Source organism: Anoxybacillus eryuanensis, from assembly GCF_051200995.1.
Lineage (GTDB): Bacteria > Bacillota > Bacilli > Bacillales > Anoxybacillaceae > Anoxybacillus > Anoxybacillus tengchongensis.
The window spans coordinates 247,860-304,834 of sequence record NZ_JBPODS010000002.1 but is presented as its reverse complement, the minus strand read 5'-3'; the positions used below and the strand labels follow the sequence as shown (position 1 = coordinate 304,834).

The window sequence follows — 56,975 nt, the reverse complement described above, 5'->3', positions numbered from 1 at the left end:
GTAATGAGTAAACGTGTTTCCTTTTCGTAAATTGCTATGAACAAACGATTTGTAATATTTTGAGGCCCGCACTAATTTTTGCTTTGTCGTTTCTCCGGCTAAACCGTCTACAGGCAATTTAAATTTGTATTGAAAGTTGCGTAACGCCCAATATGTTCGCCAACCAAATACCCCATCAATTTTCCCTCTATAAAAGCCGAGATATTGCAATCTTGCTTGTAGTTCAATGACATCATCACCGACAGCTCCGCGTTGAATGACTTGTTTAGAAAATGCATGCGCCTGCGATGTATAACTAAACGAAAAAATCAAAAATAAACAAATGAACCATTTGCGCATTGTGACTCCTCCCTTGATGTGTAAACAATACCTTTTAACGCTATTTTTTGTCACAATGACGTTTTTATACATAGGAAAAGCAAAATGACATAATAAAAAGCCAAGCGTTACGCCTGGCTTGATGATCGTGCGATCTCTATCGTCATTCCTTTTGCAAGTTTGACTTTTCGTAAAGCGAGCCACCATAAAAAAATCATAAATGGAAGCATGTAGTATATCCAACGTTCTTGTGTTAATAAAATATAGTCATATATGCCATGAAATAAAAATGGGAGAAGGAAAGAAAACCATACATAATTTCTTTGTTTTTTAGGTAACCCAAATTTTGCTTTTCCTAAATAAAAACCCATGATGACACCAAACAATGCATGGCTTGACACAGGTAAAAGCGCACGAGTAACTGCAAATTCCACCCCGTTCGCAAATAAATATAAAATATTTTCAAGCGTAGCGAACCCGAGTGATACACTTACTCCATAAACAATGCCATCATACGGTTCGTTAAATTCCCGATGATCATAAATGGCATAGTAAAATATAAACCATTTAAAAAACTCTTCCAATAAACTTGTTGATAAAAACGCTTCAACAAAAGGGTTTGGTAACATATGTTCAATTTTTAATACGTGCTGGATAAACATAAGCGGAAAGACTAAAAATGCACCATATAAAAACATGCGCAAAACGAGTGATAGCGGTTCGGTTTCGTATTCGTCTCTCAAATAAAAATAACTGAGCAACGCTAGTCCGGGAGCAATGCCCGCAGAAATAATAGCCCACATAAATTCTTCCTCGTTCCCAATTCTTTTCTTTTCATTTTGATGGTATCATGTTATTGTCAAATTGAAAATGCTATGAGGTGTATTTTTCATATACCAAATGGAAAGACGGAAATGTTTTTAGCAAGGGGGATTTACACATTGATTAAAATTGGGGTACCGTTAACGCTTGAACCAAAATATAGCGAACAAATGGAGAAGTATAAGTGTAAAGTAGCTGAAATAGAGGAAGGAAAAATTTACATTGATTACCCAATTGATATGAGCACAAATCGCACAGCTTTTTTGTTAGACGGAACGCAACTAAAAGTCAGTTTTGTCGGCGAGGATGAAGCCGTTTATGCGTTTGAAGCGGAAGTGTTAGGTCGCACAAAACGAAACATTCCGTTGCTCATTTTGTCATATCCAGGGGATCGACACCTTCTGCGTATTCAACGTCGTCAGTTCGTACGTGTTGAAGCGATTGTAGACGTTGCCGTTCATCCTCTCAATGATGAGTTTGCTCCATTTACGACAGTGACAAGCGACATAAGCGCAGGGGGAGCAGCGATTGTATTGCCACATCGCGAAACAGGGTTAAAACACGGGATGACAATTGAAATTTGGCTCGTGTTGCATATGCGTTCAGGGGATTATCATTATTTACGTTTTCCTGCGCGCGTTGTTCGTATATTTGACGAAAACGTCGTAAAAGCATCTTTGCAGTTTTTAGAAGTGAGCGATGTCGACCGTCTCACATTAATTCGTTACAGCTTTGAAAAACAGCTTGAGTTAAGAAAAAAAGAGCAGTTTGACGCATAAATCGATACGTTCTCTCCCATAATAAAATAAACATGACAGAGAGGGAGAAACGAATGAAGACAGTGGAACGAATGTTATGGAAACTAGCAATCATTCAATTTATTTTTTTGCTTATCGCTCAATTTGTCGTCTCTCATTCGTCAATTGCGCCATATGTTGTAAAAGTCGTTCATTACGAAGGTGTCATGAAAAATTCCGTATTAAAAACGATTGAAACATTCGACCAACGATAAGCGGTGTGGTACAATAGAAAAAGCAGGGGCGTTCCTGCTTTTTTGTTGAAAACAAACTGATTCACAGGAGGCATTATGGAAAAGAAACTTTCGATCGCGATTGACGGACCGGCGGCTGCTGGTAAGAGCACGGTCGCGAAACGATTAGCAGAAGCATTATCTTACGTTTATATTGATACAGGAGCGATGTATCGCGCCTTAACATATTGCGCTCTTCAGCGCGGAGTAGATGTTCATAACGAAAAACAATTAATGAATGTACTTCATGATACATATATTGAATTAAAGCCATCGCCAAGTGGACAGCTTGTGTTTGCGAATGGTGAAAATGTGACCGAAGCGATTCGAACGAATGATGTCACAAACAACGTATCGTATGTAGCGAAACATCCAGCTGTGCGCAAAGAAATGGTCAAACGTCAGCGAGAGTTAGGGCAACATGGTGGCGTGGTCATGGATGGCCGCGATATCGGTACACACGTGTTGCCACATGCTGAAGTGAAAATTTTTTTGCTTGCTTCTGTTGAAGAGCGAGCTAAACGGCGCCATCAAGAAAATGTAAAAAGGGGTATTCCGTCTGATTTCGAGCAACTAAAAGAAGAAATTGCTCGGCGTGACCAAATTGATTCTGAACGTGCGGTTGCTCCATTAAAAAAAGCAGAGGACGCAATTGAAATTGATACGACATCGTTATCGATTGATGAGGTTGTCGATCGTATTATGCGCATCGTTCAAGAAAGGGTGGAGGGGTAGTGAGTTTTTACACGTTTGCCCGTACAGTTGTAAAACAAGTGCTTACTCCGCTTTACCGTATTGAAGTAAGTGGGGTAGAGCATATCCCAAAAGAAGGTGCTGTCATTATTTGTGCCAATCATATTAGCAACTTAGATCCGCCTGTCGTCGGCATTACATGTCCGCGCCCAGTTCATTTTATGGCAAAAGAAGAATTGTTTCGCACACCTATTGTTAAACAACTTGTCTCCCGCTTACATGCGTTTCCCGTTCGTCGTGGAATGGGAGACCGTGAGGCATTAAGAACAGGTTTAGCTTTATTGAAGGAAAAAAAAGTACTCGGATTATTTCCAGAAGGAACGCGAAGTAAAGATGGAAAATTGAAAAAAGGGCTGGCAGGAGCAGGATTTTTTGCGTTGCGTAGCGAAGCGGTTGTTGTGCCGTGTGCTATTATTGGTCCTTATCGTGTTGGGAAAAAGTTAAAAGTCGTATACGGTGCTCCAATTGATTTTGCGCCGTGGCGAGAAAGAAGAGCAAGTGCTGATGAAGTGACAGCAGTCATTATGGAACACATTCAACAACTTTTGCATAAACATCAATAGTTATGACTTGACAAAATGGATGTTTTAATACAGATTAGTAAAAAAGGAATTTTTTTCTTTGTTTCAAATGGACGAGCACATCGTTGTTCGCCCATTGAACATATATTTCTGTCGTCGAGCAGGTGTGGAGTGTAAGGAGGTATTCACTATGGAAGAGATGAATCAAGTTGATGTGCGTGTCTATGAAGTAGGAGACACAGTGAAAGGTCAAGTAACAAAAGTAGAAGACAAGCAAGTGCTTGTAGATGTCGAGGGAAGCAAGCTAGTTGGTATTATCCCAATTAGTGAGCTATCAAGCCTTCATATCGAGAAAGCAAGCGATGTACTTGCAGTCGGAGATGTAGTGATTGCACAAGTGAAAAAAGTAGAAGATGAAGCCCTTATTTTATCGAAAAAAGCTGCAGATGCAGAAAAAGCATGGGAAGATCTCGAGCGGAAACACGCAAATGGTGAAACGTTTGATGTGGTTGTAAAAGATATTGTAAAAGGTGGACTTGTGGCGGATGTTGGCGTCCGTGCATTCATTCCGGCTTCGCTTGTTGAAAAAGATTTTGTCGAGGATTTCACAGACTATAAAGGACGTACATTAACTGTGAAAGTTGTAGAGCTTGACCGTGAAAAAAATCGGGTTGTTTTATCACATCGGGCGGTTGTAGAAGAAGAAGAATCATCGAAAAAGAAAGCCGTATTACAGTCGCTTCAAGTCGGTCAAGTGCTTGAAGGAACGGTGGTACGTACGGCCAACTTCGGCGTGTTTGTCAATATTGGCGACATTGATGGTCTTGTACATATTTCTCAACTTGCTCATACACGTGTAGATCATCCATCAGACGTCGTAAAAGAAGGCGATGTTGTAAAAGTGAAAGTGCTTGCGATTGATGAGGAAAACGGACGCGTTTCTTTATCAATGAAAGCGGCGCTTCCAGCTCCTTGGGACGGCATTGAACAAAAAATAAAAGAAGGCGACGTACTAGAAGGCACAGTCAAACGTTTAGCCCCATTTGGAGCGTTTGTCGAAGTGTTTCCAGGCGTCGAAGGCCTTGTTCATATTTCTCAAATTTCAACGAAACATATTGGCACGCCGCATGAAGTGTTAAAAGAAGGCGATGTCGTAAAAGTAAAAGTGCTTGCCGTAAGCGAACAAGAGAAACGCTTATCGTTAAGCATTCGTGAGTTGCTCGAAGATGATGTGCAAGAAGACTATCGTGAATATACAACTTCAACAGAAACGACGACAGGATTTCAAATTGGTGAAGTGATTGGAGAGCAGTTAAAAAAATTAAAATAAAATGGTGATCGCAGTGGAACGTGCAAAACGAAAATTACAACATATTGAATACGCCCTTGCAACAGGACAACGTCGCTTGCACGGATTTGAAGATATTACATTTGTGCATAATAGCTTGCCGAATATATCCACTGCTCATATCGATCTGCAAACAAACATCGGCGAACTTTCATTACGTTCGCCGATTTTCATTAATGCGATGACAGGTGGCGGAGGCGACGAAACTGTCAAAATCAACGAGCAGCTCGCCTATATCGCTAAGCAGTGTGGTATAGCTATGGCGGTTGGCTCACAAATGGCTGCCTTAAAAGATGAACGAGAGCGACAGTCGTTTACAATTATTCGAAAAGTCAATACACATGGCATTGTGTTCGCTAACTTAGGCAGCGAAGCAACGGTTGACGAAGCAAAACGTGCCGTTGATATGATCGAGGCGAACGCACTTCAAATTCATTTAAACGTCGTTCAAGAGTTAGTCATGCCGGAAGGAGATCGTAATTTTTGTGGGGCGCTTTCACGCATTGAACAAATTGCCTCTGCTGTCGATGTGCCTGTGATCGTCAAAGAAGTCGGGTTTGGAATGAGCAAAGAGACGGCACGAAAGTTAGAAAATGTAGGTGTATGTGCCGTTGACGTCGGAGGCTTCGGAGGAACAAATTTTGCACAAATTGAAAATAAACGGCGTGAAAATCAACTTTCGTATTTTAATGAATGGGGAATAACGACGACAGCATCGATTGCGGAAGTGGCGTCCGAAATTCAACGTATAAGCATTATTGGGAGCGGAGGAGTACAACATGCACTCGATGTGGCCAAATGTATTGCGCTCGGTGCTTCTGCGGTAGGCATGGCGGGTTATATGTTGCGTATGTTAATCGAGCAAGGCGTAGAGGCGTTAATGGCAGAAATTCATCGCCTGCATGAAGACTTAACGCTCATCATGACCGCACTTGGTACAGAAACGATTGCAGACTTACAAAAAGCGCCTCTCGTTATTACGGGAAAAACGCATCATTGGTTGCGCGAACGCGGCGTCGACACGACGCGTTATAGTCAGCGCTCATAAAAAAGGTGTCCCGAAAAAAGCCGGGGCACCTTTTTGTGTAGATCGTTATTTTTCTATTTTTGTGCTGCCTTTAAAATTTTTCGCTGGATCACGATCCGATTCAACGCGATGTGATTGCTTTAACTTCTTCTCTTGGCGATCTTTCCCCATCTATATCCCTCCTCGTTTTTTATTTTGTCCGTTCTCTTTTTTTACATGCAAAGATTAAATTTTTAAAAATAAGACATAATGGAAAGTGGAGGTGTGACGGTGGAAGGAGGTTATTTTTATTGGGTTTCCTGGTTTTTATGGATTGTTTACACATTTTTTGCCCCAAAAAATCGTGTCCGCCTGCTTATTTGCGTATATATTTTATTACTAATTACGTTGTCTGCGTATGATGTAACTATTTATTCGTTCCACATGTCGCTTGCATACATCTTGATGTTGATCGTTAGTTACTCTTTTGTCATGAAAAAAACAGGGAGATCATTTATTTATTTTGCATTCGCAAGCGCAAGTTTGACCATGTTGTATGCCGCATTTCATTTTTTATTATTGTTCGATCCGGTTTGGGTGTTTATTGAAGCGACATGGTTGTTAGCTTTCGCACTTTTGTTTGCATCGTTTGCCTTATATCGCTCATTTTATGATCGCTTACTTGTGTTGACGGTCGGATGTTGTCAAGGTGATTTCTTATATGCATTTGTGTTAAAGCAATTTTCTTTTCCTTATTTGATCGGTTCCCTTTCTTTTTTGGATGGCTGGGCGTTAGCAACAGCATGTTTATTTTTATGGAAATGGATTGAGCAATTACCAATGTATGTTGATGGACGATTTCAAAAGCGGGCAAAGGAGGTTAAGACGTGAACGAATATACGTATCCGATTTTATTTGGCGTAACCATTGGTGTATTAACGAGACTGTATTTATTAAAAACAGACTATCGTCAATATCCGACGTATTTACACGGGAAAATTATTCATATTGCTTTAGGGTTTATTGCAGCTGGGCTTGGAACGATTGCGGTGCCAGCCATTATGGAAAAAGAGTTTGCAGCCATCACATTTTTAGCATTAGCTGCCTCTCAATTTCGCGACGTGCGCAACATGGAACGAAATACGTTAAATGAGCTTGATCAATATGAGCTCGTCCCGCGTGGTAAGACGTATATTGAAGGAATTGCGATCGTTTTTGAAGGGAGAAACTATTTAGTTATTTTTGCGTCATTTTTAAGCACGTTCGCCTATCTAGTTTGGAACGTATGGCTGGGGCTTGTTGGGGCTGTCATTTCATTTATCGTTGCACGCAAACTAATGTCTGGTAGCCGACTCGGTGACATTGTCGAAGTGGAGTACGTGAAGCCGCATTTTAAAGGAGCCGGATTGTATGTGGACAATATTTATATTATGAATATCGGTTTAGAAGCACGGCGCGAAGAAATTTTACGATATGGCATGGGATTTATTTTAAAACCGAAAAACTTTAACGCTCGCTCAACTATCGCAAATCTCGGGCAACGCCAAGCGATTTTACATGATATTTCAACGGCATTAGGTGTGTATCGCGATTCCGGCACACCAGCGCTTGTGCCACTTGCTAAGCGCGATTTGGATGATGGTCGAGTTGGCATTTTCATTTTACCGCAAGAAAAAGATGTGGAAAAAGCTAAAGCGATCATTCGTAACGTACCGACGTTAGAAAATGCGATTCGTATGCCAACGAAATCCGAAACGAATCAGGCAGGGAAGGTGTTAAGATGACTGTAGAAAAAATGATTTTAGCTGTCATTACGACGTCACCGCATAAAGTGGCTGGCGGGATGACGTTCGTTTGTGAAAATGATGAAGAAATGCAACGCATTGCAGCCAATTTAGAGGCGATTTTAGATGGCATTGCTCACGCATTAAGCGACGATTTGCTCATTATTGTGAAACATTGATTTTTTTGATAAAATGGGAAAGCTAGCCCCTTCAGTGGAAGGGCTTCTTTTTTGTTCGGGTTTCGAATTTTAGTGAAGGAGTGTGAGAATATGTCGAAACCAGTTGTAGCGATCGTTGGTCGCCCAAATGTCGGGAAATCGACGATTTTTAATCGTATTGTTGGGGAACGTATTTCGATTGTAGAAGATGTGCCGGGAGTGACACGTGACCGGATTTATAGTAGCGCAGAATGGTTAAACACAACGTTTAACATTATTGATACCGGTGGAATTGACATTGGTGATGAACCTTTATTAACGCAAATTCGTCAACAAGCTGAAATTGCAATTGATGAGGCGGACGTCATTATTTTTATGACGAATGGTCGTGACGGTGTCACAGCAGCGGACGAAGAAGTAGCGAAAATTTTATACCGTTCTAATAAACCAGTTGTCTTAGCTGTAAACAAAATTGACAATCCAGATATGCGTGAAAACATTTACGATTTTTATACGCTCGGATTCGGAGAGCCGATTCCGATCTCTGGTACGCATGGATTAGGAATCGGAGATTTGTTAGATGCAGTCGTTGCACATTTTCCTAAACGTGAAACGAAAGAATACGATGCGGATGTCATTAAGTTTTGTTTAATCGGTCGCCCGAATGTTGGGAAATCATCCCTTGTTAACGCGATTTTAGGAGAAGAACGGGTCATTGTTAGCGATATAGCAGGAACGACACGCGATGCAATTGACACAACGTTTAAGCGAGACGGACAAGAATATGTCATTATTGATACAGCAGGAATGCGCAAAAGAGGAAAAGTGTATGAAAGTACCGAAAAATATAGTGTACTACGAGCGCTAAAAGCGATTGAGCGTTCTGATGTTGTGCTTGTCGTCATTAACGCAGAAGAAGGCATTATTGAACAAGATAAGAAAATCGCTGGATATGCACATGAAGCCGGCCGTGGTGTCGTTATCGTTGTAAACAAATGGGATGCGATCGAAAAAGATGAAAAGACGATGAATGAGTTTGAGAAAAAAATTCGTGATCATTTTCAATTTCTTGATTATGCTCCAATTGTATTCGTTTCTGCAAAAACGAAACAGCGATTGCACAAGTTGCTACCAGTTATTCAAATGGTCAGCGAAAATCACGCGATGCGCGTCCAAACGAACGTATTGAATGAAGTGTTAATGGATGCCATTGCAATGAATCCGACACCGACACATAACGGTCAACGATTAAAAATTTATTACATGACACAAGTAGCAGTGAAACCACCGACGTTTGTTGTATTTGTGAACGATCCGGAATTAATGCATTTTTCGTACGAGCGCTTTTTGGAAAATCGGATTCGCGATACGTTCGGATTTGAAGGAACGCCGATTAAAATCATTGCACGTCCGCGAAATTAAAGGGGTGATCAGATGGTTGCAGTATTAGGTGCAGGTAGTTGGGGTACAGCTTTGGCGATCGTTCTTGCTGATAATGGACACGACGTTCGACTTTGGGGACAGCGTCAAGAACAAATCGATGAAATTAACGAAAAACATACGAATGAAAAATATTTGCCGAATATTCATCTTCCTGAAGCGATTGTTGGCTATGTAGATCTTGCCAAAGCGCTTGAAGGGGTTGAAACGGTCGTATTAGCCGTTCCAACGAAAGCGATTCGCGATGTATTACAGCGTGTTCGCGCGTGTAAAGAACAGCCGATTACGGTCGTTTCAGTTAGCAAAGGTATTGAACCAGATACAAATAAACGTATTTCAGAAATTATTGAAGAAGAAATGGGAGAACGGTTGCAAGATGTTGTCGTTTTATCAGGTCCAAGTCACGCCGAGGAAGTGAGTTTACGTCATCCGACAACGGTGACCGTATCATCGAAAAATATGGATGCAGCGGAGCGCATTCAAGATTTATTTATGAATCACCAATATTTTCGCGTATATACAAACCCAGATTTAATCGGAGTAGAAATTGGCGGGGCATTAAAAAACATTATTGCATTAGCAGCAGGAATTACCGACGGACTCGGTTACGGGGATAATGCAAAAGCTGCATTAATGACGCGCGGGCTTGCAGAAATGGCTCGCCTCGGTAGTCGACTTGGTGCCAACCCGCTTACGTTTGCAGGATTGACAGGAATCGGTGATTTGATTGTGACATGTACAAGCGTCCATTCGCGCAACTGGCGCGCGGGAAATATGCTTGGGAAAGGATATGCGCTTGATGATGTGCTAGCAAATATGGGAATGGTTGTCGAAGGTGTGCGAACGACAAAAGCTGCCTATCAGTTAGCGAAAAAAATGAATGTCGATATGCCGATTACAAATGCACTTTATGATGTATTGTTTAACGGAAAAGATGTGAAAAGTGCGGTAGATTCGTTGATGGCGCGTGGAAAAACATCAGAACTTGAAGATTTAGCAAACATTTCGCTATAATTTTCTTGGAAATAGGCATGTGAAGAGCGCTTTGTTATTTATGTTGCATACAATGCTATGAAAACATTCTCAGACTTGAATGGATGGTGCATGTTTAGTCATCGTCTGAAGTAAAGAAGCCCCGCTTTACTTCAGCTTTTTTATGTAGTCATTAACAGAAAGTGAGGGAGAGAGATGACGCCGGGTCTTTTAAAAATGTGGATTTCATTAACAGGAATCGGACTAATGTTTGTCTCTGTATTTTCGATTTATTTTAGCCGATATAAAGTGAAAAATAAGGTCATCAAAATCGTTTTAGCGACAATTGCATACATAAGTATGATTATCGCTGGTCTCATTATTGTATTCGTCGTATTTAGCGGACCAGTGCAAGAATAAAAGGATGGATGAATGATGAAAAAGTGGCTATTTTCTGCAATGGTCGTTGTCGTATCGATCATGTTATCTGGATGTTTGTATCCCCAAGAGCGATTAGCACAAAACCAAATTCCGTATAAAGAGCAAGTTGAGCGTGTGCAACAAGCAGTAAATGAATATCGACAAGCGACAGGTGGATTACTACCAATTAAAACACGTGATATGTCTACGCCAATTTATCAAAAATATCCGATCGACTTCAACATGCTTGTGCCACGATATATGGCGGAACCGCCAGGAAATGCGTTTGAAAGCGGCGGTGTATATCAATATGTTCTCGTTGATGTCGAGACAAATCCGACAGTGAAATTGCTCGATTTACGTGCTGCAGAGGCGATTCGTGATTTAAAATTACGTATTCGTATGTATCAAGACGCTCATGGTTACCCACCGTTTAAAGACGTTTTGGCAAAAGGTGTATTTACGCTCGATTACAAGAAGCTTCATTTAGATGCACCTCCCCATGTCGTTAGTCCATACTCAGGGAAGAATCTCCCGCTCATCATTGACGGTCAAGGAGAAATTTATATTGATTACCGTATAGATTTATACGAGAAACTGCAAACAGAGACGCATCATTATCGATATGGGGATGATATTCGCGACTTGCTTGTCAAACATTCGCTTTTTGTGCCTGCTTATTCCCTCCCTTATACGATTGATGAAAAGAAAAAAGAGCCAATTTTTCTTGTGAAATAAGTCATGATCCCTTCTCTAAACAAATACATTTTAGAGAAGGGATTTTTTTAGTCATAAACAAATAGGACAACAACATATGCATATAGTGTCCTCATATGTTTTAAATATAAGGGAGGGAAGGCAGTTGGAAAAGGTCGATCTTTTTAAAGATATTGCTGAACGAACAGGCGGAGATATTTATTTAGGGGTTGTCGGTGCCGTTCGAACAGGCAAATCGACATTTATTAAAAAGTTTATGGAACTTGTTGTCATTCCGAATATTCAAAACGAAGCAGATAAAGCTCGGGCACAAGACGAACTGCCACAAAGTGCAGCTGGAAAAACGATTATGACGACAGAGCCGAAGTTTGTTCCGAATCAAGCGGTAAAAGTGAAAGTAGACGATGGACTTGAAGTGAACATTCGTCTTGTAGATTGTGTCGGTTATACAGTGCAAGGGGCAAAAGGTTTTGAAGACGAAAACGGACCACGTATGATTCACACACCGTGGTATGAAGAGCCGATTCCGTTTCAGGAAGCGGCCGAAATTGGCACAAGAAAAGTCATTCAAGAGCATTCAACGATCGGTGTGGTCATTACAACAGATGGTTCGATTGGAGAAATTCCGCGCGAAAATTATATCGAAGCGGAAGAACGTGTCGTCAACGAATTAAAAGAAGTAGGTAAGCCGTTTATTATGATTATTAATACAGTACGTCCGCAACATCCAGAAACAGAAATGTTAAAGCAACAATTAAGCGAAAAATACGATATTCCGGTGTTAGCATTAAGTGTAGAGGGAATGCGCGAAACAGATGTATATCAAGTGCTCCGTGAGGCATTATATGAGTTTCCAGTATTAGAGGTGAACGTCAATTTACCAAACTGGGTTATGGTGTTGCGTGAAAATCATTGGTTGCGTGAAAGTTATCAAGATGCAGTGCGCGATACAGTAAAAGATATTAAGCGATTACGCGATGTCGATCGTGTCGTACAACAATTTGGCGAATATGATTTTATTGACGAAGCGCGTTTAGCTGGTATTGAAATGGGGCAAGGCATTGCAGAAATTGATTTATATGCGCCGGATGAATTGTACGACCAAATTTTAAAAGAAGTTGTCGGCGTTGAAATTCGCGGAAAAGATCATTTATTGCAATTGATGCAAGATTTTGCTTATGCGAAAGCAGAATACGATCAAATCGCTGATGCGCTTCGCATGGTGAAGCAAACAGGTTATGGCATCGCTGCTCCATCACTTTCTGATATGAGCTTAGATGAACCAGAAATTATTCGCCAAGGCTCTCGTTTTGGGGTTCGACTAAAAGCCGTCGCACCATCCATTCATATGATTAAAGTCGATGTCGAATCGGAGTTTGCGCCGATCATTGGAACAGAAAAACAAAGTGAAGAGCTCGTCCGTTACTTGATGCAAGATTTTGAGGATGACCCGCTGTCTATTTGGAACTCTGATATTTTTGGCCGTTCCCTCAGTTCCATTGTTCGCGAAGGCATTCAAGCGAAGCTAGCACTTATGCCTGAAAATGCCCGTTATAAATTAAAAGAAACGTTAGAGCGCATCATTAACGAAGGATCTGGTGGACTGATTGCCATTATATTATAAAAAGACTCCATTTGGGGTCTTTTTTGCTTTGAAACGAAAATTTTTTCTTGCAGTGAAAAAGAGCGATATGATAATCTTTATTCAGAAAATGTTAGGCTCGTTGGAGAATAATAGGCAAATTGCATGATTTTGCTGAAAAAATGTTGAATTATGAGCAAGAATCAGTTAATATAAGGCATGTTAATGTATAGAAACAATAGAAAGTGTAAACAACTGAAAGTAATGTATAATACATACGCTTTGGGAGGAGGTGAATGGCATGAACAAAACGGAATTAATCAACGCGGTAGCTGAAGCAAGCGGTCTTTCTAAAAAAGATGCATCAAAAGCAGTTGATGCGGTTTTTGACGCGATTACAGAAGCGCTTAAAAACGGTGATAAAGTGCAATTAATCGGTTTTGGTAACTTCGAAGTGCGTGAGCGTGCGGCGCGCAAAGGACGCAACCCACAAACAGGAGAAGAAATCGAAATTGCTGCAAGCAAAGTTCCTGCTTTCAAACCTGGGAAAGCGTTAAAAGATGCTGTAAAGTAAGAAATTACATACAGCCAAAGAGGTAGCCGGTTGCGAGCTACCTCTTCTTTTTTGCCTTTTTTCATCTTTATGTGCTAGAATCGGATTACGTGAGGTTGAATGCTAGGAGGATGCAACAAATGAATGTAGAACAAATCGAACAGGCAGTCCGCTTAATTTTAGAAGCTATTGGCGAAGATCCAAATCGTGAAGGTTTGCTTGATACGCCGAAGCGGGTAGCAAAAATGTATGCAGAAGTGTTTTCAGGTTTAAACGAAGATCCGAAAATACACTTGCAAACGGTATTTAGTGAAGATCATGAAGAACTTGTCCTCGTCAAAGACATTCCGTTTTATTCAATGTGTGAACATCATCTCGTTCCATTTTTCGGTGTTGCTCATGTCGCATACATTCCACGCGGCGGCAAAGTGACAGGGTTAAGCAAACTAGCAAGAACGGTTGAAACAGTCGCGCGACGTCCGCAGTTACAAGAGCGAATTACGGCAACCGTAGCTGACGCCATTATGGAGACGCTCGAACCGCATGGAGTGATGGTTGTTGTCGAAGCTGAACATATGTGCATGACGATGCGTGGAGTGAAAAAACCAGGGGCTAAAACAGTTACAACGGCAGTACGTGGAACGCTGGCAACAGATGACAAAGCTCGTGCGGAAATATTAGCACTCATTAAATAGAAGGGGGCATTATGATGCAAGGTGATTATGTTGTGATTAAAGCGTTAGAAGACGGAGTGAATGTCATCGGGTTAACGCGTGGTTCGGATACGCGTTTTCATCATTCTGAAAAGCTCGATCAAGGGGAAGTACTAATTGCGCAATTTACAGAGCATACATCAGCGATTAAAGTACGTGGAAAAGCACTTATTCAAACGCAACATGGCGAAATCCAGTCTGATGCGAAAAATCATCGTTAACGTGAAGACGGTTTGTGATATAATAAAGTTTGAGTTTTTGGGAAGCAAGGGTGATAAGTCATGGATATGCAACAGCAAATCGAACAAGTACAAATGCGCATTCAACGCGCAATTGCCCATTCGTACGTAGATCGTTATATACAACCACGCATCATAGACGAAGATCGCGTATCGTTTGCTCTTTCTATGTTACGTTCGGCTCAGGTGGAAGAAAGCATCGCGCTCGATTACGTGTTTGCCATGATGTTAATTCAACTCGCCCTTGACACCCATGACGAAGTAGATGAGCAACAAATGATGCAACAAAAGCAATTAACTGTGCTTGCCGGAGATTTATATAGTGGATTGTACTACGACTTTTTAGCGCGACGACACGACATTTCACTCATTCGTCGCTTTGCTGAAGCGATTAAAGAGATCAACATACAAAAAATTCACCTGCAGCAACTGTCGTCGGATGATCTTGAACGCTTTCATTGCATCGCTGTTATTGAATCCGCCTTGCTTCGTCAGCTTGCAGAACATGTGCATGCCCATGAGTGGGGAGAGTTAGCGTATTACTTATTCGCGCTAAAACGTGTTCGGCGTGATGGAGCGAAATCGACAGCGTTGATGGGTTATATCGATCACTGTCAACGAAAATTACAAGATCTTCCCCCGTTTCATGTGCACGAAGAAGTAAAAGAGCGATTCTCTCATCTCCTCGCTTGATTTTAGTTGAAAGAAGGGGATTTTATGCAACAATCGAAAGAAGAACGTGTGCATCGCGTGTTTGAAAAAATTTCTGACCATTATGATCGGATGAATTCAGTTATTAGTTTTAAACGTCATGTCGCATGGCGAAAAGATACGATGAAACGAATGAATGTACAAAAGGGAGCGAAAGCGCTCGATGTATGTTGCGGGACGGCAGATTGGACAATCGCGTTAGCCGAAGCCGTTGGACCTAGCGGTGAAGTGTATGGGCTTGATTTTAGTCGCAATATGTTAAAAGTAGGAGAAGAAAAAGTAAAAGAGCGTGGTTTTCAACATGTTACGCTTGTCCATGGCAATGCGATGAGTTTACCGTTTCCTGACGATACGTTCGACTATGTTACTATCGGTTTCGGATTGCGTAACGTTCCTGATTATATGACGGTATTAAAAGAAATGTATCGTGTAGCAAAGCCAGGCGGAAAAGTCGTTTGTCTAGAAACGTCACAGCCAACGCTTATCGGTTTTCGGCAACTGTACTATGTCTATTTTCGCTATATCATGCCCTTTTTTGGGAAAATTTTTGCGAAAAGTTATGAAGAATACTCGTGGTTACAAGAGTCAGCACGTGAATTTCCGGGAATGGATGAGTTAGCGAATATGTTTCGTCAAGCCGGTTTCGTGGACGTACAAGTGAAACCGTATACGTTCGGAGTGGCGGCGATGCATCTCGGACATAAACCTGATAGATGTTAAGGTGAATAGTGATGAAGCTAAAAGCGATGTATTCGTTTTTAAATGGAGATTTAAACCGAATTGAAGAACAATTGAAAATAACGGTGCAAACGTCCGATCCGCTCGTCAATGAAGCATCGTTACATTTGCTTGAGGCGGGCGGAAAGCGCATTCGTCCAGTGTTTGTTTTGCTTGGCGGACAATTTGGTACGTATCATTTTGAGAAGATGAAGCGGGTAGCTGTGGCTCTGGAGCTCATTCATATGGCTTCTCTTGTCCATGATGATGTGATTGATGGGGCGATGTTGCGACGTGGAAAGGAAACGATTCAAGCGAAATGGGGCGATCGATTTGCCATGTACGTTGGTGACTACTTGTTTGCCCGAGCGCTCGAGCAAATGTGTGAAATCGATGATCCCGTCGCTCATCATATTTTAGCAAACACCATTGTTGAAGTATGTCGAGGAGAAATTGAGCAAATTAGTGACAAATATCGATTTGATCAAAATTTACGTCGCTATTTGCAACGAATTAAGAGAAAAACGGCGTTACTCATTGCAGCAAGTTGTCAACTCGGTGCGGTCGTAGCAGGAGCGCCGGAAGCTGTCCATAAAAAATTGTATTGGTTCGGTTATTACGTCGGTATGTCGTTTCAAATTACAGACGATATTCTCGATTTTATTGGGACGGAAAAGCAACTCGGTAAGCCAGCAGGAAGTGATTTATCGCAAGGAAACGTGACACTTCCTGTTCTGTATGCTATGAAAGAACGAACGTTAAAGGAACAAATTATGAAAGTAAACGAACATACGACAAGTCGTGAAATGGCGAATGTCATTGATCGCATTAAGCAAACAAATGCGATCGAAAAGTCATATGAGCTTGGGGATCGCTATCTACAAAAAGCGCTTGATACATTACAAAAGTTGCCACGCAACCGTGCCTGGACAGCCTTTTACAATATTGCAAAATATATCGGGAAACGGAAGTACTAAAAGAAAAAATTAAATCGTTTTCATGGCGAATATTGCTAATTTATATGTAAGATGATATAATTGCAAAGGAATCATTTCCAATACATAACGTATCAGGGGTGGAGAATTCGTCATGGAAAGAACATTTCTAATGGTCAAACCAGATGGGGTACAGCGTGGTGTCATTGGTGACATCGTTGCTCGCTTTGAGCGCAAAGGTTTTCAGCTTGTCGGAGCAAAGTTGATGCAAGTATCGCGTGAACTTGCTGAACAACATTATGCAGAACATAAAGAGCGTCCGTTTTTCGGTGAGCTCGTTGAATTTATTACGTCCGGTCCAGTATTTGCGATGGTATGGGAAGGCGAGAACGTCATCGCAACAGCTCGTCAAATGATGGGAAAAACAAACCCACAAGAAGCGTTACCAGGCACTATTCGCGGTGATTTCGGCTTAACTGTCGGAAAAAATATCATTCACGGCTCTGACTCCAAAGAGAGCGCTGCGCGCGAAATTCAACTATTTTTCAAAGAAGAAGAACTCGTTTCTTACAACAAGCTAATGAACGAGTGGATATACTAAAAAGGTAGGCGCATGCCTATCTTTATTTTTTTATTCCTGTTTTTTCACATTTTCGTTATACTGTATGTATGAAAGAAAAGGAAGAGGAGTTTTTAGAATGAGTGATTATCAACAATTTATTGCAAACGTGAAACGAAAAACAGGTATTGATTTAGCGTTATATAAAGAAGCGCAAATGAAACGGCGCTTAACTTCTCTTTATGAAAAGAAAGGATTTAAAAATTTTGATGAATTTTTTCGGGCAATGAATCATGATCAAGCGTTGTTTCATGAGTTTTTAGATCGCATGACGATTAACGTATCTGAATTTTTCCGAAATGCAAAACGATGGGAAGTGCTAGAGAAAAAAATTATTCCGAAACTTCTTGAAAAAAATAAACGATTAAAAGTTTGGAGTGCCGCTTGCTCAACTGGGGAAGAGCCATATACGTTAGCAATTATTTTGTCTAAATTTATGCCATTATCGCAAGTGAGTGTATTAGCGACAGACATTGATGATAACGCCATGGCTCGCGCGAAGCTTGGCATTTATATGGAACGTTCTCTTCAAGAAGTGCCAGAAGATGTGAAGAAAAAATTTTTTGTTAAAGAAGGGGCTCACTATAAAATTATCGATGATATTAAACGAACGGTCACGTTTAAAAAGCATAATTTGCTTGCCGATCCGTTTGATACAAACTTCGACTTAATTGTTTGTCGCAACGTGCTTATTTATTTCACAGAAGAAGCAAAACATGAGTTGTACTTAAAATTTAATCGCGCTCTTCGACCTGGAGGAATATTTTTCGTCGGTAGCACGGAACAAATTTTTAATCCGACTGCATACGGTTTTGAAGTGGAAGATACGTTTTTTTACCGAAAAATGTAGTTGCGGCCGAGCCAGGTCGCTTTCTGTGCAATTAAGGGGTTACGTCCGTAGAAAAAATGTGCTATATTCATACATAATCGCTTTAAAGAGATGAAGGGAGAGAGGGAATTGCGATACTTAACAGCTGGTGAATCTCACGGTCCACAATTAACAACAATTATTGAAGGTGTCCCGGCCGGATTGACGCTTTTGGCGGAGCATATTAACGAAGAGTTAGCTCGTCGGCAAAAAGGATATGGTCGTGGGCGACGCATGCAAATTGAAAAAGACGAAGTAAAGATTTTAAGCGGTGTTCGTCACGGGAAAACACTCGGTTCCCCGATTACACTCGTTGTTGAAAATCGCGACTGGAAACATTGGACGAACATTATGGGGATCGAACCGCTCGCTAGTGATACAGAAGAAGTGAAACGAAAAGTGACGCGCCCACGTCCAGGACACGCTGACTTAAACGGGGCGATCAAGTATGGTCATCGTGATATGCGCAACGTATTAGAGCGTTCTTCGGCGCGTGAAACAACGGTGCGCGTAGCAGCTGGAGCGGTAGCGAAGCGCATTTTATCGGAATTAGGTATTCGCATCGCAAGCCACGTCGTTGAAATTGGAGGAGTAAAGGCGGAACATACCGCGTATACATCGCTTGAGGAGTTGCAACGAGTGACAGAACAATCTCCTGTTCGTTGTTTTGATGCGGAAGCGGAAAAAAAGATGATGGCCGCAATTGATGAAGCGAAAGAAAAAGGCGACTCGATTGGTGGAATTGTTGAAGTCATTGTTGAAGGTGTTCCGGTTGGCGTAGGGAGCTATGTTCATTATGATCGGAAGTTAGATGCAAAAATTGCTGCTGCGATTGTTAGCATCAATGCCTTTAAAGGCGTTGAGTTTGGTATCGGATTTGAAGCTGCACGTCGCTTTGGCAGCGAAGTGCACGATGAAATTATATGGAGCAAAGAAACGGGATATACGCGCAAAACGAACCGACTTGGCGGATTTGAAGGCGGGATGACGACGGGCATGCCGATCGTTGTTCGCGGAGTCATGAAGCCGATTCCGACATTATATAAACCGCTCATGAGTGTCGATATTGAAACGAAAGAACCGTTTGCAGCAAGCATTGAACGTTCAGATAGTTGCGCAGTTCCAGCGGCAAGCGTTGTTGCGGAAGCCGTTGTAGCATGGGAAGTTGCAAATGCCATTGTCGAACAATTTGGACAAGATCGCATCGATCTCATTATAGAGAATGTGGAAAACATGCGCCGGTACGCAAAGGAGTTTTAATGATGAAACGCATTCACATCGCTACGTCGTCGAAACAATATGAAGTTGTCATTGGGAATGAATTATTGCATATGATAGATCGCATGATTGATCGTATTTGTCCACATGTGACAGCTGTCCTTATCATTACAGATGAAACAGTCGCTTCGCTTTACTTAGCCGATGTGCAACAAGCTCTTCGACAAACATATGACCGTGTGTATACGCATATTATTCCAAGTGGAGAAGAAGCGAAGTCATTTGAACAGTTTTACGCGTGTCATACAGCAGCGTTAACAAACCGTCTCGATCGTGATTCATTAATCATTGCGCTTGGCGGAGGGGTCGTTGGAGATCTAGCAGGTTTTGTCGCAGCGACATATATGCGTGGCATTCGATTCGTTCAAGTGCCGACGACGTTACTAGCGCATGACAGTGCTGTTGGTGGGAAAACGGCTATTAACCATCCGCTCGGAAAAAATATGATTGGCGCTTTTTATCAGCCTGAACTCGTTTTTTACGATATTTCTTTGCTTCATACGCTTCCAGAACAGGAAATGCGGTCAGGTTTTGCGGAAATTATTAAACACTCTTTAATTTATGATCGTGTTTTTTTCGGTTGGTTACAGGCCAATGTGCAAAATCTCGATGATTTGCATGGTGATCGTTTGCAATACGCGATTCAAAAAGGAATTGAAATTAAAGCGGCCATTGTCGCCAAAGATGAAAAAGAGCACGGTGTTCGTGCTCATTTAAACTTCGGTCATACGCTCGGTCATGCGCTAGAGAGCGAACTCGGCTATGGGGTGATGACGCATGGCGATGCGGTTGCTCTTGGTATGCTATTTGCCATTTTTGTAAGCGAACATTTTTACAAACAACCGCTTTTTTATTCATCTTTTCGAACGCTATTTAAACATTACGGGTTTCCAACATCCCTTCCATCGCACGTATCGCCTGAACGGTTGCTCGAAAAAATGAAAAAAGATAAGAAAGCGAAAGATCAAACGGTGCGTATGGTGTTAATGAAAGAGATTGGAACGGTATGTGTAGAGCGTATAGACGATGAGCAATTATTGAGATGGTTATACGCGTTTGCCGAAGAAGGAGGGAAGAGGAGTGATTCGAGCGATTCGCGGGGCAACGACTGTGAGCGATAACGATGAACGAGAAATTATAGACGAAACGAAACGATTGTTAACGGAAATGATTCGTCAAAACGATGTGCACGCAGAAGATGTCGTATCCGTGCTCATTTCGATGACCGATGATTTAAACGCTACGTTTCCAGCGAAAGCGTTGCGTCATTTAGATGGTTGGACGTACGTACCTGTCATGTGTATGCGTGAAATCAACGTTCCACAAGCGTTACCAAAATGTATTCGCGTCATGATGACCGTACATACAAATCGAACGCAACAAGATATGCATCACGTGTATTTACGTGATGCCATCCAACTTCGCCCAGATTTAAAGTTGACAAAAAAGTCAGATATATAATATGATGGTTTGTAAGTTAGCTGAGTAGAGTAAGAGTTGAGTAGAGAATGAGTGAGAGCGGAGCAGAGGATCATTAGGATACGTACGCCTAAAGACTGCTCGTCTTTAGGCTTTTTTACTCTCCTCTTTGTTTCCCCTCATGTTCATTCTCCGAGAAAGGAGAACGATCATGAATATAGCTACATTTTTACAAACAGCTTCCCGGTTTCGAACAATTCCGATTGTGCGCCGTTTTTTTGCAGATACGTTTCAACCCATTCAACTATTTATGGCGTTACGTGATGAAGCAGCGTTTTTGCTTGAAAGCAAAGACGACATGTCCCCTTGGTCGCGCTATTCATTCATCGGTATTCGCCCATTTATGTCGATTGAAAGCGACGATGGCAAACAATTTTTTGTGAAAGAACAGCAACAAGTGCTCGCGTGTACGGCGACAATCCAAGAAGCGTTTGCGACGATGCAACATCATTTAAACGTTCAACTGTTATCATTAGACGTCCCATTTCGTGGGGGGGCTGTCGGTTATATGAGTTACGATTTTATTTCTTCTATTGAGAAAGTTCCATATCATCCACATAACGACTTACAAATGAAAATCGTCCATTTTGTCGTTTGTGAAACACTTTTTGCCTTTGATCATATAAAGAAAGAGCTATTACTTATTCATTATGTTCGTTTAACGGAAACAGATGATGAAGCAAAACAAGTAGAAAAATATGAAGCAGCTTGCCGAAGAATCGATGAGCTAGCACGTCAAATGGTTCAAGGCTACGATGAACAAGCACATATGATGTTCGACCGAAATATATGTGTTTCATTTGACCGAGTTCGTTCGAATATGGATCGCGACATGTTTTATGAAGCTGTTGAAAACATTCAATCGTACATTGCCAGCGGAGATGTGTTTCAAACGGTGTTGTCGCAACGATTTGAGATTGAAACTTCCATTGATGGACTTGAGCTATATCGTTTATTACGTTTATTAAATCCGTCACCATACTTATTTTATTTAAAAATTGGTGAAGAACACATCGTCGGTAGCTCCCCAGAGAAGCTCATTCAAGTACGAAACAGGGAGCTTGAAATTGATCCGATCGCAGGAACGCGTCGCCGCGGTAAAAATGAACAAGAAGATGTTGCGCTCATGAACGAGTTGCTTCATGACCCGAAAGAGCGAGCGGAACATTATATGCTTGTCGATTTAGCACGCAACGACGTCGGTCGCGTTGCTATGTATGGGACGGTGCGTACGCCACAATTTATGCAAATCGGGAAGTTTTCACACGTCATGCATTTAATCTCAAAAGTAACGGGAACGCTCCGTGATGACGTTCATCCGCTTGATGCCCTTATCGCAGCTTTTCCTGCAGGAACGGTGAGCGGAGCACCGAAAATTCGGGCAATGCAAATTATTCAAGAGCTAGAGCCGACAGCACGCAACGTATATGCAGGTACGGTTGCCTATATTGGTTTTGACGGGAATATTGACTCGTGTATAGCTATTCGCACAGCTGTATTAAAAAATAATGTAGCATACGTACAAGCAGGGGCGGGAATCGTTGCGGATTCATTGCCTGCATTGGAATGGAAAGAAACACGAAATAAAGCGAGCGCTTTAATTCATGCCATTCAGCTTGCAGAGCACGTATTTCAAAGGGGGAAGCGACATGTTTGAACGGTTTTTGCATAAATGTGCTGGACAACAAACGTTGACGGAACAAGAAGCGTATGAAGCGATGCATGCGATGATGAGCGGGGAAGTGGATGAAAGACAAGTAGCTGCTTTTTTAGTTTTGTTGCGGTTTCGTGGTGAAACGGTTGATGAGCTTGTTGGCTTTATTCGGGCCATGCGTGAACGTATGCGAACGGTTTCTTTCGACGAACCAGTGATTGATACGTGTGGAACAGGTGGAGATGGAAAAGGGACATTTAACATTTCGACAGCCGTCGCTTTGCTTGTGGCTTCGCTCGATGTTGCAGTCGCAAAGCACGGCAATCGTGCGGTGTCGTCGACAAGTGGAAGCGCGAATGTCATTGAGCATTTCCTAATCCCAATGCCGAAAACGGAAGAAGAAGCAAAACAAGCGTTACGTACACATCGGCTCGTTTTTTTATTTGCTCCATTTTATCATGAGGCAATGAAGCATGTTGCCCCTGTTCGTCAAAGTTTAAAAATGCGAACAGTATTCAATTTGCTCGGTCCGCTCGTCAATCCAGCTCAACCGAAACGCCAAGTCATTGGCGTACATGATAAAACAGATGCGCGCAAAATGGCTGAAGCGTTGCGACGAATTGGAACGGAACATACCGTATTTGTCACAAGCGATGACGGTTTAGACGAATGTAGCATCAGTGCGGTAACACAATTAATTGAACTCAAACATGACCATATCATTGAGCGCATCATTACACCAGAAGATGTAGGGCTACAGCGTGGTTGTTTGTCTCATATATGCGTTCATAGCGTAAACGAAAGTGCTCAACTCATTGAACGTGTGTTTGCTCAACGCGCAAATGAAAGTGCGACAAATATCGTTTTACTAAACGCAGGTGTTGTTTTATATGTTGCTGGTGTTGCATCGAATATTGAAGAAGGAGTGAATATGGCGAAGCGAGCGATTGAAACCGGTCGTGCTTATGCATATTTACAGCGATTGCGAGGTGCTATGTATGCTTGAGACAATTTTACAAACAAAGAGAGAAGAAGTTTTATCGTTACAATTACCAGAGACATATGAACAGCTTCCGAGTCGTTCGTTTTACGACGCTTTAGCGAAGCCACGTCGCGTTTTAGGATTGATTGCAGAAGTGAAAAAAGCGTCGCCATCAAAAGGAATCATTCGACAACACGTGAATGTCGTTGATATTGCTCGCGCATACGAGCAAGCAGGTGCCGATGTCGTGTCTGTTTTAACAGATGAAAAATATTTTGCTGGCCACCGGTCATACGTGACACAAGTGAAACAACACGTGCAAATTCCAATTTTACGTAAAGACTTTATTATTGATCGTAAACAACTTGTCGAAAGTGTGCGCATTGGCGCAGATGCCATTTTACTCATTGGTGAGGCACTTGATCCGAGTTTTTTGCATGAATTATATGAAGAAGCGCACGAAATGGGATTGCAATGTTTAGTAGAAGTGCATACTCAAAAAACAGTAGAAACAATTTTGAAACGTTTCACACCGAAAGTGATCGGCATCAATAATCGCGATTTAACAACGTTTCACACATCGCTTCATGTGACAAAACAAATTGTTCCGCTTTTGCCTCCATGCATTATTGTTAGTGAAAGTGGCATTCACACATATGATGACGTACAAACCGTTCGCCAAGCAGGCGCTCATGCGATGCTCGTCGGTGAAGCGCTTATGCGCAAGCCGGCTGTCGATGTAGCCGTTTATGAATTGTTTGGGGAGCGTGAAATATGACCGTTTTAAAATATTGTGGGAATCGTTCGTTGCAAGATGTTCAAATTATTGCCAAAAGCAAAGCAGACTATATCGGATTCGTTTTTGCCGAAAGTAAGCGAAAAGTCGAATCGAAAGATGTAAAACGATGGTTATCTGTCGTTCAACTTGAAACAAAACAAATCGTTGGGGTTTTCGTTCATCCAACTATTCGTTCCGTTGCTTCCGTTCTTGAGCACGTTCCATTATCCATTATTCAATGTCATGGGATGGAAACTGTCCAGATGGTGAAGGAGATAAAAGAGGCGTTTCAACTTCCCGTTTGGAAAGTCATTCATCACACCCCAAAAGCATGGACATATATGCGCGCATGGAAGGGCATTGCAGACGGTTTTGTCATTGATAGCGGACGAAAAGGAGCGTGGGGGGGAACAGGCATCTCATTTGATTGGTGCAATGTTCCTCACTATATGGAAGAAGCATATAACCAAGGTGTGCCTTGTTTCATCGCTGGAGGTATTACGCCGGACAATGTTGAGCAACTGTTAGCATATGAGCCGTTTGGTATAGATATTAGTAGTGGCATTGAAGAAAATGAGCAGAAAAGTGAACAAAAAATAAAACAAATGGAACAGAAGGTGATGAAATGGTAACATTACCAAATGAACGTGGTCGCTTTGGCATGTTTGGCGGAAAGTTTGTTCCAGAAACATTAATGCGCCCGTTAGCTGATATTGAACAACAACTGCATGAAGCGTTGGCTGATCCTTCGTTTCATGCCGAATATATGCATCATTTGTATGAATATTCGGGCCGTCCGACCGCTTTAACATTTGCAAAAAACTTGACAGAACGATTAGGCGGGGCGAAAATGTACTTTAAACGTGAAGACTTAAACCATACCGGTGCTCATAAAATTAACAACGCCATTGGGCAAGCGTTGTTAGCGAAACGAATGGGAAAACGAAAAATTATCGCTGAAACAGGTGCAGGTCAACACGGAGTAGCTGCCGCTACTGTTGCCGCTCGTTTTGGTATGGAATGTAAAGTGTTTATGGGTGAAGAAGATGTGAAGCGACAAGCATTAAACGTATTTCGTATGAAATTGCTTGGTGCACAAGTCATTCCAGTAACAAGCGGCAATCGTACACTAAAAGATGCGACAAACGAAGCGATTCGTTATTGGGTGGAGCATTGTGACGATCATTTTTATATGATTGGCTCTGTCGTTGGACCGCATCCGTATCCGATGATGGTGCGTGAATTTCAACGTATTATCGGGGAAGAAGCGCGCGAACAAATGTTAAAAGTAGAAGGAAAACTCCCAAATACGATCATCGCTTGTGTTGGTGGTGGAAGTAATGCGATTGGCATGTTTCATCCATTTTTAGAGGATGACGTCGAATGTATTGGTGTCGAGGCTGCTGGAAAAGGTGTGCATACAACTGAGCATGCTGCAACAATAACAAAAGGGACAAAAGGTGTCATTCATGGCTCCCTCACATACGTATTGCAAGATGAACACGGTCAAATTACGGAACCTTATTCGATTTCAGCGGGATTGGATTATCCAGGTGTCGGACCAGAACATGCATATTTAGCACATATCGGTCGTGTTCGCTATGAAAGTGTCACAGATGAAGAAGCGATTGCAGCAGTTCAAATGACTGCAGAAACAGAAGGAATCATTCCAGCGATCGAATCAGCGCACGCGCTTGCCAAAGCGTTTCAAATCGCCCCCCTTCGTCCAAAAAACGAAACGATTCTCATTTGTTTATCAGGAAGAGGAGATAAAGATGTGCAAACGGTGATGAACTATTTGGAAGGGGATGAGCGGGGATGAAACATTTTATTCCATTTATCGTGGCGGGTGATCCATCTGAAGACGTGACGGTGGATTTAGCTATTACTCTTGAAAAAACGGGTGCGACGATATTAGAGGTTGGTGTACCGTACTCGGATCCGCTTGCAGATGGCCCAATTATTCAGCGAGCAGCGAGTCGGTCGCTAAAAAATGGAATGACGTTAACAAAAGCGCTTGAACTCGTCGGACGGATGCGAAAAAAAGGTGTAAAAATTCCGATTATTGTCTTTACGTATTACAATCCTGTGTTACAATTAGGAGAAGAACGCTTTTTTGCTTTAGCGCAACAAAACGGTGCGAGCGGTGTACTCATTCCAGATTTACCGTTTGAAGAAAGCGAGCATATGAGAACATTAGGTGACACATATGGAATTCCTTATATTTCGCTTGTCGCTCCAACGTCTCATGAACGCATCGCAATGATTGCATCGCAAGCTCAATCGTTTTTATATTGCGTGTCATCGTTAGGTGTAACGGGCATTCGGGATTCGTTGCCGGCGGAATTGCACGAATTTTTGAAACAAGTGAAATTATATAGCCGTGTCCCTGTTGTCGTCGGATTCGGTATTTCGACAGCTGAGCAAGTGGAGCGACTTCAACACGTATGTGATGGCGTCGTTATCGGCAGCGCCATTGTACAAAAAATCGAACAGCTACAAGATGAATTAAACGATGTCCGTACACGCCCAAACGCGCTTATCGCTTTTTCCCAATATGTCGTTTCACTTATTGAACCATTGAAAAGGGTGGGGAAAAATGAAAGTCAAACAACAACTGAACCAACTAAAACCGTATCAACCGGGCAAACCGATTGAAGAAGTAAAACGTGAATATCGGTTAGAAACGGTCATTAAACTTGCATCAAATGAAAATCCGTACGGATATTCGCCGCTTGTTCAACAAGCGATTATTAAAGAACTTGATTACTTAGCGTTGTATCCTGACGGATATAGCCGAGCGTTGCGAGAGGCGCTTGCAATGCACGTTGGCGTCAATGAAAAGCAACTCATTTTCGGAAATGGTTCGGATGAAGTTGTTCAAATCGTTTGTCGCGCCTTTTTACAAAAAGGGACGAATACAGTAATGGCTACGCCGACATTTCCACAATATCGCCATAATGCGATCATTGAAGGTGCGGAGGTGCGCGAGATTCCTCTTCAAGACGGACATCATCATTTAGAAGCGATGCTTGCAGCGATCGATGATGATACACGTGTCGTTTGGATTTGTAGTCCAAACAACCCGACAGGGACGTATGTGAATGACGCTTCTTTGCGTGCCTTTTTAGACAAAGTACCAAAACATGTGCTCGTCGTTGTTGATGAAGCGTATTATGAGTACGTGCAAGCGGAAGATTATCCTAATACCGTTTCTTTGCTTCGACAATATGAAAATATGATGATTTTACGCACGTTTTCAAAAGCATATGGGTTAGCAGCGCTCCGCATCGGATATGGCATTGCTCATGAGCATATTTTACAAGCAATCGAGCCAGCGCGCGAACCATTTAATACATCTCGGCTGGCGCAAGTCGCTGCATTGGCCGCATTAAACGATCAAACATTTATTGAACAATGTGCACAAAAAAATAAACAAGGGTTAAATCAATTCTACACATTTTGTGATGAACACAGCTTGCGTTACTACAAGTCGGAAGGGAATTTTATTTTAATTGATTTCGGTTTTAGCGGTGACGAAGTGTTTACGTATTTGCTTCAACGCGGCATCATTGTTCGTTCAGGATGCGCTCTCGGTTTTCCGACCGCTGTGCGCATTACAGTCGGATCACCGGAACAAAACGAAACGATTATTCGTGTTTTAACAAACATGTTGAAAGAAAGAAGGGGGCAGTTTTGCGAGGAAACATTTTAATTGCGGGTCTTGGCTTAATTGGTGGTTCGATTGCGCTTGCTATAAAGCGAGCGCATCCGAACGCGACAATGATCGGATATGACGTATCAGACGAATCGTTGCGTTTGGCGCGTTCGCTCGGTGTCATTGATGAAGCAGTACCGTCGTTTGCTCATGGGGCATGTGAAGCGGATGTCATCGTGCTTGCTGCCCCTGTCGTTCAAACGGAGCAATTGCTTCGAGATTTAGTTCATCTCCCGTTACGACCAAACGTAATTATAACAGATGTTGGAAGCACAAAAGAGCGCATTGTCAAACAAGCGTTGCCGTTATTAGAAAGAGGAGCGACGTTTATCGGTGGACACCCGATGGCCGGCTCACATAAAAGCGGAGTGGCGGCTGCGCGTGCGCATCTGTTTGAAAATGCTTTTTACATTTTAACACCAACGGAACATGTGAAAGAAGAAGATGTCATACGACTAAAACATTGGCTTAAAGGAACGAAAGCCCATTTTGTTACATTAACACCGAAAGAGCATGACCGCATCGCTGGCGTCATTAGTCACTTTCCGCACATTATTGCAGCAAGCCTTGTTCATCAAGCACAGCAGTACGAGCGAGAAGATGAACTTGTGAGTCGATTAGCCGCAGGTGGATTTCGTGATATTACGCGCATTGCTTCAAGCAACCCAGAAATGTGGCGTGATATTTTCATACATAATAAAGAGGAGTTGCTACAGCTGTTTGATCGTTGGATCGAGGAAATGAAAAAAATTCGCGCATATGTTGCTGATGGGGATAGCGACCGCATTTATCAATACTTTCATGAAGCGAAACAGTTTCGTGATGGCTTGCCTGTTCGAACGAAAGGAGCGATTCCTTCTTTTTACGATTTATATGTTGATGTGCCAGACTATCCAGGGGTTATTTCTGAAATTACGGGCTATTTAGCAAAAGAACGCATTAGCATTACAAACATTCGCATTATTGAAACGCGCGAAGATATTTATGGTGTGCTTCGTTTAAGCTTTCAAACAGAAGATGACCGTCAACGAGCAAAACATTGTATTGAAGCGAATACAGACTATGAAACGCACGTTGTGTAAAAGAGGGTGGAATGATGGAATTAAAAACAAATATCCATGCATTGCGAGGAGAGATCGCTATTCCGGGAGATAAGTCCATTTCTCACCGCGCTGTTATGTTTGGTGCGCTTGCGAAAGGGACAACGCGGGTGACAAATTTTTTGACAGGTGAAGATTGTTTAAGTACAATCGATTGTTTCCGAAAAATGGGTGTAGCAATTACGCAACAAGGGAATGAAGTGATTGTAGAAGGAAAAGGGATTGACGGTTTAAAGGAGCCTACACATATATTAAACGTTGGCAACTCAGGAACGACGACGCGTTTGTTGTTAGGCATTTTAGCAGCTTGTCCGTTTCATGCTTGTTTAATCGGGGATGATTCGATTGCGAAACGACCAATGGATCGCGTCACAAAACCGTTAAAACAAATGGGCGCGCACATCGATGGAAGGGAACAAGGACGATATACACCGTTAGCCATTCGTGGCGGACAACTCCACCCAATCACATATTATTCCCCTGTTGCAAGCGCACAAGTGAAATCGGCCATTTTGCTTGCAGGGCTACACGCGGAAGGAACGACGACAGTCACCGAACCACATCGTTCGCGCGATCATACTGAGCGTATGTTAAGAGCATTTGGAGCGGACGTGCATGTCGACGGATTAAGCGTCTCCGTCACAGGAAGACAAACGCTTCAAGCGATTGATATAGAAGTGCCAGGTGATATTTCTTCTGCAGCTTTCTTTTTAGTCGCTGGTGCAATTGTCCCAAATAGTGAAATTACATTAAAGCATGTCGGAATGAATCCGACGCGCACAGGGATTATTGATGTATTAAAAGACATGGGGGCAAATATTTTTATTGAAAATGTTCGTCATGAAGAAAGTGAACCTGTAGCAGATATTACCGTTCGTACATCGACATTGAAGGCAACGCGTATTGGTGGCGATATCATTCCTCGATTAATTGATGAAATTCCGATTATTGCGCTTTTAGCAACGCAAGCAGAGGGGACGACAGTCATTACAGACGCGAGCGAGTTAAAAGTAAAAGAAACGGATCGCATCGCAACAGTTGTGTCCGAGTTGCGAAAGCTTGGTGCTCACATCGAAGCGACAGAAGACGGAATGATTATTCATGGAAAAACACCGCTTTATGCGAACGATGCCATTGTTGATAGCTATGGTGATCATCGCATCGGTATGATGTTAGCTATCGCAGCATGCATCACAAAAGGAAACGTCACTCTCCAACGTCCCGAAGCGATTGCGGTGTCATATCCGGCATTTTTTGAACATTTGCATGCCTTGCAAAGCTGATTCTATGATGGATCAGCTTCTTTTTTTGCATGGTTATTTGTTCGGTGGTATGATAAAGCGTGATGATATGAATGATGAGGGTGAGATTGATGAAGACAGTAGATCAAATCGTTCAACTCGTTGAACAAGGAGATGTGGAACGCGCGTTAGCACTTGCCGAACAGGTGAAACAAAACGGAAACGATGAAGAGCGATATATGTTGGCCGATCAACTATTTTCATGGGGATTGTTAGAAGAGGCGGAATCGCTCGTTCATATGTTGCTTACACGTTATCCAGACGAACGGGAACTACAACTCTTTTTAGCAGAAATATATACAGAGATGGATAAAGAAGAAGAAGCACTCGAATTGTTGATGGACATAGAAGAAGATGACCCATATTATGTGCGCGCATGCTTGTTAATGGCAGACCTTTATCAAATGCAAGGATTAGATGAAGTAAGTGAACAAAAACTATTAAAAGCGTATGAAAAAATGCCGGACGAACCACTCGTTCAATTTGCATTAGCAGAGTTATACTTTACGACCGGGCAATATCAAAAAAGTTTGCCGTATTATGAACAAGTCATAAACAAAACAAAAACGCTCGCAGGTACTGTCATTGCTCAGCGCATAGCGGAAGCATACAGCTTACTTGGTGAATTCGAACGATCGTTATCTTATTATGAGGAAGCATTAAATGAACGTTTCGATGCCCACACGTTATTTCAATACGGATTTACTGCATATCAAGCGGAAGCATATAAAACAGCTATTGCGAAATTCAGTGAGTTAAAAGCGCTTGATCGTGAGTACGTGCCACTTTATTTATTTTTAGCAAAATCGTATGAACAAGAAGGAGATATACAACAAAGTTACGAAATAGCAAAAGAAGGATTAACAATAGATGAATGGAATAAAGAGTTGCTTGTATATGCTGGGAAAATTGCATTAAAACTCGGCAAGCGAGAGGAAGCGCTAATGTACATTGAAAAAGCGCTCGATATTGATCCGGGTTATTTAGAAGCGTTGTTTATACAGACGAGTTTGCTGTTTCATGAGGAGCGGTATGAAGACGTTGTACATGTCATCCAACAAGCAATCGATCAAGGTGAATACGATCCGCAATTTGAATGGGAGCTTGCGAAGGCGAAGCAAAAGCTTGAAATGTATGATCAGGCATTAAATCATTATGAAGAAGCATATACTTTTTTTAAAGATGATCCAAACTTTTTATATGATTTTGGCTATTTTTTATTTGAGGAGGGAAGAAGAGAGAGAGCGAAAGAAATATTTGAACAACTATTACGTATCGATCCGACAAACGAAGAGATTGCCCACATGATGTTGCAATTTGAATGAAGTTGTCATTCGGATGCAAGGGGGGAAGGGAATGGTTTCTGTCCGGGAGAAAAAAGAATTTGTTCGCTGGTTTTTAAACAACTACCAATTAAAAAGGCGCGAATGTGTATGGATTTTAAACTATTTGCTTAGTCATGATACGCTCATGGAAAAAGTGCATTTTGTAGAACATGCCGAATATTGTCCGCGCGGCATGATGATGTCGACGCATTGTGTTGACGATGTGCCGTTTCGATTTTATAAGCAAAACGTCATCACGACAGATGCGGAAAAATCGTTTCACGATATTCGCTTAAATCGTGATGAGGATATTTACATTCAACTTAATTTTCGCGGTGCATTTCATTCGCCGCAATACGTGGCAGTGCTTGAAGAAAATCCGTATATGCCAAAAAAAGCGAACAAACAAGATGAGCAACTTGTTGAAACGATTGTGCACCAATCGATCCAACATTTTCAACGTCAGAAAATTATGCGGTTAATTGACGAGGCGCTTGATCAGCAAGATGAACAAAAATTTCGCGAGCTGACTGAACAATTAAAAGCGTTGCGCTAACCTCGTGTTTTCGCAACGCTTTTTACTATGTATATATTTGTCACAAAATGTTCAAAAAAATACATATGCATTTCGTGTAATATGGAAACATAAGGAGTGATTTCAATGAAATGGACAGCAAAAGATGTGGACATGTATCAACAAGCGAAAGAGTATGTCGACACAGCGCTCGTTCCGTGTGTACCGATAGGAATCGCAAATATGAAAGCGTTTGCTGAAATGAGCGAGCATACGTTGTTTATTGCAAATGAAGTGGAGCGACAGTTTAAGGGGAGGGTGATGTTATTTCCGCCACTGACATATTTCGTGCAAGAACAAATACAAGCGCGGGTGTATGAATGGATAAACATGTTAAAACAAGCGGGATTTCAACATATATGTTTTGTCACTTCGCATGCAGACATTGCGGATGAATCGTTTGTGTATGTACCAGCGCTTCCGCTTGAACATGCTGATGAATCATACAAGCAAAAAGTCGTGCGCCAACAAGTCGAACAAGTGATGGATGCGTTAGTTGCAAAATGGACGTTAAAAAATTAGATAGCGTTTACACTATCATTATATTGACCTTGGTGGAAACATGATATATCATTAGGTTGTCCTAGTTTTATATATGTGTTATAACAATTCGTCCGGATGGACTTAACTTTGCATAGAGGGGGGAAAACGATGAGCGAGAAAAAGCATCGCGTGTCAAGACGACAGTTTTTAAACTACACGCTAACAGGTGTAGGCGGATTTATGGCAGCTGGTATTTTATCACCAATGGTGCGCTTTGCCTTAGATCCGATTTTAAAAGAAGAAGCTGGGCAAGATATGGTTGCAGTTGCCCAAGTAAAAGACATTACGACAGAACCACAGCGCTTCGACTTCAAAGTAAAAGTAAAAGACGCGTGGTACGAGTCGGAAGAGCCAAGATCTGCGTGGGTATTTAAAGATGAAAATGGGGATATTGTTGCGCTATCACCAATCTGTAAACATCTTGGCTGTACGGTGAACTGGAATGGCGAAAAAAGCAATCCAAACCGTTTCTTCTGTCCTTGTCACTATGGGTTATACGAAAAGGACGGAACGAACGTGCCAAATACGCCGCCACCAGCGCCACTAGACCGTTATGAATACGAAGTAAAAGATGGCACGTTGTATTTAGGTAAAGCGAAACCACGAGGGGAGGCGTAATACATGCTTAATAAGATTTATGATTGGGTTGACGAGCGGCTAGATATTACGCCTTTGTGGCGCGATATCGCAGATCATGAAGTGCCAGAGCACGTAAACCCTGCGCATCACTTTTCAGCGTTTGTTTACTGCTTTGGTGGATTGACGTTTTTCGTTACAGTTATCCAAATTTTATCTGGTATGTTTTTAACGATGTATTACGTACCAGATATTAAAAACGCTTGGGAATCTGTTTATTACTTACAAAACGAAGTGGCGTTTGGGCAAATTGTGCGCGGTATGCATCACTGGGGGGCAAGCCTTGTTATTGTGATGATGTTTTTACATACGTTGCGCGTATTTTTCCAAGGTGCTTACAAAAAGCCACGTGAGTTGAACTGGATCGTTGGTGTACTTATTTTTATGGTTATGATGGGTCTTGGCTTCACAGGTTACTTATTGCCTTGGGACATGAAAGCGCTCTTTGCGACAAAAGTCGGATTGCAAATTGCTGAAGCGACACCAGTTATCGGTCCAGCGATTAAAACGTTATTGGCAGGTCACCATGAAATCGTTGGAGCTCAAACGTTAACGCGCTTCTTTGCGATTCACGTATTCTTCTTGCCAGGGGCGTTATTAGGTTTAATGGCTGCACACTTTTTAATGATTCGAAAACAAGGTATCTCTGGTCCACTGTAAAATTTAGCATAAGGGAGGGAACGATATGCATCGCGGAAAAGGGATGAAATTTGTCGGCGATTCACGCGTGCCTGCCATGCGCAAGCCGAACATTCCGAAAGACTATTCCGAATATCCGGGGAAAACCGAGGCGTTTTGGCCGAACTTTTTATTAAAAGAATGGATGGTCGGCTCCGTCTTTTTAATCGGCTTTTTATGTTTAACCGTCGCACATCCATCGCCACTTGAGCGAATTGCGGATCCGACAGATACAAGTTATATTCCGCTTCCAGACTGGTATTTCTTATTCCTATACCAGTTGTTGAAGTACTCATTTGCATCTGGTCCATATACTGTGATCGGAGCGATCGTTATTCCTGGACTCGCGTTTGGAGCGTTATTGCTTGCACCGTTTTTAGATCGTGGTCCAGAGCGTCGCCCATCGAAGCGCCCAGTTGCTGTCGGTATGATGTTGCTTACGCTCGCTGCAATCATTTTCTTAACATGGGAATCTGTCGTCACGCACGACTGGGAAGCGGCTGCTGAGCAAGGAAAAATTCGTGCGGAAGTAGAAATTGACAAAAATGCAGAAGGATATAAAATTTTAGAAGCAAACACATGCTTAACATGTCACGGCGAAAACTTACAAGGTGGTCCAGCTGCTCCATCTCTTGTCGGCACAGGATTATCTCCTGAGGAAATTGCTAACATCGCAAAAAATGGTAAAGGTGGCATGCCAGGAGGTATTTTCAAAGGTACAGATGAAGAGTTACAAAAGCTTGCAGAATTCGTTGCAGGTTTAAAAGCAGAATAATTGATGAAAGCTGACTGAACATCAGTCAGCTTTTTTGTACATATGGGAGGTTCGGTATATGTTATACATACGTGATTGGTTGATGCATCGCTCGTTTCTTATGCTATTATTGGTCGTCAATGTCATTGGGACAATTTATGGTTATGTATGGTATGGACCACAGTTGTCGGAAACCCCAGCGATCTTTCTTCCGTTTGTCCCGGATAGTCCAACAGCGAGTTTGTTTTTTGTTTTTGTTGTAATCGCGTGGCTTCGTCATACGCATTGGCCGCTCATGGAAGCGTTGGCGGTTGTTACGCTCGTGAAATATGGCATTTGGGCTGTTGTCATGAATATGCTTGTATTTATTGTGACAGGAGAACTCGGTTGGGCGGGATGGATGCTCGTGATATCGCATGGAGCCATGGCGGTGCAAGCATTGTTGTATGCCCCACATTACCGCATGTCGTTTGTTCATGTTGTCATCGCTGCCATTTGGACATTGCATAACGACGTCATCGATTACGTGTTTGGGATGATGCCGCAATATCGGATGTTGGCGCAATATACGCTACAAATCGGCTATTTTACATTTTGGCTAAGCATCGTTTCAATTGCGGTGGCGTACATTTTTTCACGCCAGCGATAAATCAAGGTCTATGTCTCTTTTTGCGATCATATATTCAATAGTAAGATCGTAAGGAGGGACAAGGAGATGCGCATTCGATTCGTCGTGATGTTTATCATCATTTCTTTATTTCCGTATACCGTATATGCAAACGGACATGAGTGGGACAAACTCGATCAAATTTCTGACGAAGCGCTTCAGCTAACAAAAAATGATCGCCTGCAAGAAGCAAAGCAGTTATTAGAATATTTCGAAAAACAATTCGCATTATTTCGTGAAGACATTCATTCCATGGATGTCATATATGTGTTAACGGCTACGCACGAAGAAGCATTAAAAGCGGTTACGACATCGAGTGTACCGATGGAACAACGAATCAATCAATTGACGCAATTTCGGCTTGCTGTTGATGCTGTTCACACGAAACATCAACCGCTTTGGAAAGAAATGAAATACGCTGTCATGTCAGCGTTTGAAAAGATGAAGCAAGCGATGGAACGTGAGGACGAACAATTATTTCAACAAGCGTTTCATCAATTTTTACAACGGTATCAACTGATTGAACCGAGCGTAAAAATTAACGTTGATCGTGAACAAGTCCAACGTGTATCTGCTCACATTTCTCTTTTAGAAGCTCCTGCTTTTCGTCAATTGCATGCAACAGAGCGAATGAAAGAGTTGCGACAAATGGAAGATGATTTGCAAGCTTTGTTTGCTGATGGAAAAAAAGAAACGACACTTCCGTCACTTTGGTGGGTCATGACGTCTATCGGTGGTATGATTATTATGACGTTAACGTATGTAGGATGGCGAAAATATCATGGAGAAAAAGAAAGAAAAATGGTAAGAGATAAACAATAAAAGCGTCCGTCGATGGACGCTTTTATTCATGTAGCGGTTGTTTATTTTCATCTAATGTAAATCCTTCACCATGTACATCGTGCACATCGCTAATAGCGACAAATGCATATGGGTCAACGGACGTGATAATGGATTTTAAACGTGATAATTCATTTTTAGCTACAACGCAATATAAAACATCTCGTTCTCGTTTTGTGTAAGAGCCGATTCCTTTTAAAATTGTAACTCCTCGCTCCATTTCCGTCATAATTTTTTCTGAAATTAAATCGCTTTTTTCAGAAATAATGGTCGCTCCTTTTGCTGCATATGCGCCTTCTTGCAAAAAGTCAATCACGCGCGCCCCGACAAACACTGCAACGAGCGTATACATGCCTTCACGGTACGGTAAATACGTCAGTAAAGAGAGGAAAATGACACATGAGTCGAACAAAAACATCGTTTTCCCCATACTAATGCCCTTATATTTATATACGAGCCGAGCAATAATATCGACACCACCTGTTGTTCCACCGTAGCGGAAAATAATACCGAGACCGACCCCGATAAACACACCAGCAAACAATGCAGCTAACGTAAGGTCGTTATTGAGCGGAATGTGAAATCCGTATCGTTGAAAAATCCAAAGAAATACAGATAAACTAACTGTTCCGAGAATCGTATAAAAAAACGTCGTCCGTCCAAGCAATTTCCATCCGATAAAAAACAGCGGGATGTTCAGTACTAAGTTTGAAATAGAAGGATCAATGCCAAATAAAAAATATAAAAGAAGGGTAATCCCTGTAAATCCGCCTTCCGCTAGTTTATTTTCCATATTAAAGTGGACAAGTCCAAACGCAAAAATAGCAGATCCTAGTAAAATAAATGCGACATTTCTTAGTTTCATCGTCTTCACCTCTCGAATATGACTGCGTTTTTTATTATAGAGGAATGTGATTGCACCCGTCAAAAACATTTGTCAAATGCCTTACTTTTAGCTAACATGAATGTAAGAGGTGAAGACAATGGAAAAAACGATGCGGCAAATGCAACACGAAGTTGACGAATACATTGGACAGTTTAAAGAAGGGTATTTTAGTCCGCTAGCAATGCTTGCTCGTTTAACAGAAGAATTAGGCGAGCTCGCCCGCGAAGTGAACCATCACTATGGTGAAAAGCCAAAAAAGAAAACGGAACGAGAAAAAACGATTCAAGAAGAATTAGGGGATGTATTGTTTGTACTTATATGTATGGCCAATTCGTTACATATCGATTTACAAGAAGCGCATGATACGGTCATGCATAAATTTCAAACGCGAGATCGCGATCGTTGGACAAGAAAGGAAGAGGGAAGATGATTCGAATTGTTATTGCCGGCCCGCGTGGACGAATGGGTAGAGAAGCCGTTTCTCTCGTTCATGATACAAAACATTTTGAGCTTGTCGCTGTTGTAGACCGAATGAACGAAGGAAAAACGTTAGCACAACTTGACGGTTTCCCAGCGATTGAAGCCCCGATTTTTACAGATTTAGAGCGATGTTTGCAAACAGTGCAAGCGAACGTATTAATCGATTTAACGACGCCAGAAGTCGGAAAACGTCATGCGGAAATCGCATTGCATTACGGTGTTCGCCCGGTCGTTGGTACGACAGGATTTACAGAAGATGATTTAACACGTTTAACACAAGTAGCTGAAGAGAAAAAAATTGGTGCAATTATTGCCCCAAATTTTGCGATTGGTGCAATTTTAATGATGAAATTTGCACAAATGGCGGCTAAATATTTTCCTCACGTAGAAATCATTGAACTTCATCACGATCAAAAACTTGATGCTCCGTCTGGTACAGCGTTGAAAACAGCGCAGCTCATTCAACAAGTACGTCCTTCATTCATACAAGGGCATGAAGCTGAAAAAGAGACGATGGAAGGAGCGCGCGGAGCCTTATATGACGGCATGCGCATTCATAGCGTTCGCTTGCCGGGGCTTGTAGCACATCAAGAAGTCATTTTTGGTGGCGATGGACAAACATTGACAATTCGTCACGATTCGTTCCATCGTTCATCATTTATGTCAGGTGTTCGTTTTTCTGTTGAGACGGTGATGAAGCTAGAAACGCTCGTATATGGATTAGAACATTTAATTGAATAAGGAGGAGAGGGAATTGAAAATTGCTTTAATTGCGCACGATAAAAAGAAGGAAGATATGGTTCAGTTTGTGACAGCTTATCAACATATTTTAGCTGAACATGAGCTATATGCAACAGGTACGACGGGATTGCGCATTCAAGAAGCGACAGGTCTTTCTGTTCATCGCTTTCAATCTGGTCCACTTGGAGGCGATCAGCAAATCGGTGCGATGATTGCAAATAACGATATGGATATGGTTATTTTCTTCCGCGATCCATTGACAGCTCAACCACACGAACCGGATGTTAGCGCTCTTATTCGTCTTTGTGACGTGTATGCTATTCCGTTAGCGACAAACATGGGAACAGCTGAAGTACTCATACACGGTTTAGAGCGTGGCGATTTTGCATGGCGAAATATTGTGAAGCGAGGGAAGAAGTAATGCATATGTTAGCATTTGGCGCCCATCCCGATGATGTTGAAATCGGCATGGGCGGCACGATTGCGAAATACGCTCAACAAGGATATAACATCGGTATATGCGACTTGACGTTAGCAGAGCTATCATCGAACGGAACGGTACATATTCGCCAGCAAGAAGCGAAGCGGGCAGCTGACATTCTCGGCGTTCATACACGTATACAGCTCAATCTTCCAGATCGTGGACTAACCATGCAAAAAGAGCATATTGATCCGATCGTGACCGTTATTCGTACATATCGACCGCATATTGTGTTTGCACCATATTGGGAAGATCGCCATCCAGATCATGGTCAATGCGCGAGATTAGTGGAAGAAGCGGTGTTTTCAGCTGCCATTCGCCGTTATGAAGATGGTCAACAGCTACCTCCTCATCGCGTGCAAGCCGTTTATTTTTATATGATTAACGGATTTCATCGCCCTCATTTTGTCGTCGATATTAGTGATACAATCGATAAAAAATTAGCGAGTTTACAGGCATACGAAAGCCAATTCGATCGAATGAGCGATTCAGTTGACACGCCGTTAACGAACGGATATATTGAAACCGTTGAAAGCCGCGAACGATTATTTGGCAAAGAAGTTGGCGTCTCGTTTGCGGAAGGATTTATGACAAAAAAACCAATTATACTTGCACAAGATTTGTTAGGGGAAGAAAAATGAAACTGAAAATAGGAATCGTTTGTTATCCGTCAGTCGGCGGCTCTGGGGTCGTTGCGACGGAATTAGGAAAAATGCTTGCTGAACGTGGTCATGATATTCACTTTATTTCATCAAGCATTCCATTTCGACTCAATAAAGTGTATCCGAACATTTATTATCATGAAGTGACAGTGAATCCGTATTCTGTATTTCAATATCCGCCATACGATTTGGCATTGGCAAGTAAAATTGCAGAAGTGGCGAAGCGGGAGCAACTTGACATCATTCACGCCCACTATGCTGTTCCGCACGCCCTTTGCGCCTTTTTAGCAAAACAAATGGTCGGTGATCATTTAAAAATTGTGACGACGCTACATGGTACAGATATTACTGTGCTCGGGTACGATCCGTCATTAAGTGACTTAATTAAATTTGGTATCGAACAATCCGATGTTGTCACAGCCGTATCCAATGCATTAGCTATTCAAACGTATGAACTACTTGATGTGCAAAAGCCGATTCAAACGGTGTATAACTTTGTTGACGAACGTGTATACAGCAAACGGCGAAATGATGAACTCCGTCGGCAATACGGCATCGCCCCGCATGAAAAAGTAGTTATTCATGTGTCGAACTTTAGAAAAGTAAAGCGGGTATGCGATGTCGTCCGTACGTTTGCGCTCGTTGTGAAACAAGTCCCTGCGAAATTACTCCTTGTCGGTGATGGACCAGAAATGACAGTCGTTTGTCGCCTTGTGAAAGAATTGAAACTATGCGAATATGTTCGCTTTTTAGGGAAACAAGAAAATTTAGCGGACTTGTACTCGATTAGTGATGTGAAATTATTATTGTCAGAAAAGGAAAGCTTCGGTCTTGTTTTACTTGAGGCGATGGCATGTCATGTGCCTTGCGTTGGCACGGCGATTGGCGGCATTCCCGAAGTCATTGAGGATGGAAAAAACGGCTTTTTATGTGCGCTCGGTGATATCAACGATGCGGCACGTCAAACACTTCGTTTATTAACGGATGAAGCTCTTCGTCAAACGATGGGACAAAAGGCGTGTGAAACCGTGTATGAAAAATTTTATTCTGAGAAAATCGTGGCACAATATGAACATATTTATTTTCAACTTAAAGGGGATGAATGATGAACGAACAATTTCAACAGGCGCTGTCTGTCATTGAAACATTAAAACGTCATGGACATGAAGCGTATTTTGTCGGTGGGGCGGTTCGTGACTATTTACTACAAAGACCGATCGGTGACATTGATATTGCGACATCTGCCCATCCACAAGAAGTAATGTCCATCTTTCCGAAAACCGTTCCTGTCGGTATTGCGCACGGAACGGTGATAGTTATCGAGCGTGGCGTTTCATATGAAGTGACAACATTTCGAAAAGAAGGACGTTACGAAGATTATCGAAGGCCGAAAGATGTCACGTTCGTCAGCTCCCTTTATGAAGATTTGCAGCGACGCGATTTTACGATGAATGCCATCGCGATGAATGAGCACGGTGACATCATCGATCCGTTTGGGGGAACGGAAGCGTTGAAGCAGCGCATCATTGAAACGGTTGGCGATGCTGCGGAGCGCTTTAACGAAGATGCGTTACGGATGATGCGAGCGCTTCGGTTTGTCAGCCAACTCGGCTTTTCTTTATCTACAAAGACAAAACAAGCCATTATACAATACGGACATTTATTGCAACATATTGCTGTTGAGCGCATCGCCGTTGAATTTGAAAAATTGCTGCTCGGTCCGTTTATGTCAAAAGCAATTGATCTCTTAATCGAAACGAATTTATTTTGTTATTTGCCAGAGCTTGCTACGAAAAAAAAGGAGCTTGCTCAACTAGCTACCTATTCCATTGTGCCGACTCATCGCACGGAAGCATGGGCGCGATTTGCATTTGTCGTCCATTTTCATCAAAAAGAACTAAAAAAATGGAAATTACCAAACCACTTCATTCGTGACATTTTGATTTGTTTAAAGGCGCTCGAACATATTCGTTCGCTTTCGGATTGGACAATTGACACATTGTATGAGTATGGATCATACATTCCACACATTGAGCGCATACGCGCAGCATTGGATCATGATGAACCACATGTGCATCTGTTATTGAAACAATGGGAGGCGTTACCCATTCACAATCGTAAAGAGCTTGCGATTAATGGGAACGATTTGCTTATTTTATTTGAAAGAAAAGCTGGTCCATGGTTAGCTGAAATGATTGAAAACATCGAGCGTGCCGTACTGCATCATGAAGTGGAAAATGAGAAAGAGAAGCTAAAGGAGTGGGCGGTATGCAATCAGAGACGAGAAAACAACTGTTGAAACTATTTACAGAAGCAGGTGGAGCGTTTTTATCCGGACAAAAGATTAGTGAGCAGCTCGGTTGCTCACGAACAGCTGTTTGGAAACATATTGAAGATTTAAGGAAAGAAGGATTTGAAGTTGAAGCCGTTCGCAGGCTTGGCTATCGCTTAAAACAAATGCCTGATAAACTGAACGCAAATGAGGTTCAGCTCGGGTTAAAAACGAAACGTTTTGGTTGGAACGTATATGACCAAGAAAGCGTGCCTTCGACGCAACAATTAGCTCATCAACTTGCCCACGAGGGTGCCGAAGAAGGAACGATTGTCATTGCCGAGGAGCAGACGGCAGGAAGAGGGCGTTTAAACCGATCATGGCACTCACCGAAAGGAACAGGGATTTGGATGAGTTTAATTTTGCGCCCGTCTATTCCACCGCAACAAGCGCCTCAGCTGACGCTTTTAGTTGCTGTTGCGGTTGCCGAAGCGATCCAGGAAGTAACAAACATCGTACCGGATATTAAATGGCCGAACGATATATTAGTCAATGGCAAAAAAGTCGCCGGCATTTTAACGGAATTGCAAGCCGATCCCGATCAAGTGCGGGCAGTCATCGTCGGCATCGGCATGAACGTCAATCAAAAACAGTTCCCAAATGATATTGCCCCGATTGCGACGTCTCTAGCGCTTGAAACGGGACGAACGTTCCACCGTCCGAAAATTGTTCAAACATTGTTACAAAAGTTAGAACAGCTATATGGACAGTATTTACAACACGGCTTTCTACCGATTAAACTGTTGTGGGAAGGCTATGCAGTCACGATTGGTCAACAAATTGTAGCGCGTACGCTAAATGGAGCGATTCGCGGTGTGGCGCTTGGAATTACAGATTCAGGTACATTAAAAGTGCGAACTGAAGACGGGGCGATTCATTACATTTACTCGGCAGATATTGAAATAAAAAAAGAGTAGGAAAATTTCTAAATATTTGTTAAAATGAAAGCGGTTGAAATTGGGCAGTATCTTCATAAGAACTGCACCACGCATATGACATATTAACGATCATTTCTGCCTTGATCCGATTAACCGGACGGGGACAGAGGGATGGAGCAAACCAAAAAGTCCTTCTTTCTCTATTTTGGCAGAAAGAAGGCTTTTTTTATCCATTTCCTCTGCATATTGAGAGGAGGATGTATATGAAAACGAAATTAGATTTTTTGAACATGAAAAAAAATCATGAGCCGATTGTTATGCTAACGGCTTACGATTATCCATCAGCGAAGCTTGCTGAGGCAGCCGGTGTTGACATGATTTTAGTCGGCGATTCGCTTGGAATGGTCGTATTAGGATACGATTCAACGATCCCTGTAACAGTGGAAGATATGATTCATCATACGAAAGCTGTTCGACGTGGCGCGCCAAATACGTTTATCGTCACCGATATGCCTTTTATGTCGTACAGCACGCTTCCTGACGCGTTAAAACATGCAAAAGCAATCATGCAACAATCAGGTGCAAATGCTGTAAAAGTCGAAGGGGCAGGTTCTGTATTACAAGTCATTTCTTCTTTAACAGAAGCAGGCGTGCCTGTTGTCGCTCACCTCGGTTTAACGCCACAATCGGTCGGTGTGTTAGGTGGATATAAAGTACAAGGAAAAGATGCCGAAAGTGCTCGACGTCTCATACAAGAAGCAAAAGCGTGTGAACAAGCCGGAGCGATCGCCCTCGTTTTAGAATGTGTACCGAAGCAACTTGGTGAAGCGATAACAAAGCAATTAACGATCCCGACGATCGGTATCGGAGCCGGAGTTGGTACGGATGGACAAGTGCTCGTCTATCATGATGTTCTCGGATATGGTGTAGAACGCATTCCGAAATTTGTCAAACAATATACGAACATTCAACAAACGATGCAACAAGCGCTAGCGGAGTATGTGGCTGACGTAAAAACGCGTCAATTTCCAAGCGATGAGCAATCATTTACGATGAATGAACAACAATGGCTAGCGTTATACGGAGGGAAACAATCGTGATTACAATCGAAAAAATTGAACAGATGCAAGCCCGTATGATGGCCGAACGGAAAAAAGGAAAAACGATCGGTTTCGTGCCAACGATGGGCTACTTGCACGAAGGACACGTCGCGTTATTAAAACGCGCACGAGAGGAAAATGATTTTGTTGTTTTAAGCATTTTCGTCAACCCGCTTCAATTCGGACCGAATGAAGATTTTGATCGTTATCCGCGCGATTTTGAGCGCGATCATGAAATAGCTAAACGGGCGGGTGTTGATATCATCTTCTATCCGTCCGTTCGTGAAATGTATCCGCATAAGCCGTCGGTAACAGTGAAGGTGCATGAGCGCGTCGATGTACTTTGTGGCAAATCTCGCCCAGGGCACTTTGACGGGGTCGCAACGGTTGTGACGAAACTGTTTCATATTGTCATGCCACATCGCGCATATTTTGGAATGAAAGATGCGCAACAAGTGGCGGTCATCGATGGGCTTATTCGTGATTTCCATTTTCCGATTGAACTCGTTGCTGTTCCGACAGTGCGTGAAGACGATGGACTGGCGAAAAGTTCACGTAATGTGTATTTAAGCGAGCAAGAGCGAAAAGAAGCGCCTGCGTTATATGCGGCTTTACAAAGAGGAAAAGCATTTATCGAAGCCGGAGAACGCGACGTAGAGAAGGTACGACAAGCGATTGTGCATCATATTGAACAACATACAAACGGTGTCATTGATTACGTTGAAATTTACTCTTACCCAGAGCTAAAGCCACTCGAGACGTTACAAGGAAAGATCATCCTTGCGCTCGCTGTACGGTTTACAAACGCTCGTTTGATTGATAATATCGTTATGAACGTACAATAAGGAGGCAACACCATGTTCCGTACATTAATGAACGCTAAAATTCATCGTGCTCGTGTGACGGAAGCGAATTTAAATTATGTTGGTAGCATTACAATTGATGAAGATATTTTAGATGCAGTTGGGATGGTTCCAAATGAGAAAGTGCAAATTGTAAATAATAATAATGGAGCACGATTCGAAACATATATTATTCCTGGTGAAAGAGGAAGCGGTGTGTTTTGTTTAAATGGAGCGGCAGCTCGTCTTGTTCAAAAAGATGACATTATTATCGTCATCTCATACGTACTCGTACCAGAAGAAAAATTGGCGTCTCACCGCCCGAAAATTGCGATTATGGACGAGCATAACCGCATTAAAGAACTCATCGTACAAGAGCCGGCGGCGACCGTTTTATAACGGGAGCCATGCCGCCTCTTTTTGTTTGTTACACAGATGTGAGGTGAAAAAAGATGAATGATCGCTTTGTCGTCGTCGATATTGAAACGACAGGAAATGCCCCGAAAAAAGAAGATCGCATCATTCAAATTGGTTTTGTCGTCATCGAGGGCGACAAAGTTTGCGAAAGTTTTTCAACATTTATTCAGCCAGAGCGAGACATTCCTCCTTTTATTCAACAGTTAACGGGCATTGATCATACGATGGTGCATGATGCTCCGCCGTTTCACTATATTGCCCCAATGCTTGTTGAAAAATGGAAAGGAGCTTATTTCGTAGCGCATAACGTTCATTTCGACTGGGCATTTTTACAAAAGGAGTTTATTCGAAGCGGCATACAACCGCCGACATGTCGGCTTTTAGATACGGTGGAGCTCGCCCGTTTTCTTATGCCGACACAGTCAAGCTATAAGTTGAATCATTTAGCTGAAGCGTTGTCGCTTGCACATGATCGTCCTCATCAAGCAGATTGCGACGCAGAAGCGACAGCCCAACTGCTTCTTTTTTTACTGCATAAGCTATCTCGTTTACCGCTTGTGACATTAAAACAACTGCGCCGACACAGTCAAGCGCTAAAGAGTGAGTTAACTGCTCTTTTAGATCAATACATCACTAAAAAAGAACGCTCTCTTCAGCAGAACGAAGAAACGGTTGAATATGAAGGGGTCGCTTTAAAAAAATGGTTTTCGCCAAAACGAACTGACTACCGTAAACATATTCCATCTTTTTCACAATGGCTTGCGACAAACCCATTTGCTTCGCCATTTGAATATCGAGATGGACAAAAACAAATGATGGAAGACGTCGACTACGCGTTACAAACGTGTCAACATGCACTCATTGAAGCGGGAACAGGCATTGGAAAAACGATGGCGTACTTACTTCCTTCCGTTTTTTATGCGGTAAAGCAACAGCAACCTGTCGTCATTAGCACACATACGCTCCAGTTGCAAAAACAAATGATTGAAAAAGAATTACCGAGGGTCACACAGCTTGTTCCTTTTTCATTTACAACAGCTGTTTTGAAAGGCAAACGAAATTATATCAGCGTAAAAAAATTTGCTCGTACGTTAGACGATATAGATACGAACTACGACATTGCTTTAACAAAATGTCAATTGCTCGTCTGGCTAACAGAAACAGAGACAGGTGACGTCGATGAACTAAACTTAACTGCGGGAGGTACGTTATTTTGGGAAGATGTGTATAGCGATGACACGAATGAGGAATACGATTTTTTTGTTCGTGCCAAAGAACAAGCAAAACATGCGCATATCATTATTACAAACCATTCGTTCGTTATGCATGATTTAACTGCTGACGAAAACTTTCTCCCACCGTATGAACGACTCATCATTGATGAGGCTCATCATTTAGAAGATGTGGCTGCTCATTTTTTCGGAAGGCACGTGTCATATGAGTACGTTCGTCTACTGTGGACACGAATGAACGACGTTTCTATGATGCACAAAATGGGTGCACTCCGCTCGTTTCTAGGAGACCTTGAATATGAACTGAATCAACTATTTCAATCTCTTCGCTATTATGTATTACGTCGACAAAAAGGAAATGGACGTATTCGCTATCGCTTTGTTCCGTGGAAAGAGTATGGGAAAGAATGGAACGGAACAATTGAATTGCTTATGCGCATTATGAGCACCGTGCAACAATTGTCGCAAATGATAGACGATATTCCAAAAGAAGAGAGGAAACCTTTTACAACGTTTATTGACGTTTTATCGACGTTACAACATTTATTAACGAGCGACGACGATGATATTGTTCGCTGGCTAGAAGTAGATGCGAAAGCCGCTGTAAATGCGATCACAGTCATTTCACAGCCGCTCGATTTAGCCCATTTTTTTGCTGAGCAATTATTTTCACGTAAGCGGAGTGTTATTTTAACTTCAGCAACGTTAACGACAAACAATCGTTTCTCGTTTATGATTGCTCGGCTTGGTCTTGATGATTTTTATCCGTTTACACGCATCATTCCGTCACCATTTTCGTATGAAAAACAAGCCGCACTGATGGTGCCAACAGACTTGCCAACGTTTCCTGCGGTTGCAGTTGAACAATATGCTGAACATGCCGCTCAGCAAATTATTCGTATCGCTGAACATACAAAAGGGCGCATGCTTGTATTGTTTACGTCATATGAGCTATTGAAACAAACGTATACCTTCGTAAAACAGCTCAATGACGAGCAATCATTTGTGTTACTTGCTCAAGGAGTAAGTGGAGGTAATGCAGCGAAGTTAACGCGCCATTTTCAGCAATTTGAACAAGCGATTTTATTTGGCACAAGTAGCTTTTGGGAAGGGGTAGACCTCCCTGGAAATGAAGTGACATGCGTCGTCATTGTTCGGCTACCATTTGCTCCACCAGATGATCCGGTCATGAAAGCGAAAAGCGATTATATTCGCGCCAAAGGAGGCAATCCGTTTTACGATTTATCGTTGCCACAAGCGATTTTGCGCTTTAAACAAGGATTTGGACGATTAATTCGTACAAAAGAAGATCGAGGAATGATTTTCGTTTTAGATCAGCGATTGTTAACAGCATCGTACAGTAAATATTTTTTGCAATCTCTTCCACCTATTCGGGTATATCATGCGCCGCTTGCCGAACTTTTACAACATGTTAATGAGTGGCTATAAAATTCCCTTTATCAGTGAAAGATAAAAGATGTAGATGAAGGGAGTGAACATTTTGCAATGGATGCTATTCTTTTTTGTATTAAGCAGTTTCATGCATCCTTCAACGGTAGGAGAGCACATTCAAAAAATTGATATGATGCTTGAAGAAGAGGAAATGGCCATTATGTTTTTGCCACTTAGCAACGGAGAAGCGACGTTATTTAAACATGCAAGCGGAAAAACGGTATTGTTAAATACAGGGGCCCCGCATACGGAGCGAGAACTAAAAAGATGGTTTGAGCATTTCCATATTGCCGAAATCGATGAACTTTTGCTAACGAGTGATGATCAAGAATATGTCGGCAATGTCAAATGGATTGAACAAACGTATGGCCCGAAAATAGTGAATGAATGGAAAGAACAAAAAGTATATGAACCTTTCCCGCATTTTCGGATACAGCCACTCTATATAGCCGATGGGGATGTAACGATGTCCCTTCAATACGGTCAGCTCCGCCTTTTATATATGGCGCACGCTGATAATAATGTCGAGCGAAAATTGATGACCATGCCGCTTCATGACGTAAACATATTGAAAATTGCCCATTTCGGTATAAATGACTATCCGCGGACGTCTTTTTTAAAACATGTCGACCCACAAGTAGCAATCATTTTCAAAAAGCACGGCATCTGGCCGAGTGAACGGTTGCTTGAGCGGTTGTACGCGGCTTGGATCGATTGTTATGAGACAAATCGTTTTGGTGTGATTGTAGTGAAATGCAACTTAGAGGAATACGATGTCATGACATTTTAAAAAAAGGGCCAGCATTCGGCCCGCGGTGTGTACGATAGGAAATTTTTTAATTCAAATTGACCAATGTAGGAAATCGTTGCTACAATGAAGATGTTTATACACCGAAATCGGTGTGTAATTGTATTGTTTCCGTTCATAACAAACGATATAAGTAACAAAATTTGTGCACATGGAGGATCGGATCGTGGAGAGTAAAATCGAAGTATTAGCAACTGTAAAGGTTGAATACTCATCGGACTTATACAAAATTGTTGATTGTTTGAACCGAACATTAAAAGAAAAAGATTTAATGTTCGGACTGGCGCTTGATGAAGAAAATAAGGAAAAGGCTGTGTTTACGATTTATCGAACGTAAGAAGGGATGAAGGTGAAAAAAATAGTCATTGCCCTCGCATGTGTGTTGTTCGCTGCTTTATTCCTATATATCGACGCATATATCGACGCTGTATCGTCTAAAAACGAAAGTGAACAACGTGCGATAAAACAGGTGGAAAAAAAGGGGATCATCCATATAACTGATGTATATACGTATCGAGGTAGCGATGTATACGTCATCGTCATAGGCAAAAATGATAAAGACGAACAGATGATTGCGTGGGTGACGGAAAAAGGAAAAGTTGTTGATGTTCGAAAAGCTTCAGAAGGTATTACGAAACAACAAGCGCAATCGTCTATTAAACCGTATTATCCGAAAAAAGTCGTTTCAGTGAAATTAGGAATGGAAAAAGGGATCCCGCTATGGGAAATTACATATATTGACGAACGAGATCGTTATTCGTTTTATTACGTTCGTTTTGAAGACGGGGCCTTTTTGAAAAGATATCATTTTGCGAGGGGGAAGGATTCATGAAGTTAGCGAAACGCGTTGCATCATTAACGCCGTCAACAACGCTTGCCATTACAGCGAAAGCGAAAGAATTAAAGGCAGCAGGACACGATGTCATTGGACTTGGCGCTGGCGAACCAGATTTTAATACGCCGCAACACATCATGGAGGCGGCCGTGAAAGCGATGTACGATGGGCATACGAAATATACGCCATCTGGTGGATTAGCAACACTCAAGCAAGAGATTATTAAAAAATTTCATCAAGACCAACAGCTTGACTATAAACCGTCAGAAATTATCGTATGTGTCGGAGCGAAACATGCGCTTTACACGCTATTCCAAGTCATTTTAGATGAAGGCGATGAAGTGATTATTCCAACGCCGTATTGGGTGAGCTATCCGGAACAAGTGAAACTAGCAGGTGGCGTACCGGTATATGTTGAAGGACTTGAAGAAAATGAGTTCAAAATAACACCGGAGCAACTCAAACAGGCAATTACAAATCGCACGAAGGCCGTCATTATTAACTCACCAAGCAATCCAACGGGTGTCATTTACACGAAAGAAGAGCTACAAGCGCTCGGTGAAGTATGTTTAGCACACGATGTGTTGATTGTTTCTGATGAAATTTATGAAAAACTCGTTTACGGTGGACATGAACATGTTTCTATTGCTCAGCTCTCACCGGAATTGAAAAAACAAACGATCATCATTAACGGGGTGTCAAAATCACATTCCATGACAGGATGGCGCATCGGTTATGCAGCAGGGGATGCCGATATCATTCGGGCCATGACAGATTTAGCAAGCCATAGTACGTCAAACCCAACATCGATTGCTCAATACGCTGCCATTGCTGCATATAGCGGGTCTCAAGAGCCAGTTGAACAAATGCGTCAAGCGTTTGAAGAACGATTAAATATTATTTACGATCGCCTTATTCAAATCCCAGGGTTTTCATGCGTGAAGCCACAAGGTGCGTTTTATTTGTTCCCAAATGCAAAAGAAGCGGCAACAATGACGGGATACGAAAATGTCGATGCGTTTGTCGAAGCGTTGCTTGAAGAAGCAAAAGTCGCACTCGTTCCAGGTTCAGGATTTGGTGCACCAAACAACGTGCGCTTATCATATGCGACATCGCTTGATCTTTTGCATAAAGCACTCGATCGCATCGAAACGTTTATTAGTGAAAAAACGCACGGCTAGTCGATATGACTAGCCTTTTCTTTACGTGTAAGAACGATCATCTTGCGTTTTTTTGTCGAAATGTATAATATTGATGATGTACATAACAGTTGAACGTCTTTGGAGGGAATTTTTGTGAAAACGACGATTGCAGAAGTACATAAATATGTAGGACAAGAAGTAACGATTGGCGCTTGGCTTGCGAATAAACGATCAAGTGGAAAAATCGCTTTTTTACAACTGCGCGATGGCACAGGCTTTATTCAAGGAGTTGTAGAAAAAGCGCAAGTAAGTGAAGACGTATTTCAATCAGCAAAAAGCATAACACAAGAAAGTTCACTATATGTCACAGGTGTTGTGCGCGAAGATAATCGTTCACCGTTTGGATATGAGCTATCTGTCACAAACATTGAACTTATTCATATGGCTGTTGATTATCCAATTACACCAAAAGAACACGGTATTGAATTTTTAATGGACCATCGCCATTTATGGCTTCGCTCGAAGCGCCAACATGCGATTATGAAAATTCGTAACGAAGTCATTCGGGCCACATATGAATTTTTCAATGAAAACGGCTTTGTGAAAGTGGACCCGCCAATTTTAACAGGAAGTGCGCCAGAAGGAACGACAGAATTGTTCCATACGAAATATTTTGATGAAGATGCGTATCTTTCACAAAGTGGACAACTATATATGGAAGCAGCAGCGATGGCACTTGGCAAAGTATTCTCGTTCGGTCCAACGTTCCGCGCGGAAAAATCAAAAACGCGTCGTCATTTAATTGAGTTTTGGATGATTGAGCCGGAGATGGCGTTTTATCAATTTGAAGATAACTTACAAATACAAGAACAATACGTTTCCCATATTGTGCAGTCCGTATTGAAAAATTGCCAACTAGAGCTTAAAACGCTCGGTCGTGATACGTCTAAGCTCGAAAATGTCAAGCCGCCATTTGCGCGCATTACGTATGATGAAGCGATTCAGCTTCTTCATAAGAAAGGATTCGACGACATTCAATGGGGCGATGACTTCGGTGCACCACATGAAACAGCGATTGCGGAAAGTTTTGATAAACCGGTATTTATTACACATTATCCAACGACATTAAAGCCGTTTTATATGCAGCCAGATCCAAATCGCCCAGAAGTCGTTCTTTGCGCGGATTTAATTGCTCCAGAAGGATACGGAGAAATTATTGGCGGTTCAGAGCGCATTCACGACTACAATTTATTAAAACAACGGTTAGAAGAACACCAATTGTCGCTTGATGCATATAAATGGTATTTAGAGCTTCGCCAATACGGTTCTGTGCCACATTCAGGTTTCGGACTAGGACTTGAGCGGACTATCGCCTGGATTTGTGGTGTCGAACACGTTCGTGAAACGATTCCGTTTCCACGTTTACTTAATCGTTTATATCCATAATGATGAAATCCCCCGTGCTCACATGGGGGATTTGTTTTATGATATAATAGAGCGTGAGGTGTTTGACATGGATAATGAAATGATTCGCTTTTTTCGTGAAGGAAGCGTGGCCATTCCACGGTTATTATTAACGAACTATAAAGCGCTTGGATTAAATGAAACAGAGTTTATGTTATTGTTACACATCCATTCGTTTCTTGAACAAGGAACGTCATTTCCAACCCCAGATGAAATTGCTGCGCGTATGACCATTTCTTCTGAAATGTGCATGCAACAACTGCGAAAGCTTGTACAAAAGGGATTTTTGTCTATTGAAGAGCGAATGGATAACAACATCCATAGCGAATGTTACTCGCTTGATCCGCTTTGGGAAAAGCTTATTCGCACCGTCTTTCAGAACCGAAAACAAGAGGAACAGCAAGAGGAACAATTGTACACCGTTTTTGAACATGAATTCGGTCGCCCGCTTTCCCCAATGGAATGTGAGACGCTAGCGATGTGGATGGATCAAGACGAACACGACCCCGTAATCATTAAAGCGGCGCTACGCGAGGCGGTATTATCAGGAAAATTAAATTTCCGCTACATCGATCGCATTTTGTTTGAATGGAAAAAGAATGGGATTAAAACAATTGAACAAGCGCAACAACATGCAAAGAAGTTTCGTAAAAACCAAGTGAAGCAAGAGCAACCATATAAACCAACCGTTCCGATTTATAATTGGCTTGAACAGTCGTAGAAAGGATGGTTACATGCTAACGAAGCAACAAATTCGCTACTGTTTAAATGAGATCGCAAACATGTTTCCAAACGCGCATTGTGAGCTCATTCATCGCAATCCGTTTGAACTATTAATCGCTGTTGTTTTATCCGCGCAATGTACAGATGCGCTCGTCAATAAAGTGACGAGGCAACTATTTGAGAAATATAAAACACCAGAAGATTACGTGTCTGTTTCGCTAGAAGAGCTCCAACAAGACATACGTTCGATCGGACTATATCGCAATAAAGCAAAAAACATTCAGCAACTATGTCGTATATTAATCGAGCAATATAACGGAGAAGTACCAAAAAGTCGCGATGAACTAATGAAGCTCCCGGGTGTCGGCCGAAAAACAGCGAACGTTGTCATATCTGTTGCATTCGGCATTCCTGCGATTGCTGTCGATACGCATGTCGAACGAGTGAGTAAACGGCTTGGTATTTGTCGTTGGAAAGATTCTGTGTTAGAAGTAGAAGAAACACTAATGAAAAAAATTCCGAAAGAAGAATGGTCGGTGACCCATCATCGCCTTATTTTTTTTGGACGTTATCATTGTAAAGCACAATCGCCGAAATGCGGCGTTTGTCCACTGCTTCATCTTTGTCGAGAAGGAAAAAAACGGATGAAGGAGAAGATATAAATGATCGTTCCAAAAACGTTTCAACATCCGCTTTTTTTTACGACCGATACAATGGATGTTCCTACGTTTCAACCGTTTCCGATGATGATGAAGCACGTGCCGTTTTATTATGATATGACACAAGAGGGGGAGCCGTGGCAACGGAAAGAGCAGTCGCTTCCCGCTATATTTCAGCTTTGGGAGGAAGAAAAACGTGAGCTTGCTCCGTTATTTGCAACTCGTCAAGGGAATAAAGCAAAAGACGGAATGGTTCGAGGGATTAGCTACTTTTTATGTGCGCTACATTGGTTCAATGAACGAGCAGTAAGTGACGTATGCCATTGGGAAAAGGAAGTGGGGTCGCTCCCGCTCAGCCCGTTAAATGTCGTTGATCGGCTTTCGTTTATTTTTGCTCGTCCGATCCTTCATCATTCTTTTGTTCAATTAGATGAACTATTTACCGAACTCATGAAGCTATTTTATAAACAAATGGTCCAACAAAAAAGAGACTGAGAATTGCACTCAGTCTCTTTTCTCATGTTATTATTGACGATTTGTTGTCCCGTCATTGTTTCCATTTCGTTGTTGATTGTTTGCTCCCGACGAATTTGTTGATGAATTGTTATTTGGGTTTGTCGGGTTTGTCGGGTTTGTTGGTGTCCCCGGATTGTTTGGGTTTGGCTCGGTCGGGTTTGTCGGTGTCCCCGGATTGTTTGGATTTGGCTCGGTCGGATTTGTTGGCGTCTCCGGGGTTTCTCCGTTTCCCGGTTGTCCCGGTGTCTCATTTTCTTTTGGTTGCTCCGGTTCTTTTTTCGGAATTTGCACAAGCGCTGTAGTTGGTGCGCTTGGTGTGCCATCTGCTGCGACGGCATATACTTCAAACAAGTACACCGAGCCTTCTTTCGCATCAACGGTCAGCTGTGAATCTTTCGTTTTAGCAATGACGGTTGGCTTACGTCCATCTACCATTTGCCGTACTTCAAACGATATATCTTTTTCTGGATCGATTGTATACGACCACGACAACGAAATGGTTTGTGTCGCTGGATCGTATTGTGCTCGTAAGTCTTTTACTGGTTCAACCACTTCTTGTTTATCTTCAGCTACTTCTGTTGGTTCTTCGTAACCGCGCACAAAATATTCGTACGTAATTTCACTTTTTGGCGTATATTCGTTTGCTAGTTTTGGCGGATTTGTTCCTTTTTTTACGGCTAGCTTGACAACGCTTTTTGGCTGTTTAAAGTCACCGCCGCTGCCATCATCTACGTGAGAAATGACGCGCTTAAACAATTGCTTCGCATATTGTTGTTCATATTTTGATAAATATGCTTCGCTACTTTTTTTGCTAAATCCGGTCCAAATCGCCGCTGTATAGTTTGGCGTATAGCCGACGAACCAGCTGTCAGGAACGGCACCTTTTGAGAGACCGTACTTACGACGATCTTTTTCGTCATAGTTTGTCGTTCCGGTTTTTCCCGCAATATGAAGCCCTGGTACGTTTGCTGCTGTCCCTGTTCCTGACTGAACGACTGTTTTTAACATATCGGTAATCATAAATGCTGTATAGTCTTTCATTGCAGCTTTTGGCTCTGGACGAAGATCTGCTTCTGTCCCATCTGGGAATACGACTTTTTTTACAGCATGCGGTTCAATATAAATGCCACCGTTTCCGAATGCACTGTATGCACCGGCCATTTGAAGTGGAGATACGCCTTTACCGACCCCACCGACCGCATATGCTTCATGCATTTCTTCAAAGCCCATGCCAAGTTTATTAGCAAATTGCTTTGCGCGTTCTAAGCCGACTTCTTGGAGCGCTTTTAGCGCTGGAATGTTTCGAGAACGAGCAAGCGCTGTGCGCATCGACATTTGTCCTTCGTATTTGCCGTCCCAGTTTTTAATTGGCGTTCCGTCCGAGTATTGATACGGTTCATCTTTTAATTGATGGTATGTCGACCATTTTAAATATTCAATTGCTGGACCGTAATCGACAATCGGCTTAATCGTTGAGCCGGGCTGTTTCCGTGTATCTGTAGCATAGTTAAATCCAAACGTGACTCCTTCTTCTTTTTTACGTCCGCCACCAAGTGCCCGAATTTCCCCTGTTTTTGTATCTACAAGAGCAATGCCGGCTTGGAAATCAGCCTTGTTTGTGCGAATGACCTCGTCGGAATTGAGTAATTCCTCCACATACGACTGAGCGTTTGGATCTAGCGTTGTATAAATTTGTAATCCAGCTGTGAACACGTCAAGGCCTGTTTTTTCTGTCACTTCATCAATCACTTGATCAATAAATGAATCGTACGGGATCGTACTTTGTTGTTTATTTTCTGTTAATAGTGATTGTACAGGTACTTTTTTCGCTTCTTCGGCTTCTTCTTTTGAAATAAATCCATGTTTAGCCATAAGCGACAATACAGTATTTCGCCGTTTTTCTGCCGCTTCTGGATGTGTAAACGGATTGTAATTGTTCGGGCTTTGCGGAATACCGGCGAGCAATGCTGCTTCTGGAAGCGTTAATTGTGATAAATCCGTTTTGCCAAAGTACGTTTCGGCTGCTTTTGCGACGCCGTAGGCTCGGTTTGAATAATAAATTTTATTCAAATACATTTCTAAAATTTCATGTTTTGAATATTTTTGCTCGAGCCGAATGGCAAGCCATAATTCTTGTACTTTTCGTTTCAACGTTTTTTCAGGTGTTAAAAAAGAAAGTTTTACGACTTGTTGTGTAATTGTACTTCCACCTTCAGCTCCAAATCCTTCGCGAATATTCGCTACAACGGCTCCGAAAAAGCGTACAATATCAAAGCCATGGTGTTTGTAAAAGCGAGCATCTTCTGTGGCGAGTACAGCTTCTTCAAGCACTTTCGGAATATCTTTATACGATACGTAAATGCGTTTTTGTTGCCCGAGTTCTGCCACTTTTTTACCGTTTCCGTCGTATACGATCGACGCTAAAGGATCGCGCAACAACGTTTCATCAAGTGGAGGAGCATCTTTAATCATCCACGCAAACGCTGCTACACCAGAAAACATACCAATGGTCATGATCAGCAACATAATAAGCACAATTTTTTTCATCATTGAACGCCCTCGCTCACGCGGACGTTGTTTTTTTTGTTCCGCTTGTTTTCGTTCTGTTCGTGAACGATAGTTCGCCATATCGTTCCTCCTATTCTAAAAATATAGTTTGTCCACAATTTGAATATAATCGATTCGTGGGTGATAGCCAAGCGGAATGACATAACCATGTCGTTCGACTTCCGCCTTTGTTATCGATTTGCGACCACCTTGTTGCTTGCGCTCCCAATATTCAAGGAGGTGAT

General features: G+C 42.1%; 67 protein-coding genes (2 of these 67 cut by a window edge). 61 read left to right on the top strand and 6 right to left on the bottom strand.

The window, feature by feature from the left end; translation table 11 throughout:
- Both sleB and prsW read right to left on the bottom strand, forming a co-directional pair.
- On the bottom strand, nucleotides 1-339 hold the 5' portion of the coding sequence (gene sleB, locus HNQ84_RS04060) for a spore cortex-lytic enzyme (RefSeq protein WP_425486230.1). Its footprint begins 519 nt before the window's first position; 339 of the gene's 858 nt are visible here — the first part of the coding sequence; its start codon is at nucleotides 337-339; its stop codon lies beyond the left edge, outside the window.
- A gap of 107 nt (nucleotides 340-446) precedes the next feature.
- Nucleotides 447-1,121, bottom strand: a complete 675-nt coding sequence (gene prsW / locus HNQ84_RS04055; RefSeq protein WP_183246594.1) for a glutamic-type intramembrane protease PrsW — start codon at nucleotides 1,119-1,121, stop codon at nucleotides 447-449.
- Between the two features lie 138 nt (nucleotides 1,122-1,259).
- Between prsW and HNQ84_RS04050 the strand changes: the two genes are divergently transcribed.
- The 6 genes from HNQ84_RS04050 to fni all read left to right on the top strand — a co-directional run bounded on the left by HNQ84_RS04050 (nucleotide 1,260) and on the right by fni (nucleotide 5,840).
- A complete protein-coding gene (locus tag HNQ84_RS04050; RefSeq protein ID WP_183246596.1) occupies nucleotides 1,260-1,919 on the top strand; it encodes a flagellar brake protein in 660 nt (219 codons plus the stop codon).
- Nucleotides 1,920-1,972: 53 nt separating this feature from the next.
- On the top strand, nucleotides 1,973-2,152 hold the full coding sequence (locus tag HNQ84_RS04045) for a YpfB family protein (RefSeq protein ID WP_183246598.1): 180 nt from the start codon (nucleotides 1,973-1,975) through the stop codon (nucleotides 2,150-2,152).
- 75 nt (nucleotides 2,153-2,227) lie between these two features.
- On the top strand, nucleotides 2,228-2,905 hold the full coding sequence (gene cmk, locus HNQ84_RS04040) for a (d)CMP kinase (RefSeq protein ID WP_183246600.1): 678 nt from the start codon (nucleotides 2,228-2,230) through the stop codon (nucleotides 2,903-2,905).
- Nucleotides 2,905-3,486 carry a 1-acyl-sn-glycerol-3-phosphate acyltransferase gene (locus HNQ84_RS04035; protein WP_183243057.1) on the top strand — a complete coding sequence of 194 codons (582 nt, stop codon included), beginning with the start codon at nucleotides 2,905-2,907 and terminating at the stop codon, nucleotides 3,484-3,486. The genes cmk and HNQ84_RS04035 overlap by 1 nt, the downstream gene beginning before the upstream one ends.
- Nucleotides 3,487-3,634: 148 nt before the next feature.
- A complete protein-coding gene (gene rpsA, locus HNQ84_RS04030; protein WP_435621257.1) occupies nucleotides 3,635-4,774 on the top strand; it encodes a 30S ribosomal protein S1 in 1,140 nt (379 codons plus the stop codon).
- 1 nt (nucleotide 4,775) lies between these two features.
- A complete protein-coding gene (gene fni / locus HNQ84_RS04025) occupies nucleotides 4,776-5,840 on the top strand; it encodes a type 2 isopentenyl-diphosphate Delta-isomerase (RefSeq protein WP_435621256.1) in 1,065 nt (354 codons plus the stop codon).
- A gap of 45 nt (nucleotides 5,841-5,885) precedes the next feature.
- Here fni and HNQ84_RS04020 read toward each other — a convergent pair whose 3' ends face one another.
- On the bottom strand, nucleotides 5,886-5,990 hold the full coding sequence (locus tag HNQ84_RS04020) for a YpzI family protein (RefSeq protein WP_080730242.1): 105 nt from the start codon (nucleotides 5,988-5,990) through the stop codon (nucleotides 5,886-5,888).
- Nucleotides 5,991-6,089: 99 nt separating this feature from the next.
- On the opposite strand from HNQ84_RS04020, the gene HNQ84_RS04015 reads away from it, so the two are divergent.
- The 36 genes from HNQ84_RS04015 to ypjB all read left to right on the top strand — a co-directional run bounded on the left by HNQ84_RS04015 (nucleotide 6,090) and on the right by ypjB (nucleotide 36,515).
- A complete protein-coding gene (locus tag HNQ84_RS04015) occupies nucleotides 6,090-6,689 on the top strand; it encodes a YphA family membrane protein (RefSeq protein ID WP_435621255.1) in 600 nt (199 codons plus the stop codon).
- Nucleotides 6,686-7,582, top strand: a complete 897-nt coding sequence (locus tag HNQ84_RS04010) for a YIEGIA family protein (protein ID WP_435621254.1) — start codon at nucleotides 6,686-6,688, stop codon at nucleotides 7,580-7,582. The genes HNQ84_RS04015 and HNQ84_RS04010 overlap by 4 nt, the downstream gene beginning before the upstream one ends.
- Complete coding sequence (locus tag HNQ84_RS04005; protein ID WP_032099896.1) at nucleotides 7,579-7,761, top strand: capping complex subunit for YIEGIA; 183 nt, start codon at nucleotides 7,579-7,581, stop codon at nucleotides 7,759-7,761. Before HNQ84_RS04010 ends, HNQ84_RS04005 begins: the two co-directional genes overlap by 4 nt.
- Nucleotides 7,762-7,851: 90 nt before the next feature.
- Nucleotides 7,852-9,162 (top strand): ribosome biogenesis GTPase Der, encoded by a 1,311-nt coding sequence (gene der / locus HNQ84_RS04000; RefSeq protein ID WP_004889820.1) that lies wholly within the window; start codon nucleotides 7,852-7,854, stop codon nucleotides 9,160-9,162.
- A gap of 12 nt (nucleotides 9,163-9,174) precedes the next feature.
- Entirely contained in the window at nucleotides 9,175-10,194 is a 1,020-nt protein-coding gene (locus HNQ84_RS03995) for an NAD(P)H-dependent glycerol-3-phosphate dehydrogenase (protein WP_435621253.1), read from the top strand.
- 174 nt (nucleotides 10,195-10,368) lie between these two features.
- Entirely contained in the window at nucleotides 10,369-10,572 is a 204-nt protein-coding gene (locus HNQ84_RS03990; RefSeq protein ID WP_183243074.1) for a DUF2768 domain-containing protein, read from the top strand.
- 15 nt (nucleotides 10,573-10,587) lie between these two features.
- Nucleotides 10,588-11,310 (top strand): YphF family lipoprotein, encoded by a 723-nt coding sequence (locus tag HNQ84_RS03985; RefSeq protein ID WP_435621252.1) that lies wholly within the window; start codon nucleotides 10,588-10,590, stop codon nucleotides 11,308-11,310.
- 124 nt (nucleotides 11,311-11,434) lie between these two features.
- Entirely contained in the window at nucleotides 11,435-12,913 is a 1,479-nt protein-coding gene (gene spoIVA / locus HNQ84_RS03980; protein ID WP_435621251.1) for a stage IV sporulation protein A, read from the top strand.
- A gap of 259 nt (nucleotides 12,914-13,172) precedes the next feature.
- Complete coding sequence (locus HNQ84_RS03975; RefSeq protein ID WP_003394524.1) at nucleotides 13,173-13,445, top strand: HU family DNA-binding protein; 273 nt, start codon at nucleotides 13,173-13,175, stop codon at nucleotides 13,443-13,445.
- Nucleotides 13,446-13,555: 110 nt separating this feature from the next.
- Nucleotides 13,556-14,119 (top strand): GTP cyclohydrolase I FolE, encoded by a 564-nt coding sequence (folE, locus tag HNQ84_RS03970; protein ID WP_035049935.1) that lies wholly within the window; start codon nucleotides 13,556-13,558, stop codon nucleotides 14,117-14,119.
- An 11-nt stretch (nucleotides 14,120-14,130) separates the two neighbouring features.
- Nucleotides 14,131-14,358 (top strand): trp RNA-binding attenuation protein MtrB, encoded by a 228-nt coding sequence (mtrB, locus tag HNQ84_RS03965; protein WP_004889838.1) that lies wholly within the window; start codon nucleotides 14,131-14,133, stop codon nucleotides 14,356-14,358.
- A 60-nt stretch (nucleotides 14,359-14,418) separates the two neighbouring features.
- The gene (locus tag HNQ84_RS03960) at nucleotides 14,419-15,069 is read left to right on the top strand and encodes a heptaprenyl diphosphate synthase component 1 (protein ID WP_435621250.1); all 651 of its coding nucleotides are present in this window, start codon (nucleotides 14,419-14,421) and stop codon (nucleotides 15,067-15,069) included.
- A 24-nt stretch (nucleotides 15,070-15,093) separates the two neighbouring features.
- Nucleotides 15,094-15,807 (top strand): demethylmenaquinone methyltransferase, encoded by a 714-nt coding sequence (locus HNQ84_RS03955; RefSeq protein ID WP_435621249.1) that lies wholly within the window; start codon nucleotides 15,094-15,096, stop codon nucleotides 15,805-15,807.
- 11 nt (nucleotides 15,808-15,818) lie between these two features.
- Nucleotides 15,819-16,781: a heptaprenyl diphosphate synthase component II gene (hepT, locus tag HNQ84_RS03950; protein ID WP_435621248.1), complete on the top strand. Its 963-nt coding sequence runs from the start codon at nucleotides 15,819-15,821 to the stop codon at nucleotides 16,779-16,781.
- A gap of 112 nt (nucleotides 16,782-16,893) precedes the next feature.
- Nucleotides 16,894-17,340 (top strand): nucleoside-diphosphate kinase, encoded by a 447-nt coding sequence (gene ndk, locus HNQ84_RS03945; RefSeq protein WP_032099885.1) that lies wholly within the window; start codon nucleotides 16,894-16,896, stop codon nucleotides 17,338-17,340.
- A 97-nt stretch (nucleotides 17,341-17,437) separates the two neighbouring features.
- Nucleotides 17,438-18,208 carry a CheR family methyltransferase gene (locus HNQ84_RS03940; RefSeq protein WP_435621247.1) on the top strand — a complete coding sequence of 257 codons (771 nt, stop codon included), beginning with the start codon at nucleotides 17,438-17,440 and terminating at the stop codon, nucleotides 18,206-18,208.
- 108 nt (nucleotides 18,209-18,316) lie between these two features.
- Nucleotides 18,317-19,486, top strand: coding sequence for a chorismate synthase (aroC, locus tag HNQ84_RS03935; RefSeq protein WP_435621246.1), 1,170 nt, complete (start codon nucleotides 18,317-18,319; stop codon nucleotides 19,484-19,486).
- Nucleotides 19,486-20,625: a 3-dehydroquinate synthase gene (aroB, locus tag HNQ84_RS03930; protein WP_435621245.1), complete on the top strand. Its 1,140-nt coding sequence runs from the start codon at nucleotides 19,486-19,488 to the stop codon at nucleotides 20,623-20,625. Before aroC ends, aroB begins: the two co-directional genes overlap by 1 nt.
- Complete coding sequence (gene aroH, locus HNQ84_RS03925; protein ID WP_435621244.1) at nucleotides 20,585-20,965, top strand: chorismate mutase; 381 nt, start codon at nucleotides 20,585-20,587, stop codon at nucleotides 20,963-20,965. Before aroB ends, aroH begins: the two co-directional genes overlap by 41 nt.
- Before the next feature lie 169 nt (nucleotides 20,966-21,134).
- Complete coding sequence (gene trpE / locus HNQ84_RS03920; protein WP_435621243.1) at nucleotides 21,135-22,640, top strand: anthranilate synthase component I; 1,506 nt, start codon at nucleotides 21,135-21,137, stop codon at nucleotides 22,638-22,640.
- Nucleotides 22,633-23,643: an anthranilate phosphoribosyltransferase gene (gene trpD / locus HNQ84_RS03915; protein ID WP_435621242.1), complete on the top strand. Its 1,011-nt coding sequence runs from the start codon at nucleotides 22,633-22,635 to the stop codon at nucleotides 23,641-23,643. The genes trpE and trpD overlap by 8 nt, the downstream gene beginning before the upstream one ends.
- Complete coding sequence (gene trpC / locus HNQ84_RS03910; protein ID WP_435621241.1) at nucleotides 23,636-24,397, top strand: indole-3-glycerol phosphate synthase TrpC; 762 nt, start codon at nucleotides 23,636-23,638, stop codon at nucleotides 24,395-24,397. The genes trpD and trpC overlap by 8 nt, the downstream gene beginning before the upstream one ends.
- Nucleotides 24,394-25,029, top strand: a complete 636-nt coding sequence (locus HNQ84_RS03905; protein ID WP_435621240.1) for a phosphoribosylanthranilate isomerase — start codon at nucleotides 24,394-24,396, stop codon at nucleotides 25,027-25,029. The genes trpC and HNQ84_RS03905 overlap by 4 nt, the downstream gene beginning before the upstream one ends.
- Nucleotides 25,023-26,219, top strand: coding sequence for a tryptophan synthase subunit beta (gene trpB, locus HNQ84_RS03900; RefSeq protein ID WP_435621239.1), 1,197 nt, complete (start codon nucleotides 25,023-25,025; stop codon nucleotides 26,217-26,219). Before HNQ84_RS03905 ends, trpB begins: the two co-directional genes overlap by 7 nt.
- Nucleotides 26,216-27,055: a tryptophan synthase subunit alpha gene (trpA, locus tag HNQ84_RS03895; protein WP_435621238.1), complete on the top strand. Its 840-nt coding sequence runs from the start codon at nucleotides 26,216-26,218 to the stop codon at nucleotides 27,053-27,055. Before trpB ends, trpA begins: the two co-directional genes overlap by 4 nt.
- Nucleotides 26,997-28,112 carry a histidinol-phosphate transaminase gene (gene hisC / locus HNQ84_RS03890; protein WP_435621237.1) on the top strand — a complete coding sequence of 372 codons (1,116 nt, stop codon included), beginning with the start codon at nucleotides 26,997-26,999 and terminating at the stop codon, nucleotides 28,110-28,112. The genes trpA and hisC overlap by 59 nt, the downstream gene beginning before the upstream one ends.
- Complete coding sequence (locus HNQ84_RS03885; RefSeq protein ID WP_435621236.1) at nucleotides 28,094-29,197, top strand: prephenate dehydrogenase; 1,104 nt, start codon at nucleotides 28,094-28,096, stop codon at nucleotides 29,195-29,197. The genes hisC and HNQ84_RS03885 overlap by 19 nt, the downstream gene beginning before the upstream one ends.
- A 14-nt stretch (nucleotides 29,198-29,211) precedes the next feature.
- Nucleotides 29,212-30,498: a 3-phosphoshikimate 1-carboxyvinyltransferase gene (gene aroA, locus HNQ84_RS03880; protein WP_435621235.1), complete on the top strand. Its 1,287-nt coding sequence runs from the start codon at nucleotides 29,212-29,214 to the stop codon at nucleotides 30,496-30,498.
- Between the two features lie 89 nt (nucleotides 30,499-30,587).
- Nucleotides 30,588-31,841 (top strand): tetratricopeptide repeat protein, encoded by a 1,254-nt coding sequence (locus tag HNQ84_RS03875; protein WP_435621234.1) that lies wholly within the window; start codon nucleotides 30,588-30,590, stop codon nucleotides 31,839-31,841.
- Nucleotides 31,842-31,872: 31 nt separating this feature from the next.
- Nucleotides 31,873-32,397: a ReoY family proteolytic degradation factor gene (locus tag HNQ84_RS03870; protein WP_435621233.1), complete on the top strand. Its 525-nt coding sequence runs from the start codon at nucleotides 31,873-31,875 to the stop codon at nucleotides 32,395-32,397.
- 105 nt (nucleotides 32,398-32,502) lie between these two features.
- Nucleotides 32,503-32,937 carry a YpiF family protein gene (locus tag HNQ84_RS03865; protein WP_435621232.1) on the top strand — a complete coding sequence of 145 codons (435 nt, stop codon included), beginning with the start codon at nucleotides 32,503-32,505 and terminating at the stop codon, nucleotides 32,935-32,937.
- Nucleotides 32,938-33,066: 129 nt separating this feature from the next.
- Nucleotides 33,067-33,576, top strand: a complete 510-nt coding sequence (locus HNQ84_RS03860; RefSeq protein ID WP_003394568.1) for a Rieske (2Fe-2S) protein — start codon at nucleotides 33,067-33,069, stop codon at nucleotides 33,574-33,576.
- A gap of 3 nt (nucleotides 33,577-33,579) precedes the next feature.
- Entirely contained in the window at nucleotides 33,580-34,254 is a 675-nt protein-coding gene (gene qcrB / locus HNQ84_RS03855; protein WP_006319468.1) for a menaquinol-cytochrome c reductase cytochrome b subunit, read from the top strand.
- Nucleotides 34,255-34,279: 25 nt separating this feature from the next.
- Nucleotides 34,280-35,047: a c-type cytochrome gene (locus tag HNQ84_RS03850; RefSeq protein ID WP_435621231.1), complete on the top strand. Its 768-nt coding sequence runs from the start codon at nucleotides 34,280-34,282 to the stop codon at nucleotides 35,045-35,047.
- Between the two features lie 58 nt (nucleotides 35,048-35,105).
- Nucleotides 35,106-35,675 (top strand): lipoprotein heptaprenylglyceryl N-acetyltransferase LhaT, encoded by a 570-nt coding sequence (lhaT, locus tag HNQ84_RS03845; RefSeq protein ID WP_435621230.1) that lies wholly within the window; start codon nucleotides 35,106-35,108, stop codon nucleotides 35,673-35,675.
- Between the two features lie 66 nt (nucleotides 35,676-35,741).
- Nucleotides 35,742-36,515, top strand: coding sequence for a sporulation protein YpjB (ypjB, locus tag HNQ84_RS03840; RefSeq protein WP_435621229.1), 774 nt, complete (start codon nucleotides 35,742-35,744; stop codon nucleotides 36,513-36,515).
- A 22-nt stretch (nucleotides 36,516-36,537) separates the two neighbouring features.
- Here the strand turns inward: ypjB and HNQ84_RS03835 are convergent, their stop codons facing one another.
- Nucleotides 36,538-37,398, bottom strand: a complete 861-nt coding sequence (locus HNQ84_RS03835; protein WP_435621228.1) for a YitT family protein — start codon at nucleotides 37,396-37,398, stop codon at nucleotides 36,538-36,540.
- 118 nt (nucleotides 37,399-37,516) lie between these two features.
- Here HNQ84_RS03835 and HNQ84_RS03830 point away from each other — a divergent pair, with 118 nt between their 5' ends.
- The 19 genes from HNQ84_RS03830 to HNQ84_RS03740 all read left to right on the top strand — a co-directional run bounded on the left by HNQ84_RS03830 (nucleotide 37,517) and on the right by HNQ84_RS03740 (nucleotide 54,162).
- Complete coding sequence (locus HNQ84_RS03830) at nucleotides 37,517-37,849, top strand: nucleotide pyrophosphohydrolase (RefSeq protein WP_032099866.1); 333 nt, start codon at nucleotides 37,517-37,519, stop codon at nucleotides 37,847-37,849.
- The gene (dapB, locus tag HNQ84_RS03825) at nucleotides 37,846-38,640 is read left to right on the top strand and encodes a 4-hydroxy-tetrahydrodipicolinate reductase (protein WP_435621227.1); all 795 of its coding nucleotides are present in this window, start codon (nucleotides 37,846-37,848) and stop codon (nucleotides 38,638-38,640) included. The genes HNQ84_RS03830 and dapB overlap by 4 nt, the downstream gene beginning before the upstream one ends.
- Before the next feature lie 13 nt (nucleotides 38,641-38,653).
- Nucleotides 38,654-39,061 (top strand): methylglyoxal synthase, encoded by a 408-nt coding sequence (mgsA, locus tag HNQ84_RS03820; RefSeq protein WP_032099864.1) that lies wholly within the window; start codon nucleotides 38,654-38,656, stop codon nucleotides 39,059-39,061.
- Entirely contained in the window at nucleotides 39,028-39,762 is a 735-nt protein-coding gene (bshB1, locus tag HNQ84_RS03815; protein WP_246348803.1) for a bacillithiol biosynthesis deacetylase BshB1, read from the top strand. Before mgsA ends, bshB1 begins: the two co-directional genes overlap by 34 nt.
- Nucleotides 39,759-40,889 carry an N-acetyl-alpha-D-glucosaminyl L-malate synthase BshA gene (bshA, locus tag HNQ84_RS03810; protein ID WP_183246662.1) on the top strand — a complete coding sequence of 377 codons (1,131 nt, stop codon included), beginning with the start codon at nucleotides 39,759-39,761 and terminating at the stop codon, nucleotides 40,887-40,889. The genes bshB1 and bshA overlap by 4 nt, the downstream gene beginning before the upstream one ends.
- The gene (locus HNQ84_RS03805) at nucleotides 40,889-42,082 is read left to right on the top strand and encodes a CCA tRNA nucleotidyltransferase (RefSeq protein ID WP_435621226.1); all 1,194 of its coding nucleotides are present in this window, start codon (nucleotides 40,889-40,891) and stop codon (nucleotides 42,080-42,082) included. The genes bshA and HNQ84_RS03805 overlap by 1 nt, the downstream gene beginning before the upstream one ends.
- Nucleotides 42,052-43,032, top strand: a complete 981-nt coding sequence (locus HNQ84_RS03800; RefSeq protein ID WP_435621225.1) for a biotin--[acetyl-CoA-carboxylase] ligase — start codon at nucleotides 42,052-42,054, stop codon at nucleotides 43,030-43,032. Before HNQ84_RS03805 ends, HNQ84_RS03800 begins: the two co-directional genes overlap by 31 nt.
- 224 nt (nucleotides 43,033-43,256) lie before the next feature.
- Nucleotides 43,257-44,093: a 3-methyl-2-oxobutanoate hydroxymethyltransferase gene (gene panB, locus HNQ84_RS03795; protein ID WP_183243132.1), complete on the top strand. Its 837-nt coding sequence runs from the start codon at nucleotides 43,257-43,259 to the stop codon at nucleotides 44,091-44,093.
- Nucleotides 44,090-44,938, top strand: a complete 849-nt coding sequence (panC, locus tag HNQ84_RS03790; RefSeq protein WP_435621224.1) for a pantoate--beta-alanine ligase — start codon at nucleotides 44,090-44,092, stop codon at nucleotides 44,936-44,938. The genes panB and panC overlap by 4 nt, the downstream gene beginning before the upstream one ends.
- A gap of 12 nt (nucleotides 44,939-44,950) precedes the next feature.
- Nucleotides 44,951-45,334, top strand: coding sequence for an aspartate 1-decarboxylase (panD, locus tag HNQ84_RS03785; protein WP_003394601.1), 384 nt, complete (start codon nucleotides 44,951-44,953; stop codon nucleotides 45,332-45,334).
- Between the two features lie 53 nt (nucleotides 45,335-45,387).
- The gene (gene dinG / locus HNQ84_RS03780) at nucleotides 45,388-48,033 is read left to right on the top strand and encodes an ATP-dependent DNA helicase DinG (RefSeq protein ID WP_435621223.1); all 2,646 of its coding nucleotides are present in this window, start codon (nucleotides 45,388-45,390) and stop codon (nucleotides 48,031-48,033) included.
- Nucleotides 48,034-48,094: 61 nt separating this feature from the next.
- The gene (locus tag HNQ84_RS03775) at nucleotides 48,095-48,826 is read left to right on the top strand and encodes a ComEC/Rec2 family competence protein (protein WP_435621313.1); all 732 of its coding nucleotides are present in this window, start codon (nucleotides 48,095-48,097) and stop codon (nucleotides 48,824-48,826) included.
- Between the two features lie 184 nt (nucleotides 48,827-49,010).
- Nucleotides 49,011-49,181: a YpmA family protein gene (locus HNQ84_RS03770; protein ID WP_006319505.1), complete on the top strand. Its 171-nt coding sequence runs from the start codon at nucleotides 49,011-49,013 to the stop codon at nucleotides 49,179-49,181.
- 6 nt (nucleotides 49,182-49,187) lie between these two features.
- A complete protein-coding gene (locus HNQ84_RS03765; protein ID WP_435621222.1) occupies nucleotides 49,188-49,676 on the top strand; it encodes a cell wall elongation regulator TseB-like domain-containing protein in 489 nt (162 codons plus the stop codon).
- A complete protein-coding gene (locus tag HNQ84_RS03760; RefSeq protein WP_435621221.1) occupies nucleotides 49,673-50,860 on the top strand; it encodes a pyridoxal phosphate-dependent aminotransferase in 1,188 nt (395 codons plus the stop codon). The genes HNQ84_RS03765 and HNQ84_RS03760 overlap by 4 nt, the downstream gene beginning before the upstream one ends.
- Before the next feature lie 114 nt (nucleotides 50,861-50,974).
- Complete coding sequence (asnS, locus tag HNQ84_RS03755; protein WP_435621220.1) at nucleotides 50,975-52,267, top strand: asparagine--tRNA ligase; 1,293 nt, start codon at nucleotides 50,975-50,977, stop codon at nucleotides 52,265-52,267.
- 67 nt (nucleotides 52,268-52,334) lie between these two features.
- Nucleotides 52,335-53,006, top strand: a complete 672-nt coding sequence (locus HNQ84_RS03750) for a DnaD domain-containing protein (RefSeq protein ID WP_435621219.1) — start codon at nucleotides 52,335-52,337, stop codon at nucleotides 53,004-53,006.
- Nucleotides 53,007-53,019: 13 nt separating this feature from the next.
- The gene (gene nth, locus HNQ84_RS03745) at nucleotides 53,020-53,670 is read left to right on the top strand and encodes an endonuclease III (RefSeq protein WP_435621218.1); all 651 of its coding nucleotides are present in this window, start codon (nucleotides 53,020-53,022) and stop codon (nucleotides 53,668-53,670) included.
- Nucleotides 53,671-54,162, top strand: a complete 492-nt coding sequence (locus HNQ84_RS03740) for a YpoC family protein (RefSeq protein ID WP_435621217.1) — start codon at nucleotides 53,671-53,673, stop codon at nucleotides 54,160-54,162.
- Between the two features lie 30 nt (nucleotides 54,163-54,192).
- Here HNQ84_RS03740 and HNQ84_RS03735 read toward each other — a convergent pair whose 3' ends face one another.
- Both HNQ84_RS03735 and recU read right to left on the bottom strand, forming a co-directional pair.
- Nucleotides 54,193-56,811 carry a transglycosylase domain-containing protein gene (locus HNQ84_RS03735; RefSeq protein ID WP_435621216.1) on the bottom strand — a complete coding sequence of 873 codons (2,619 nt, stop codon included), beginning with the start codon at nucleotides 56,809-56,811 and terminating at the stop codon, nucleotides 54,193-54,195.
- Nucleotides 56,812-56,826: 15 nt separating this feature from the next.
- Nucleotides 56,827-56,975, bottom strand: the 3' end of a protein-coding gene (gene recU / locus HNQ84_RS03730; RefSeq protein ID WP_183246688.1) for a Holliday junction resolvase RecU. Its footprint extends 451 nt past the window's final position; only the last 149 of its 600 coding nucleotides appear in the window; its start codon lies off the right edge, out of view; its stop codon occupies nucleotides 56,827-56,829.

Coding starts and splice junctions, on each gene's coding strand:
- prsW (WP_183246594.1), bottom strand. CDS start 1,121: ATGTGGGCTATTATTTCTGCGGGCATTGCTCCCGGACTAGCGTTGCTC.
- HNQ84_RS04045 (WP_183246598.1), top strand. CDS start 1,973: ATGAAGACAGTGGAACGAATGTTATGGAAACTAGCAATCATTCAATTT.
- cmk (WP_183246600.1), top strand. CDS start 2,228: ATGGAAAAGAAACTTTCGATCGCGATTGACGGACCGGCGGCTGCTGGT.
- rpsA (WP_435621257.1), top strand. CDS start 3,635: ATGGAAGAGATGAATCAAGTTGATGTGCGTGTCTATGAAGTAGGAGAC.
- fni (WP_435621256.1), top strand. CDS start 4,776: ATGGTGATCGCAGTGGAACGTGCAAAACGAAAATTACAACATATTGAA.
- HNQ84_RS04020 (WP_080730242.1), bottom strand. CDS start 5,990: ATGGGGAAAGATCGCCAAGAGAAGAAGTTAAAGCAATCACATCGCGTT.
- HNQ84_RS04005 (WP_032099896.1), top strand. CDS start 7,579: ATGACTGTAGAAAAAATGATTTTAGCTGTCATTACGACGTCACCGCAT.
- der (WP_004889820.1), top strand. CDS start 7,852: ATGTCGAAACCAGTTGTAGCGATCGTTGGTCGCCCAAATGTCGGGAAA.
- HNQ84_RS03995 (WP_435621253.1), top strand. CDS start 9,175: ATGGTTGCAGTATTAGGTGCAGGTAGTTGGGGTACAGCTTTGGCGATC.
- HNQ84_RS03990 (WP_183243074.1), top strand. CDS start 10,369: ATGACGCCGGGTCTTTTAAAAATGTGGATTTCATTAACAGGAATCGGA.
- HNQ84_RS03985 (WP_435621252.1), top strand. CDS start 10,588: ATGAAAAAGTGGCTATTTTCTGCAATGGTCGTTGTCGTATCGATCATG.
- HNQ84_RS03975 (WP_003394524.1), top strand. CDS start 13,173: ATGAACAAAACGGAATTAATCAACGCGGTAGCTGAAGCAAGCGGTCTT.
- folE (WP_035049935.1), top strand. CDS start 13,556: ATGCAACAAATGAATGTAGAACAAATCGAACAGGCAGTCCGCTTAATT.
- mtrB (WP_004889838.1), top strand. CDS start 14,131: ATGATGCAAGGTGATTATGTTGTGATTAAAGCGTTAGAAGACGGAGTG.
- HNQ84_RS03960 (WP_435621250.1), top strand. CDS start 14,419: ATGGATATGCAACAGCAAATCGAACAAGTACAAATGCGCATTCAACGC.
- HNQ84_RS03955 (WP_435621249.1), top strand. CDS start 15,094: ATGCAACAATCGAAAGAAGAACGTGTGCATCGCGTGTTTGAAAAAATT.
- hepT (WP_435621248.1), top strand. CDS start 15,819: ATGAAGCTAAAAGCGATGTATTCGTTTTTAAATGGAGATTTAAACCGA.
- ndk (WP_032099885.1), top strand. CDS start 16,894: ATGGAAAGAACATTTCTAATGGTCAAACCAGATGGGGTACAGCGTGGT.
- HNQ84_RS03940 (WP_435621247.1), top strand. CDS start 17,438: ATGAGTGATTATCAACAATTTATTGCAAACGTGAAACGAAAAACAGGT.
- aroB (WP_435621245.1), top strand. CDS start 19,486: ATGATGAAACGCATTCACATCGCTACGTCGTCGAAACAATATGAAGTT.
- trpE (WP_435621243.1), top strand. CDS start 21,135: ATGAATATAGCTACATTTTTACAAACAGCTTCCCGGTTTCGAACAATT.
- trpD (WP_435621242.1), top strand. CDS start 22,633: ATGTTTGAACGGTTTTTGCATAAATGTGCTGGACAACAAACGTTGACG.
- trpC (WP_435621241.1), top strand. CDS start 23,636: ATGCTTGAGACAATTTTACAAACAAAGAGAGAAGAAGTTTTATCGTTA.
- HNQ84_RS03905 (WP_435621240.1), top strand. CDS start 24,394: ATGACCGTTTTAAAATATTGTGGGAATCGTTCGTTGCAAGATGTTCAA.
- trpB (WP_435621239.1), top strand. CDS start 25,023: ATGGTAACATTACCAAATGAACGTGGTCGCTTTGGCATGTTTGGCGGA.
- trpA (WP_435621238.1), top strand. CDS start 26,216: ATGAAACATTTTATTCCATTTATCGTGGCGGGTGATCCATCTGAAGAC.
- hisC (WP_435621237.1), top strand. CDS start 26,997: ATGAAAGTCAAACAACAACTGAACCAACTAAAACCGTATCAACCGGGC.
- aroA (WP_435621235.1), top strand. CDS start 29,212: ATGGAATTAAAAACAAATATCCATGCATTGCGAGGAGAGATCGCTATT.
- HNQ84_RS03875 (WP_435621234.1), top strand. CDS start 30,588: ATGAAGACAGTAGATCAAATCGTTCAACTCGTTGAACAAGGAGATGTG.
- HNQ84_RS03870 (WP_435621233.1), top strand. CDS start 31,873: ATGGTTTCTGTCCGGGAGAAAAAAGAATTTGTTCGCTGGTTTTTAAAC.
- HNQ84_RS03865 (WP_435621232.1), top strand. CDS start 32,503: ATGAAATGGACAGCAAAAGATGTGGACATGTATCAACAAGCGAAAGAG.
- HNQ84_RS03860 (WP_003394568.1), top strand. CDS start 33,067: ATGAGCGAGAAAAAGCATCGCGTGTCAAGACGACAGTTTTTAAACTAC.
- qcrB (WP_006319468.1), top strand. CDS start 33,580: ATGCTTAATAAGATTTATGATTGGGTTGACGAGCGGCTAGATATTACG.
- HNQ84_RS03850 (WP_435621231.1), top strand. CDS start 34,280: ATGCATCGCGGAAAAGGGATGAAATTTGTCGGCGATTCACGCGTGCCT.
- lhaT (WP_435621230.1), top strand. CDS start 35,106: ATGTTATACATACGTGATTGGTTGATGCATCGCTCGTTTCTTATGCTA.
- ypjB (WP_435621229.1), top strand. CDS start 35,742: ATGCGCATTCGATTCGTCGTGATGTTTATCATCATTTCTTTATTTCCG.
- HNQ84_RS03835 (WP_435621228.1), bottom strand. CDS start 37,398: ATGAAACTAAGAAATGTCGCATTTATTTTACTAGGATCTGCTATTTTT.
- HNQ84_RS03830 (WP_032099866.1), top strand. CDS start 37,517: ATGGAAAAAACGATGCGGCAAATGCAACACGAAGTTGACGAATACATT.
- dapB (WP_435621227.1), top strand. CDS start 37,846: ATGATTCGAATTGTTATTGCCGGCCCGCGTGGACGAATGGGTAGAGAA.
- bshB1 (WP_246348803.1), top strand. CDS start 39,028: ATGGCGAAATATTGTGAAGCGAGGGAAGAAGTAATGCATATGTTAGCA.
- bshA (WP_183246662.1), top strand. CDS start 39,759: ATGAAACTGAAAATAGGAATCGTTTGTTATCCGTCAGTCGGCGGCTCT.
- HNQ84_RS03805 (WP_435621226.1), top strand. CDS start 40,889: ATGAACGAACAATTTCAACAGGCGCTGTCTGTCATTGAAACATTAAAA.
- HNQ84_RS03800 (WP_435621225.1), top strand. CDS start 42,052: ATGCAATCAGAGACGAGAAAACAACTGTTGAAACTATTTACAGAAGCA.
- panB (WP_183243132.1), top strand. CDS start 43,257: ATGAAAACGAAATTAGATTTTTTGAACATGAAAAAAAATCATGAGCCG.
- panD (WP_003394601.1), top strand. CDS start 44,951: ATGTTCCGTACATTAATGAACGCTAAAATTCATCGTGCTCGTGTGACG.
- dinG (WP_435621223.1), top strand. CDS start 45,388: ATGAATGATCGCTTTGTCGTCGTCGATATTGAAACGACAGGAAATGCC.
- HNQ84_RS03775 (WP_435621313.1), top strand. CDS start 48,095: ATGCTATTCTTTTTTGTATTAAGCAGTTTCATGCATCCTTCAACGGTA.
- HNQ84_RS03765 (WP_435621222.1), top strand. CDS start 49,188: ATGAAGGTGAAAAAAATAGTCATTGCCCTCGCATGTGTGTTGTTCGCT.
- HNQ84_RS03760 (WP_435621221.1), top strand. CDS start 49,673: ATGAAGTTAGCGAAACGCGTTGCATCATTAACGCCGTCAACAACGCTT.
- HNQ84_RS03750 (WP_435621219.1), top strand. CDS start 52,335: ATGGATAATGAAATGATTCGCTTTTTTCGTGAAGGAAGCGTGGCCATT.
- nth (WP_435621218.1), top strand. CDS start 53,020: ATGCTAACGAAGCAACAAATTCGCTACTGTTTAAATGAGATCGCAAAC.
- HNQ84_RS03740 (WP_435621217.1), top strand. CDS start 53,671: ATGATCGTTCCAAAAACGTTTCAACATCCGCTTTTTTTTACGACCGAT.
- HNQ84_RS03735 (WP_435621216.1), bottom strand. CDS start 56,811: ATGGCGAACTATCGTTCACGAACAGAACGAAAACAAGCGGAACAAAAA.